Raw genomic sequence first — 53,483 nt, 5'->3', positions numbered from 1 at the left:
CGAGCACCGACACGCGCTCAAGAACATCCCAGAAGGCGACTATGCTGCCGCGTAGCCGCAAGCCCTGACGTGTCCATCAAACCGGGGCAACTCCACTTGGCGCTCAACAGATGTCGTTTCCCACTGACATCTCGTGACGCCCAACAACTGTCATTAACCTGTTGTTGAGCGCGGTGAGAATGTCAGTCCGTTGCGCGGATCTAATGTCAGCCTGGCTCTATCTGACCCGGTAAGGGTTCGGGCCCGGGATCGTTAGGTCACAGTCTGGGCGCGATGGACGTATTCACCGGAGATGCCACCGCTGGTTACTGATGCTCGCTCTATGGCGAGTAGACGGTTGGCCTGGTCGCTGGCGTTGGGATCAGTCTGCAGTGTCGTGGCGGGTGCGATTCCGTTGTTGGTACCAGGGGAATGGGCGCTTGCAGTCCGATTGCTGCTGGCGGCCGTCGCTGCGGGGCTAGGCGGTGCGGCCGGTTCCTACTTTGGGGTCTCGATCGCAGCTCTTGCGGAGGCCCGAACGGCAAGGGAAGCTCTCGACCGGGTGCTCGAAGCCCTTGACAGCCGCGGCGAGGGTGGGCAGAGCGTGTTCTCGGTCCTGCTCGCCGACTCCTGTCCCACCCCGTTCTGGGGACGTCGCAACCAGCGCGACCAGTTGTGGGCATGGTGCGATCGGCCTGGGGAGCAGCTGTTGGTGCTGGCCGGCGGTGCTGGGTTGGGCAAAACCCGCCTGGCGCTTCATATCGCTGAAGGCGCGAGCGAGGAGTGGACGGTCGGTAGACTGCGGCCTGGCCGCGCTGGTGATCTGGTCGCAGCCGCAAGCGCAGCGGGCAGGAATGTCCTGGCTCTAGTCGATGACGCCGATTCCCGCACGGACCTCGGCCATCTCATGGACGACCTAGCCACACACTCAGGCAAGCCGTTGCTCAAAGTCCTGCTGATCGCCCGGCACGGCGACGGTCTGCGCACTGTCCTAGCCGAGCAGACCGCCGAACATCATCGATACCTTCTGGCCGATACTCCCGTGATCACGCTCGGGCCGCTGGGCGAAACCAGCGATCTGATCCGCTGGTACGGCCAAGCCGTTCCCTTGTTCGCCGCCCGCCTACGCATACCCGCTCCCGCTGTGTCCGACACGACTGCGCCGGTCCGCGCGGGTCAGACGATGCTCGAGATCTTCGCTGAGGCTGTCTCTACGGTCCTGCGCGCCGCACCTCCTGGCCAGCAACCGCATCCCCTCGATGACGTCGCCTCTATACTGTTTGATCACGAGACTACGTGGTGGAACCAGACCGCCCGCCTCCCCCGATGGGGGGTCGCCGCTCCCACTGACGCGCTCCTGGCTCGCACCATCACCGCTCTCACCCTGCTGGGGCCCGAGAACGAGGACGCATCCGTCGGGGTGTTGCGGAGAGTTCCGGACCTGGCCGACGCTGCGGAGGAGCGCTTGAGAAATCTGTGGCGATGGGCTCGTTACCTCTACCCTGCTGGCACGCAGATCCGTATTGGGCCCGACCTGCTCGCCGACTGGTTCACTACTCGGCAACTCATCACCGACTCCGGCCTCGCCAGATGCCTCCTCACCGACCTCGACGAGGACCAGATCAGCAGGGTCCTGACCGTTCTGGCCCGCGCTGGCGAACATCACCCTGCAGCTCTGTCTCTTTTCAGCGACCTTGCCGCAGGCCAGCCCCTGCGATTAGCCCGCTATGCCATCCACGCCACCCTCGTCTCCACCACCCAGCAGGTGCGTCTCGACATCACCACCGCCGCCATCCTTCTAGCCGCCGAGCTCGGCGCTGCCACCCTCGATCAGCTCGAACAACTCATCCCCGCTCACGCCCTGCCCCACTGCGCCCATGCCATCGCCCACCACCGCCTCCAACTTGCCCGCCACACAAACGAGGCCCCCCAACTCGCAACTAGACTGACTGGCCTCGCCGTCACCCTGCGTGCGTTGGGGCGAACCCGCGAGGCCCTTGACTTCGATCAGGAAGCCGTCGCTCTGCGCCGGGATCTGGCCGCCACCAATCCCGCCCACCAACCCGACCTGGCCTACAGCCTGGCCAGCCTCGCCATCACCCTGGGTGCGTTGGGGCGAACCCGCGAGACCCTTGACTTCGATCAGGAAGCCGTCGCTCTGCGCCGGGATCTGGCCGCCACCAATCCCGCCCACCAACCCGACCTGGCCCACAGTCTGGCCAACCTGGCCGCCACCCTGCGCGCGTTGGGGCGAACCCGCGAGGCCCTTGACTTCGATCAGGAAGCTGTTGCCCTCTTTCGGGATCTGACCGCCACCAGCCCTGCCTACCGGCCCGACCTCGCTGTCGGTCTGAACAAGCTCGCCATCACCCTGAGCGAGTTGGGACAGCCCCGCAAGGCCCTAGACCTCTACCAGGAGGCCGTCGCTCTGCGCCGGAATCTGGCCGCCACCAATCCCGCCTACCAACCCGACCTGGCCCACAGTCTGGCCAACCTGGCCGCCACCTTGCGCGCGTTGGGACGAGCCCGCGAGGCTCTCGACTTCGATCAGGAAGCTGTTGCTCTTCTCCGGGATCTGGCCGCCACCAGTCCCGCCCACCAACCGGAGCTGGCCATCAGTTTGGCCAACCTGGCCGCCACCCTACGCGTCTTGGGGCGAGCCCGCGAGGCTCTCGACTTCGATCAGGAAGCCGTCGCTCTGCGCCGGGATCTGGCCGCCACCAATCCCGCCCACCAAGGCGACCTCGCCTATGGTCTGAACAATCTCGCCAACACCCTGCGCGTATTGGGGCGGTCTGATGAGGCATTCAACTTTGATCAGGAAGCTGTTGCTCTTCTCCGGGATCTGGCCGCCACCAATCCCGCCCACCAAGCCGACCTCGCCACCGGCCTTACCAACCTCGCCGCTACCCTGCGCGCGTTGGGAAGGCTTGGTGAGGCCCTCGACTTCGATCAGGAATCCGTGGCCCTCTTTCGAGATCTGGCCGCTACCAATCCCGCGCACCAACCCACCCTCGCCCACAGCCTGAACAATCTCGCCAACACCCTGCAGGCACTGGGACAGAGTACGGAGAGTGTCACGCCGTTGCGTGAGTCGTGTTCGGTGTTGCGCGGCCTTGCCCGAGAGGACCGTGCGCTGTACGGGCCGGCCTACCGATCCAGTCGGGCAGCTTTGCAACGGCTGTTAGTCGACCTCGGCCGACCGGAGGAAGCGATCAGCTTCGACCTTCCAGCCGATCCCGAGAATGATCGCTAGCACGATCCCTACAGCGGCCAAGCCTTCCGCAATTCGGAACGAAATCCGGTGTTAGCGGGAACGCCGCTGGTCGACTTCGCACTCCCTGTGTCGGCAAACGACAGCACCTCGACCCGAACGCGAGTTACGCCTGCGCGGCCTCATCCAGGATCAGGGCACACCCCGCTGAGCAGAGGCCTCCGCCGACGTCCTGTGGGGCTCAAAATAGGATTCGGTGTCTGACCTGCTGGTTCCTGGTGGCTTCAGTTGGCGATCTGGTACTCGTTGATGAGGCCGCCGAGGATGGTTCTGTGGTGGATCCGATGGCTGGCCAGGTCGACCGGCGGTGGCGGGCCGGTTTCAGCTTGGGATGGGCTCAACTGCCCGAGGCCGCGGTGGGGCCGGGCCTTGTTGTAGTGCTCCAGGTATCTGGTGAGGGTGCGGCGCAGGTGTTGCTCGTTGAGGATGAGCGTGCGGTCGAGAAGTTCGCGGCGTAGGGTGCCGATCATCCTTTCGCAGTGTGCGTTGGCTTTCGGGGCTTGTGGCGGGCTCTTGAGGACGCGCAGGCCCGCGTCGGCGAAGACCGTGTCGAAGGCATCGGTGAACTGGCCGGTGCGGTCGCCGATCAGGAAGTTCATGTTTGTCGTGTCGGTGTCCATCAGGACGTTGCGGGCGGCCTGGGTGGTCCATTCGCCCGTGGGGTTGGCGGTGACACCGAGCAAGTGGGCGCGGCGGCTGCGGTGCTCGAGCAGGACCAGGGCGTAGATGCGTTTGAGGTTGATGGTGTCGACGTGCAGGAAGTCGACGGCGACAATGTGTTCGGCTTGGGGGTCAGGAATTGCTTCCACGTCGGCCCGCTGCGGCGCGGGGCGGGATCGATTCCTGCCCGGTTCAGGATGTTCCACACGGTCGATGCGGCGATCTCGTGACCGAGGCGGGTCAGTTCGCCGTGGATCCGCCGGTGGCCCCAGGCGGGATTGTCGGCGGCCATGCGCAGCACCAGGGCCTTGACCGCAGCCGCGGTGGGTGGTCTCCCAGGGCGGCGTCGCCGATTGTAGTCCCACTTGTTCGTCACGAGCTTGCGGTGCCAGGCCAGCAGAGTGGCCGGAGTGACTGAAAAGATCTTCGCCCAGCGATGGCGGGCGATCAGGTGTGAGAGCGCCGTCAACCACAAGCGATCGACCGGCTCGTAGCGCACCCGTGGGACCTGACGGCGCAGGACTGCGTTCTCGTGCCTGAGCACCAGCAGTTCTGCCTCCTTGGAGGCGTCCTTGCGAAACAGCATCGCGGGCAGGGACAGAAGACGTCGGGTGACGGCGTACACCGTGGACAAGAACACGAAAGATGATCCCAGGCACCCCGGGCCTGCCGCTTAACGACCTGAGGGAGCCCCCGGTCCCACGGAGCGAAGGACTCCCGCGCCGGCGGTGATTCGAGTTTTGAGCCCCACACGATCGGCCCAGCCCGGCTTCGGCCGGCCGACCTGACGCTTCAACACGGCCACCTCGTGGCGGAGCACCATGATTTCGACGTCTTTGGACGCCTGACCACGCCCCAACAACACCAGCCAGCCAAACACCCGGATCAAGGTTAGATACAGCAGACGAACCGGCACGAACTGCGATCTTGCCTATGGGGTCTCTGGAGCTCAAAGCCGCAGGTCAAGCGCCACGCGATGGGTTATGAAGCGGTACAGGCCATCAGTGAGGGGGTGCCACCCTATGGCCAGTTGATGTGCATCGATTGCCGTTCGTCCTCGCTGATCGTGCGATCCCCCCATCCACTCTTTGCAAGTCGCTGCAAGTAGGGGTGCAGCTTCCATACTGCTGGATAGAAATGACGGAAAACAAAGTCCGCAAACTGACCCAGCCGGAGAGGCGCAGCACATGCGATACGACAGCTTGGACTGTTGATCGTTAGATGCGTTGCAGGGTGACCTGGACCGGCCGCAGCAAGGTCATAGTCGAACCTTACTGCAGCTCTCAAACGGATATCCTCCGGAGCGCAAGCCGCATGGTATTCAATAACGTCCAGGAGAGCCTCTGTCCGAAGTAGCCTTTCCTCCACGTCAAAGGGACATGGCACATACGCAAGCCGATGCCCAGTTAGCGCACCCTCGATTACCTCGTACGATATCTGTAGCAGCGACCCATCGATAAGTAGAGCCGAATAGGCGCCGGAATCAATCCAGTCTCGATATTCTGCAATCGAAGGCTTGTTGCGATGCTGGAGGAACTTGCTAGCGAGCCCTTGCGTGACCCAGCTAACTCGGGTGCCATCGTTACTTATGGGCGTGATATATAGGGCTATGCCTGCTCCTAATAGATATGTCAGGAAATTATCGAGCTCGGTGTGGATGACCCTACAGCTCATCATCCGGAGCATCCTCGCTAAGGCGAGATATCAGCCGCGCTCGCACATCCAACGGGATGTCCTCCACGTCTATTTCGTTCCGCTCGATTGCATCTGCAAGCTTTTGCAGTGTGTCAGAAAATTTCTTGATGGAGGCCGCTTCGGCTCGACTGCGATCTCTATGGATGCGACGAATTCGCGCAAGATCTTCTTGAGTGGGAATCTTAAAATCAAGCACAAATGAACGCTCGCGGACTTCGGCCACCTCGTTGGCAACCGCCTGCATCTGTGGTCCAAACCCGCAGATGCGTACCCATGCTTTACTGCGGGTGATAGCAGTGAATAGCGTATTCCGACGAGTCACTGCTTGCTTGGGGTCGGCAACGGCATACTGTGAGTCGAGAGCATAGACCATGGAGGCTTCATTGCCTTTGGCCCGATAGATGTGTGCGATCGCTATCGAGTCGCGTATGAAAACCTCATCTACACTCGAGTTTACGCCAACTAGGTGCGACCTAATTCCCACTCGTATGAGAGTGCGCGCTAGCCGGGCGCCTCGCTGCTTCGACGTGTATGCGCTCGGGAGGACGATCAGGATGTCGTCGTGTTCCAGCTCGTCTTCCTGCAAGTTCCGAAGGATTTGCTGCGCCAACCATGTATCCTGTTGCAGCTCATCATCGAACGTTTGCAGCATGACTGCATCATCTGAAGTCAGAAGGTCGAGAAAGTACTTCGGATAGCTCTGGCTTGAACGCTGGAGAGCTACTTGGCTACCGAACTCGAGTCGACCATTTTGAACAGAGTACCCGATGTCAGACCACAGCTGCGGCTCATCGAAGTGCTGGACCAGCCCTTCTTGCCTATATATGCCGAAGCCAAGTGCGTGTGCAGCTGCCAGCGCCCACGGCGAGTTCCTGTAGCAGACCTCAAGGACAATGTCCCTGCGTGCTTCTCCATCGCGGTTATCGATGTTAACAACCTCTGCACCGCTGGGTGTGGTCCCGAATAGCTCTGAGGTTGAGGGCATGGCAGCCTCAGAGAGTTTCTGAAGCTCGTCGTAAGCCCAGACGATACGCTTGGGATCCGTGGTGAATCGATAAACAAGTTGGAAGAACTCTGGCGGGAGATCCTGTGCTTCGTCGATGAGGATGGCATCGAAGATTGGCGGGTCGCTCGTTTGGGACGCTATGGAAAGCAGCTCGCGACAGATCCCTCGAAACGCATCTTCCATGCCGTAAGTGGCGCGGGCGTAGTTGAAGTCTCGCGGCGGCTGATTCATCGCTTCCGCTATCTTCATGTAGACGCCATACCGCGAAGAAGAGCCCCATGCGTGGAGAATCTGCAGCTTTTCAAAGTCTGGCGCATCGTTGCTGTGCTCAAACGAGAATCTTGTTACGAGGTTAACGATCTGCTGGTACAGAGCCCTGGACTGAAACGTAACCGCAATGTTCCAGTCAGGATGCTGCGCCTGAAGATATGCCGCTTTCAGAGCTAGGACAATGGTTTTTCCGGACCCAGCGAGTCCTCTGATTCGCTGTGGGCCATCCGGGGTCTCGATAGCGGCCTTTTTCTGCCAGCGGTCGAGATTGGCTATTTCTTTCTCTATTATCTTGAGGATAGCACCGCGAGATGTTTCCGTTTTGACGCTTGCTCGCTTCTTGGCCGGCTTGATTGTCGAGATTCGCTGCAGCGCGGCCTGCAATGCCCGCATGACTCCGTTGCTTACGCCAGGGAGTCGCGAGACCACCTCTCCGACGCTGGAGATATCCGTGTACTTTCCGTCGGGATTGCCAGGTGGAGGCCCGGCTGCCGACGGAAAGACAGTTACAGTCTCGATCGAAAAAGCAAGATGCCGTCCTCGCCTAAGCTCCGGATGGCGGCCAAGATGGCTTTCCAGAATCCCGTACAATCGGTCCTGTGCCGTGGTATACGTCTCCCACTCTGGTGCACTATTCGGGACGTCGGCTGCTATCTGAAACGCGACCAACCCGTGGCCTTCGCTCAGAAGGAGAGCATCGACATATACGCGGTCGTCCGTAGTCGCTAGCACTGGATAGCCAAGATAGATCGTACCCTCGGAGAGAGCTTCGCTAAGGTACTCGGCCAGCGCTTTCGCTTGGAGGCGATTACGCGACTCGCCGTAGATAATTTCTAGTGCCATCTTCTATCTCTCTCTCGGCCCAGATGCTCGAGCTTAGGCCAACCCTACTCTGCGGCGCCGACAAAATGGCCGGAGCGGGTCCGGTAGGAGATCGGACACCAGGGTCGTTCTTGACAGCCGTGGCGAGCAAGCAGCAAAAGGACAGCCAAGTACAAGCTGCTGATGCCTGCAGCGGTGTTGAGTCTCGGTGGCGCTCGCGGCGTCGGGCGAGGGCGGGCGCCTAGAGCACGAGGCGCGGGGAGCGTGTCCCTGACTGGGAGTCCGTACGGGTGCTCCACGCCCCGGGCGATCAATGCAGCTGTTGAGGGTTCCAGGAGCTGGCCCCCGCGTTGGGATTGACCTATTTCAACGGGTGGAAGCGTTGTGTGGCGGCGAGGTTGCCGTCTCGTGAGAGCCTTACGGAACCGCCTTGTCGATTGCGGCTTCGTAGAACGCGTCGGCGAGCGCCATGATGATCCCCTTGATCGCAGGCCCGTCAGTGAAGAAGTAGTTGGCCATGGTGTTGTGCGCCTCCTGGTTGTCGGAGATGGCCTCGGTGACCGCGGACTGGAAGTCCTGCGACTCCATGAACTGCTTCTTCGAGTTCACCCGGGTCTGCTGAATCAGGTCCGAGTCGGTGAGCAGCCGCTGCACGAGACCCTGCACGAACTCGCGGACCTGGGACTCGGCGAACGACTGAGCACCGAACAGGTCGTTCATCTTGTCGATGACGACCTGGAGCGCGACATACTTCGGCTCCTTCTTCGCACCGGTGCCGGCCGCGCTGATCCCCTTCAACGCGCCATCTCCGGTTAGCGAGATGTCGACGGCGATCCTCTTGGCGTGCTTCACCCCGACCAGGACCACGTCGGAGAGGTCAACGTCGGCGCTCCACGAGGTCTCAGCGATGACCTTCTCCAGGAGCCGGAGGAAGATCGAGAGCATCTCCAGGTACGGGTCGCCGTAGTCGAGGATCTGGCTCATGAAGTCGTAGAGCCGCACGTAGGTCGAGACGTCCTTGCGGAACAGGTCGAGGTCGTTGAGCCTGACCTTGTCCTCACCCTCGATCGCCGCCGCGTAGCGGCGCCGGAAGTCGTGCTGGGCCGGGCTGATCGCTGCCGAGAGCGCGTTGTTGCCTTTGCGGGTCACCCACAGCTCGGCGACCTGGCGGACCTGTTCCTCGGTGTAGATCCCCGCCTGGGCGAGCTTATTCGCCAGGTGGATGACCACGTACGGGTTGGTCTCGGTTTCCAGGGTCGCGTTGGTGAAGTAGGGATCGAAGGCGGCCCTGATGTCGTCGGGCTTGTTGGCGAAGTCGATGACGAACGTCTTGGCCTTCTGCTCACCATCAGCAGTGCGGTGAGTGCGGTTGAGCCGCGACAGCGTCTGCACCGCGGTAACCCCGGACAGCTTCTTGTCGACATACATCGATGACAGCAGCGGCTGGTCGAAGCCGGTCTGGAACTTGTTGGCCACGACCATGATCCGGTAGGCGTCGCCCTTGAACGCCGCAGCCAGGTCGGCGCCTGCGCCGGGGTTCATTTTGGCTTCGGTGAACTCATCCTCCTTCGACGGGGTCGGCCCCCACTCCTGGCTCCATTCGTCGTTCTCGGTCATCGACACTGACCCGGAGAAGGCGGCTAAAGCCCGATAGTCATAGGAGGGGTCCTCGGCGGCCCGCTTGGCGAGGAAGGCGTCGATCGCCTTGCGGTACTTCACCGCGGCCTTGCGCGAGTCGGTGACGACCATCGCCTTCGCCTTACCCTCCAGCAGGTGGGCGACGTTGACGTGGAAGTGCTCGACGATGATCTGCACCCTCTGGCTGATGTTGGTCGGGTGCAGCTGCACCCACCGCATGAGCCCTTTGCGCGCGGTCGCCTCCTCGACTTCACCGTCGCCGCTGCCGGGCTTGCCAGCGATTTTCAACACGGTGTCGTAGGACTGGTAGCCCTTGAGAGTGTCGAGGATGTAGCCCTCCTCGATCGCCTGCTTCATCGAGTACAGGTGGAACTCGCGCGGCTTGCCTTCCGGATCCTTGCGGCCGAATAGCTCCAGGGTCTTGTTCTTCGGGGTCGCGGTGAAAGCGAAGTAGGAGATGTTCTCCGACTCGGCCCGCTCCGTCATCTCCGAGGCCAGGATCGTCTCGACGTCGACCGAGCCACCCTCTTCGATCTCCTTGATCTCCTCGGCGGTCAGGACCTTCCTCAGCTTCGAGGAGATCTGCCCGGACTGCGAGGAGTGCGCCTCGTCGGCAATGACGGCGAACCGCTTGCCCTTCAGGCTGGAGTCACCGCGGATCTCATCGAGCGCGTGCGGGAACGTCTGCACCGTCACCGCGATGATCAGCTCGCCGTTCTTCAGCGCCCGCGCGAGCAGTCCGGACTTCGACTTCGCGCCGGCCTTGCGCACGTCCTCGGGGCTGATCGTCGCAACGATCTTCTTGGAGCCGTCGATCTGCCGGATCGCGTCCTGAAGCTGCCCGTCCAGCACCGTACGGTCGACGACCACGATGACCGAGTCGAAGACCTTCTCATCGTCGACGTGCAGTCGAGCAAGACGATGCGCCGTCCAGGCGATCGTGTTCGTCTTCCCCGATCCCGCAGAGTGCTCAATCAGGTAGCGCTGGCCGACACCCTCCCGCGTGACGGCGGCCACGATGTTCGTGACCGCCTCCCACTGGTGGAACCGCGGGAACAGCATGCTGGTACGGCGCACCGACGAGCCGGTGAGAACGTCCCACTCCTCTTTGGTCTCCACAATCATCAGCCGGCCGATGATGTTGAGCCAGGCGTGCTTCTCCCAGACCCGCTCCCACAGGTACGCCGTCGCTGACCTGCCGTCCGCGCCGGGCGGGTTCCCGGCGCCCTCCTCGAAGCCGGTGTTGAACGGCAGGAAGTGCGTCTTCTCACCCTCCAACCGGGTGGTCATCGCAGCCAAGTCGTTGGAGACCGCGAAATGGACCAGCGCTCGATGACCGAACGACAGCAGCGGCTCGCGTCGGCCGTTGGTCAGCGGGTTGCGGCCCTTGCGGTACTGCTGGATGGCCTCGTCCAGCGACTGGGTGAAGTCGGTCTTCAGCTCCACCGTCGCAACGGGGAGCCCATTGATGAAGAACACCAGATCGATGCTGCGTTGGTCGGCGGTCGAGAAGCGCACCTGCCGCATCACACGAACCCGCATCGCCGCATACTCGGCGTTCGTCTTCTCGTTTAGCGTCGTCTCGGGCCGGAACTGCGCCATCTTCAACCGGCCACCACCGATGTACTGCACCCCGCTGCGCAAGATGTTCAGCATCCCACCGCCGTGCTCCAACGGCTTGTCGAGCGCCGTAGTCAGCACGTCGAGGAACTTGGCCTGCGACCCAGCCGCCTTCAACGCCTTCTCGTACGCCGACTTCTGCGTCGCCTCCAGCCACGCGAACACGTCCTCCGGAAACAGCGCCCGCTCACGGTCATAGCCAGCGTCGTTGGCCGAATAGAGCCAGCCGTGGGCTGCGAGGTGCTCACAGATCTCGGTCTCGAAGACGACCTCTCTGTGGTTAGCCATTACGCCATCACACCTACGTCCATCTGACCCGTCACCGCGGCGGTGATCAGCGCAGACCGCCGCTCGCGGGCGAGTTCGACGAACCGCTCCGTCTCCGCGATCAGCGCGTCGGTCTTCGCGATCTGCTCATCCAGGTGCTGCGCGATGCGGCGCTGCTCTACGACTGAGGGCAGCGGTAGCACGATCCTTGAGATCGTCGTCTGATTCAGCCCAGCCACCGTCGACCCTACCGACCACTGCTCAAGCTGGCTGTGCGACTCCGGCGATTGAAAGAACCACCACAGGTAAGACGGATCAACGTCCTCGCTTGGGCGCAGCAGCATCGAGTCCGATCCGCAGATGTAGCCAGCTTCGGCCTCGGAGACGAGGGCAGACTTGTCGACTTCGCCCTTTCTCCCAAGAACGATGTCTCCAACCTCCAACTGGTGCCGTCTAAGTTCGGCCGCCTTTTCTGGAGTCACGGAAATCATCGCGTCCGGGGTGATTGCGCCACGTTTGATGTGAGTCGGGTTCACCACTGGAACGCCGTCTTCGACATATTCCTCGGCGGAAAGTTGGGTTCCAAACGGCCCTGTCTGAGCGAACTGGATCGCGTACCGGAGTCGCCCAGTTGCGGGTGCATCGAACTCTCCGGCGATCACGGCTGCGCGCCGCTCGCGGAGCATCTCGATCAGGCGCTGCTGCTCCTCGATGAGCGTGTCGATGCGGGCGGTCTCGCGGTCGAGGTAGTCGGCGATGGCGCGCTGCTGCTCCACCGGCGGCAGCGGGATCGGTACGCGTGCGAGCTTTTCGGCCGTAAGGTGTGGCATCGACACGACGTTGCTGTAGGCGCGAATGTAGCCGCTTGCCCGCAGCGCGATGAGGTAGAACACGATGAAGCGTCCATCGAAGTCGCCGATGGGTCGGAGCCGGTTGATTGAATTCTGGAAACCCCAGCCCGGAAGGTCGTTTTCGACGTAGGCAGCACGGCCGAATCCGCCTTGCCCGCCTTCGACAACGACGACATCGCCCGCCCGAATGCTCAACTGCTCCAGTTCGGCTTCGCCGAACCACATCTCGTTCACGTCATCGAGGGCAAGCAACCCATCGGGTTGCACGTTGGCTGCGCGCATGTATGGCGCGCTCACGTCACTGCCGCCGTCCTTGCTCTGGAGCATCTTGCCGAGCGTGACCGTCGCGACATTTTTGACCCGGCCAGTCAGCCAACCGTCCGGCAATCTCGTCCACAGTGGCCCGGTCACTGCTCGACCTCCCGCAGCAGGTCAAGAATCTTGGCGACCTGCTTCTCCAGGTCGGCGTCGATCTCGGCGAGCGGTCGGGGTGGGACGTAGTTGTAGAAGTGGCGGGTGAAGGGGATCTCGTAGCCGGTCTTGACCTTGGCCCAGTCGATCCACGCGTCGGGTGCGTGTGGTTTCACCTCGGTGTCGAAGTACGCCTGGATGACCTCGGGCTTGGCCGCGGCGCCAGCAGTCGAGCCGCCGTAGGTGAAGGGCACGTTCTCGGTGTCGCGCTTCTTGGAGTCGGGCTTCGGCTTGCCCTTGCGGTCGACGACCGGTTTGCCGTCATCGTCGAGCAGGGGTCGTTCGACGGTGATGGTCCAGTAGCCGAACTCGTCGTTGCGCAGCACCTTCGAGAGGTCCGGGTCTGCATCGGTGAAGTCGGCGTAAAGCCGGAGGATCTTAGCGCGGTCGAGGTCGCTAAGTTCGCGGTTCTTAGCCCCGAGGTTCTTGCGCATCTTGGTCCAGAACGAGCCGCCGTCGATGAGCTGGACCAGGCCCTTGCGGTCGGGGTGCTTGGTGTTGTCGAGAATCCAGATGTAGGTGGAGATGCCGGTGTTGAAGAACATGCTGGTCGGCAGCGCGACGATCGCCTCGACCAGGTCGTTCTCCAGCAGCCACCTGCGGATGTTGGACGGGCCGGACTCGGCGGCGCCGTTGAAGAGCGGCGAGCCGTTCATGACGATCCCGACCCGGCCGCCGCCGTCCTCGGGGGCGCGCATCTTGTGCGCAAGGTGCAGCAGGAACAGCATCTGCCCGTCCGAGGTGGCGGGCAGGCCCGGCGCGAACCGGCCATACGGGCCTGCCTCGTCGCGCTCCTTGGTGACGGCCTTGGCGTACTGCTTCCAGTCGACGCCGTACGGCGGGTTGGACATGCAGAAGTCGAACTGGCGGCCCTTGAAGGCGTCGTCGGTGAGTGTGTTGCCGAAGGCGATGTTGGACGCGTCGTGGCCCTTGGCGAGCAGGTCGGACTTGCAGATCGCGTACGACTGCGGGTTGTACTCCTGGCCGTACAGGCTCAGCCGGGCGTCCGGGTTCTGTGTGAGCAGGTGCTCCTCGGCCAGGGCGAGCATGCCGCCGGTGCCAGCGGTGGGGTCGTAGAGCGTGCGGACGATGCCCGCCTCGGTCAGGGCGGAGTCCTTCTCGGCGAAGAGTAGGTCGACCAGTAGCCGGATCGCGTCGCGCGGCGTGTAGTGGTCACCGGAGGTCTCGTTCGCGGCCTCGTTGAACTTGCGGATGATGTACTCGAACGCGTCCCCCATGTCGGCGTTGGACACGACCTCGGGGTGCAGGTCTATGGCGCCGAAGGACTTCACGATCTCGCGCAGGAGACCGGCCCGCTCCAGGGCGATAATCTGCTTCTTGAAGTCGAAGTACTCGAACACGTCGACGTCGGCGGAGAACCGGTCGATGTAGTCGACGAGGTTGTCCTCGAGCCCGTCTGCGTCCTTCAGAAGGTTGGCGAAGCTGTACTTCGAGGTGTTGTAGAACGGCCGGCCAGTCTTCTTCTTGACCTCGGTCCGGAGCCGGTTCGGGTTCTCGTATACCGTGGCCAGGTCTCGGACGGTCTCGCGGTCCGGCTCCAGGATGCAGTCGAGGCGCCGAAGGATCGTGAACGGGAGGATCACGTTCCCGTACTGGTTGGGGCGGTAGGGACCCCGAAGCTGGTCGGCGATCGACCAGATGAAACTACCGAGCGTGCTCACAAGGCTCCTTACAGGAATCGCTCAACGTACCTGGCAGCGCCGACCCACCGGGTAGTCGCGCCCCGTGGGGCAACACCCATCCGCTGACGGGGCGTCATGAAGCCATCTTCGCGCACCGTGGCCTCCTGCGTACCCGGGAGTCAGGCGGAATTACAGGCCGCCCGCACCGTAGCGGAGGGGATGGGCTCCAACTGCCCCCAGGCAACGGCGGCAAGCTCAGCAGCGCTGTGGAGGCTGAGCTTGCGCCGGTTGGACGTGGGCCTGGTGTTGCTGCACCGGTGAAGCTCTGTCAGGTAGGCATGTCTCCGTTGCTGGTCTGTGCGATGTACTCGGCGGTGAGCTCATCGGCCAGATCTCGCCACCCAACAGTGGTGAGGAGAACATGTGCGATGAGCTGTATGTCTTTTGCTTTGTCGGGGTCCTCTAGGGTGCGCTGTGCGGCTGTGGCCAGTACCTGCGCGAAACGATGCGCGGCGTCGTCGGTGTTGTCGTTGATCATCGGGCGGATGACGGCGTCGAAGGATTCCCACGACTTGAGTAGTTCACCTTGGGCCAGATGCTGCTCAAACCACCAAACTCTGGCTTGCCGCACGTTCGCCAAGGCGATTTGAGTGAGGCAGCTGAGCCGTTCCGCCGCAAGCGTCTGTTCCAGGTGGGCGGCACGTAGCGACTCGTCGTAGGAATCGGCCCGGCGCGCGTTGTCGGGGGTGACTGTCAGGCTGATATGCGCCTTGATACGCAGGCCTGGGTACTCCTCTGCGTCTCGCCATGAAGCGAGATCTAGCACAAGTTGTTGTTGGGCGGTGTATACGTCTGCGGGGGTGGTGCCGGAGGTGCATGCGCGGGCTGTGTTGTAGACCTCGCTCAGCGCGGCGGCTCGCGCAGCTCTGGCCGAGGTCAGAGTGCATGCCGGGCCTCCAAATCTGAACCAGACGCGCCCGTCCGCCATGAGATGGATTCCAGGTATTTGGGTGGTCAGGGCCGCATGGAAGGCGGTACTGCGCGGCCACGGCAGCAGGCGCATGTCACCCAGCCCGTACCAGCGTGTCGTGGACTGAGGCTTCGTTGGCCAGCGGGTAGAAGGCTCTGGACAGGACCGCGTGCCAGAAGGTTCCAGGGTCAGGGAGTCTTTCCTCTGGCAGGAATCTCTTGAGATCCTGGTAGCGGTCGCCGGTGAACACCGCACCGAGCAGGTCAATCAGCACGTCGCCGGGGAGGGTGCGTTGCTCGGCCTGGGCGGCCCAGGTGCGAATGATGGAGTCAGCGATCGGCATAGCGTCGGGTTCTGCCAGGGCCCGCCGAAGACTGGTGACGACCATGGCATGAGTCTCATCGCTTCGGAGTTCGTGTCCGTCTTCGCCCAAGAGCAGTGCGCTGCCAGCGCTCGTGGCCGCCAGCGCCATGAAGGCGACGAGGCCCGCGCGCGGGTAGCGGCCGTCGGCAAGCCAGGATTCGATGGCGGCGCGGACGAGCTGCGGATGTGCTGTGGCCAGGCAGACCCAGGCGGTGGAGACCGCCTCGCTGGCGAAGACTGATCGCTCTCCGGCCAGGCGCAGCCGTGCCAAAGCGGGACCTGGCATCTTGGCACCAAACGAGCCGCCACAAACTTCGGCGACGAGGTCGATCACGTCTTGGGTGGGCGACCCGTACAGCCAGGTGTACAGGCGGCTTCGCATGTAGGAGCCGAAGCGCTCATCCAGCGCGGCCGTCGACAACGCGCGCACCGCCAGCGCTCGGCGCTTTGGTGCCAGCGTGTCACGCAATTGCTTGAACACCTCCCCCGCGCGGTAATGGATCCCCAGATCCACCAAGGCATCGACGACCAGGGCAGCGTCGTCTGCGGGGAGTTCAGCCGCCTGGCTGGTCGCCCAGCCGACGAAGCGCTTGTGCTGGGTGGGGAACTCTTGCCAGAAGTGTCGTAGGACCGACGAGGACAGCCCTTGCTTGCCCGGATCAAGCTCGACACGATCTCCGTTCTCCTTGATGAATGCGGACGCGAAACGCTTGGATGAAATGTCCCCGCCCAGGATCTCTCTGGGGGTGCGGTCATCCCCCAGTTCGCCGATCAGTGCGTCCGACATCCGAAGCACCGACTCACGCCTTCCGCCGTTGCACAAGGCACCCGACCACAGGACGATCCTGGCGTGGAGTTTCTGGGGGAAGGTGTCGAAGAAGGACTTCCAGCCTTGGTATTGATCGATGATGTGCCGGGGATCGGCGGTGGCCGAGGAGGCGATCATCTTGGCGAGCCGGCAGGCGTCTTCGGCTCTCGGAGCCGAGTCCCAGATCGGCTTGTAGATCGGATTGTCGAGTATTTTGCTGCCCTCTGCGACGCCACGAACGGCCAGCTCTCGCTCCACCAGCGTCTTGGCATCGGGAGAACCGAGCTCCACCACGGCGTCGCGGGCTTCGTCCGCCCATGGACCGCTCCAGGTGTTGTGCGTGGTGATGATCACGATGCGGGAACCCTGCTGCTTGCGCTGGGCCGCCCACTGAAGCAGCTCGGTGCCGAAACCCCGTTTCGCCGGCTTGTCAGCGGGCTCGGACAGGTCCAGGAGGAAGCCGCCGTCCGGCAGGTTCTGCAGGCATTTCACGTTGGGTCTTTGCCAGGCGGCTTCCAGGTCATACAGGTCCGACGGACCGCGCGTATCGCAGAGCAGGCGCAGGGCGGTGGTGCGTCGGCCGCTGCCTGCTGGGGCGAGAAGGACGACGATTCCCAGTTCGGCGAGCTTTGCTGCCGCGTCTCGCAAACCGGTAGTCGGTGGGACGAAGCGTTCATCTGCACACGCCGCCACCCCCTTGGAGGAGATCGCGACGGGCTCCACGTGGTCGGTTGAGTAATAGTGGAAGTTCTGCAGCCTTGCCGCGAAGGTGGTGTTTCCCTCCCCGCCGACCGTGACCGTGACCTCCGAGGCGACCTCGGCCTGTTGCGGCGCTGAGGGTTCGTTGTCGATTGGCTCGGGAGAGATGGCCGGTGTGGCTTCGAGCATCTCGGCAAGGGCGTCGGCCTCTTGGGACGGCGCGGTGTCGTTGTCGGCCCGCATGGCTGAATCACTGCTGGGTGGCTCGGTGGGCGAAAGCTGAGACGCTGGCGGCCATGCACGATTGTCGGCAAGGGGGGTGGAGGGATCTGCGGGGGGATAGCCGTTCATGTTCTCCCTCAAGAGTGATGGGACGGTGGGTTAGTGCCTGCGGAAGTCGAGGTTGTGGAAGGTCTGGGTTTCGGCCGCCCAGGAAGGGCCTGATCCGTTGTTGATCAACGAAATTCTCGGCGCCGGCTCATTTGGTGCGTGGCCTGCGTGTGTGCCGTTGTCTGGGCCGAGATGAAGGCCCCACCTGCTCCGAAGGGTGCGCTGAAGAAATTGCGCATCGATCTGGCCTGCTCGTGGCCCGCACTCCTGGGCTAGATCGCACAAATGCGCGAATAGGTCGGCAGCACTCACCCGACTTCCGAAAGCTGTCGCGAGCTCGTCCATTTCCGAACGTGTATCGCGGCCGTCCGGCCCCAGATCGACCTGCCAGACATGCAAGGACGCGAGTATGTGATGGGCAAGGGCCGCCGCTTCGCCGCCCTGCATGGAGACCGCGGCCTCAACCGCAGCTACCACGTGAGCGTGGCGGGCGCGTATTCGGCTGCTGGTGATGTTCTCGCCCATCAGCGCCCGCAGGGATTCGTGATCGGGCTGCGCACGGGCCATCTCGGCCACTTCCCGCAGTTCGGCCAACTCGGTTGCGGGCCCTCCAGCGATCAAGCCGAGCCGCAAGGCCCCATCGGCGATGTCGACGTCCTGTTCCCGGATGGCCCGCGCCGCCGAGGCCATGACCTTGATGAAGTCCGGGTCCTTGCCCCGGATGTAGATCTTCTGCTTGACCTGCATCTGTATCCGCGGGCCCGTGGGAGCGGGGGAGCCATGCGCGACGATGTCGTCGAAGGGGTAGCCAGATACTTGCTGCTGCAGTCCGATTCGGTCGAGGGGCAACTGGATTCCGATGGGGATATGAGCGCCACGCAGAAGCCGACTGAACATGATAGCGGCGAACTGATATTCGAAAATCGTTCCAGCTCCGCCAGTCGCTTTCGGGGAAGAGAGCCGATCGTTCACCTAGATCACCCGTCCGTTCTCGTGATCGCTCTGGACCTTCGCCGTCAGAGTAGAAGAGCCCACCGACAAAAGCGTCGAGCTACCCTTAACGCTCTGTCCGATATCAGCGATTCGCGTAGCCGATTGGCCCAATTGCTAGATTTAAGACGACCCGCAACTAGTACGGCAGCCGCCATTCGTTAGCTGAGCTGGATGTATGCGGTGGTCAGGCGGGCGCGGCGGTGGAACCAGCGGGCTCGGGCTTGGTGTCGGCGTCGCCAGGCGGACCAATGGGCGGTGTGCTCCAGCGATGGGGCCGATGTGATGACGGCGTTGAGCAGGCGTTTCACCTCCGCGACCGTGAGCGGGATCATGCCGGGATCGGCGGGCGGCCGCTGGTCGGGATGGAGGTCGCTATACCAGCGATATACCGAGGGCTGCTATAACTCATACGAAAGAACTCCCCTATTTTCGGAGGAGAATCGCATGCGGAAACTCGCAGCATCCCTCGCCCTTGCAGCGGGCACGTTCGTACTGACGAATCCCAGCCCAGCTCTAGCGTTACCCAGCGGATGCTCAGCATGGAATGTCTACCCAAGCCGAAACCATCCCACAGACGGTGGCCAGGCCCAATGCACACGAGGTACGGGGCATGTAAGGGCGATCGTCTATTGCACGAAAGATCCCCAGACCGGCTGGGGTTCGTACTATTACAGTACCTGGGTCAGCGTCGGTCAAAAGGCGACCAAATACTGCCCGTACGACAAGTTCTATGTCGTAAGCACAGGATACGAGCGCGCACCATAGTAGACGCGTGCTCTGCGATGAAACCCTACTATCGGGTTGTCGACTTTAAGGCGACCTGTGTGGACGCTCACGTAGTTCGACCCTACGGAAGGCCCACGTAATTCTCCGCCGAGCGCCGACCGCAAGGGGTGCATGGGGCGGCGACCCCCCCAACACCCATCGAGCCGATCAACGACCCACTGCTGGCCCAAACAAGACGTCTGGGTGGGACCAGTTCAAGCTGTCTCAACATCCCATGATGATCGCTAACAAGGGGCCACTCGAGACCGGCGTTCTCCAGATGGGGCCAACTCAGGCCGTCCCAACCATCCGCTGGATGAACAGTGCCGGGACAGCTGACCGGAGCGTCGGTGGCCGGACATATGGACACAGGACCTATCCAGAGGGAGCGCGCTTAACGGTGGCGTCGCGCTCAGGCGTTCCCGGCGGCGAACCTTGACGCCATATCGGCACCATACCAAGGGCCGCTAGAACTCTTTCCTCAGAAGAATCCACCTATCCGAAGCAGAGAAGGAGAATCGCATGCGGAAACTCGCAGCATCGCTCGCCCTTGCAGTGGGCGCGTTCGTACTGGTGAATCCCAGCCCAGCTCTGGCAGTGCCTTCCGGATGCACGGCATGGAATATATATGCGAACGGAACATCCCGGACTATTGACGGCGGCACAGCAAAGTGCACCGGAGGAACGGGGCATTTCCGAGCTTTGCTCTACTGCACTGACGATCCCAAGTCCGGTTGGGGAACTTATTACAAGAGCGCGTGGGTCAGAACACCGGGAACCTCATCCCTGCTCTGCCCGAGATCGCAGCGATACATCATGGCCACAGCATACGAGCGGGCGACCTGGTAGGTCGTGCGGATGTCCCTGCTGCCTCGGGACACCCGTCGGGGCATCCTATGTCGCGTCGATTCTCCGTCTTCGTATCTAGCTAGTACGGCAGCCGCCATTCGCGGGTCTGAGCTGGCTGGACCCGGTCCCACCCGATGCGATCTTGTGATCGGAGGCAGAGGCAAGAGGAACAGCCGCTCATGATCATGTCTGTGTGAAGAGAACAAGATCGCGAGCGGCTGCTGCGCTCATCGTAGAGGCCGAACGCATCCAGCGGAACATCACGACCCTGATGACCGCTCTGGCGCCGCTGTTCACCCGGATCGAACCACGGCTGCAGGCTGGCAAATATGTCCGGGCGGTGATGTCCGACCTGTCCAAACGCAACGGCTGGACGATCGCTGAGTGGATCGGGGACCTGCGGCCGGATGCCACCCAGCGCCTGCTCAACCGTGCCCGCTGGGACACCCTGGGCGCGCTGAGCGCCGTACGCCGCTTCGCGGTCACCGGACTGGACGCTGCCGCCAGGCCCGGCAGCCTCATCGTCGGAGCATTGGATGAGTCCGGTCAGGAGAAGAAGGGCAGCGCCACAGCTGGAGTCAAGCGCCAGCACATGGGCTGCGCGGGCGGGATCGACAACGGCATCAACACCGTGCACTTGGCCTACGTCCGCGCAGGCGTGGGGCATGCGCTGATCGGGTCACGGCAATGGATCCCCGCCGAGCAGATCAGTGACCCGGTCACCGCGATCACCGCCGGCCTGCCGACCGACCTTGCCTTCGCCACCAAGGGCGAGTTGGCCATCACCCTGCTGGGCGAGGCCTTCGCCGACAGCGTCGGCCTCGATTTCGTCGCCGGCGATGAGGTCTACGGCGCGTGCACCCGCCTGCGCCACTTCCTGGAAGCCCACCAGCAGGGCTACGTCCTGCGGGTGCGCGCCACCTTCTCCCTGACCCTCGGCGGCGGTAGCTGCCTGACCTGCACCCAGACGGTCACCAAGCATCTGAAGCAGAAACGCAAGTGGACGATCCGCTCGGCTGGGGACTGGAGTTGCCCCGGTTTGGTGGACACCTGATCTCTGGGGAACCCTGGTTCCCGGAAGAAGGAGTCTGCTGTGCCGAACAACTATCCGCCGGAGTTTCGCCGGCAGATGGTGGAGCTTGTGCGCGCGGGACGGTCGCCGGAGGAACTGGCCAAGGAGTTCCAGCCGTCCGCGCAGTCGATCCGTGTCTAGGTGCGTCAGGCCGATCTCGATGATGGCCGCCGCCAGGATGGCCTGACCAGCGCTGAGAAGGCTGAGCTTGCCCGGCTGCGGCGGGAGAACAAGATCCTGCGCGAGGAGAAGGAGATCTTGCGGAAGGCCGCGCTTTCTTCGCGCGGGAGACGGATCTGCCGAGATGAGGTTCCGGCTGATCCATGCGGAGACGGACCACCACGAGGTCTCCCTGCTGGCCCGGGTGCTGGGTGTGTCGCGCCAGGGCTACTACGCTTGGGCCGCTCGTCGACGGCGCGGCCCGTCGGCGCGGGCCCGACAGGACCAGGTACTGACGGAGAAGATCCGCCGACATCACCAGGCCTCCGATGAGATCTACGGGGCGCCGCGCATCCATGTCGATCTGCGGGAGATCGACGGCGTCCGGGTGGGCCGCAAGCGGGTGGCCCGGCTGATGCGCGCCGCCGGGCTGGCCGGGGTGAGCAGACGCAAGGGTTGTCGCACCACCGTCTCCGATCGGCAGGTTGCGGCCGCCTCCGACCTGGTCCGGCGTCAGTTCACCGCGGCCGAGCCGAACCGCGTCTGGACCGCCGACATCACGTATGTGCCGACCTGGCAGGGCTTCGTCTACCTGGCGGTGGTGCTGGATGTGTTCTCCAGGCGGATCGTGGGCTGGGCGATGGCCGATCACATGCGCACCGAGCTGGTGACCGACGCGCTGGCGATGGCGATCCATCAGCGCCGGCCAGAGGCCGGGGTGATCCATCACAGCGATAAGGGCAGCCAGTACACCTCGATCGCCTTCGGCCGGCGCTGTGAGCAGGCCGGCGTCCGTCCGTCGACGGGTCGGACCGGGACGTGCTTCGACAATGCGATCACCGAGAGCTTCTTCGCCTCGCTGGAGTGCGAGCTGATCGACCGGCGCAGCTTCCGCACCAGGTCAGAAGCCGAACGAGCCCCCTTCAGCTACATCGAGGGGTTCTACAACCCACGCCGCCGCCACTCCGCCAACAGTCAGCTCAGCCCCGCTGAATACGAGCGTCGACACGCGCTCAGGAACATCCACGACCTCGACTATGCTGCCGCGTAGTCGCAAGCCCTGATGTGTCTACTGAACCGGGCCAACTTCAGTTCGCCGTAGATCAGCATCCGGTCGGTGCATTCGGCTCGGACGGTGCGCACCCAGCGCTCGGCGTAGCAGTTGGCCCAAGGTGTCCGCGGTGGCGTCTTCATCACCGTGATCCCCTCGCCGGTGAAGATCTGATCGAAGGCGGCGGTGAGTTTGGCATCCCGGTCACGGATGAGAAACCGGAACGAGACGGCCCGATGCCCGAGATCCATGATCAGGTTGCGGACCTGCTGCACGGTCCAAGCTCCGGGGGATGAGCGGCGACGGCCAGGACGTGCACGCGTCGAGTCTCCACCTCCATCACGAGCAACACAGGCCAACAACGTGCCCGGGGGTGACCAGCCGATGAGCACGCAGCACCGACGGCAAGAAGCGGGCCAAGGCCGCGAGAAGCGCCCGATCGGCCCAGTCCGGCTTCGGCCGGACGACCTGACGCTTCAACACCGCCACCCCATGGCGGAGCACCATGACCTCGACATCCTTGGACGCCTGACCACGACCCAGCAACACCAATCAGCCAAACACACGAATCAAGGTCAGATACAGCAGACGAACCGACACAGACCGCGATCTTGCAGCACGGCGCATGGAGGTCAAAACCGCAGATCAAGCATCACGCGATGAGCTATGAAGCGTTACACGCAAGACGAGGGCGCGGATAGAGCGGACAGTAAGCGGGCGCCCTCGCCACTTCGGCCGGCGTCCGGGGCGTGCCGCTGTTTCACGATCTCGCGGTGCGCAGGATGGTGTCCGGGCGGACAACAAGCCGCAGCCTGCGCATGACCGCACGCGGCAGTGAGGACAGGAGCGCCGCCAGGAAGAAGCGGACCTCACCCGTACATCGACGCCGAGCTGCCGTTCCAAGACCATGATCTGGTGATGTAGAGCGAGAATCTCGGCATCCTTGTCCCGATCACTCATCAGTAGCAGCTGTAGCGCGGCGAAGGCGTTCGTGACGGTCAGATAGGCCAGGCGAAGAAGCACGAACGATCATCATGCCGCACCAATCCTTCACGAACGAGTGGAGACCATCTATGCCGTCCGGGGTTTCGCAAGGCCCTGACCTGGTCGGACGGGATTATCGGCAGGCGCAGACCCACAACGTTGCTCTCTGCAGTGACATCCCGATCACCAACTTTTCCTTGCGCACCTGGACAAGGTCTGAGAGATCCGCAACGACCTGATGCACTCCACCCCAGATCCGCCCTCTCATGATCAGTACGGGACCGTCGAAGGACTACTCAATCTGCTGCGCACAGTTGATCCCAGACCATGAACAGGCAGGCGCGGAGGATTCCAGCTCAGCGCCTATCCGGCGAATGTCACGTGAAGTATCCACACGGTCACATAACCGGGTTAATGTCAGTCATGGAGATTGGGGAAGAGTGGGCTTATCGCGAGCGGCCGAGGGCGCTGGCCGATCCCGTGCACCGCGTCACGATCGTGAAGATTCGGGATAGCGACGACTCGATCAGGATCCGCCGGCTGGACGGCGACGACGCCGGGCTACAGGAATGGGTCTCCTATACGTCTCTGCTCGACCGCTGGACCGACGTCGAACCGCGGCTCAACGACGAGCGGCGCCTTCGGGTCGTCAGAGAAGCATCGTCTGCTGCCATCGACACGGTGGAGTATGAAGCCGCGTTGCTCGTCGTGAAGGACTGTGGGCTTGGCCGACGGGTGATCCTCGGACGAAGCAAGACCGAGACGGGAGTCCTGCGGATCGACAAGCCTGCGGGAATGGCTGATCGTCTGGGACTTACCGTCGAGGAACTAGCCGACGACCCTCTCGCCTTCCATGATCGTCGTGGGGCGTTGATCAGCCCTTGGCGAGCAGCACGGCAGCTGATGCCGACGATCGCTACGACCTTCTCCGAAGGGATCATAGAAGCGATCCACCGGGAAGAAGCAGAACTGCGTTCGGAGATCCTCTACAGCTACCCTTACCGGCAATCCTGGGAGGACGCCGGCGAGGAACGCAAAGTACGGCTGCGCGAGCGGGAACCGGTGCACGCCTTGGTGCGGCAGTGGTGCGGGCAGGAAGCCGTTGAGCGGTTCGATGAACTGATCGCCTTACGCCACGAAGTTGTACGACTTGGCAAGCTCCTGGACCGGGCGGTCGAGGCACTACGCAAGCGCGGGGCTGCGGCTACCGCCGCCACCATTGAAAGCGACCTGGGCGTCCCCATCGCCATGCTGATGGATAGAGATCCTCGTCCCTGACGTCGGCGGGTTCTTCCGGTCGTAATTCTCGTTCGCCTCGACCTTCCTCCCGTAGGTAGCGGCTCAGGGTCTCCGGCGTCGGTTCGATGTCGAAATTCGCTTCGGTCAGCACGCTCGGCGTGTGCAAGGGATCCATGTGATCCGCTTGTGCTCGCGCCCACGTCACCCACTGCGTAAGCGTTGCCTCCTGTGCAGGCAGAGTCGCCGCAAGTGTTTCCAGCCCCAGACAGAATTCGCGGATCGCCGCGGCGCAGGCCCATCCCTCCAGCGCCTGGCCAAAGACTCGCCGCCTGTGCTCCTCTCTTACCTGGTCGGCGGCCAGCGCACGTTCCCTATCGCGCGCTGCTTGCCGCTCCGCCTCGCGTCGGCGCCGTTCCTCCTCCTGGCGTCGCCACTTCTCAGCGCGCTCCCGCTCAGCCTTCTCTCGCTCCAGGCGCGCCCGCTGGTCGGCCTCAGCGCGCCGCGCAATCTCTTTGACGACCGCGCGTAGCTTGTCCTCCAGACGTGACCGCTTGTCGTCCGCCCAGCACCGCAGACCGCGCCCCTCCCCCAGCTCGAGCCTGAGCCGGCCCGAAGGGACCTCGTCGTACTCGGGCGTGACCCGCTGCCAGGTGTAGAGCTTTCGGCTCCGGAGTTCCTCTTCGGTGTACACGTGAGGAACGCGGTCGAGTTCCTCTCTGATGTTCAGCGCGTACTGGTGCCCACTCGCGTACGCGTGGAGGCCGCGTGGTTTCCCTCGCCTGGATATGCCAAGGCTATGGCCGTGTTTCAGCAGGTCGTCTGCTAAGGCGCGTATCACTTTTAGGGCGCGGCCGATCATCGCGTCAGTGACGTCGATGGAACGGCGATCTTCTCGAAGCCAGTCCGCAAGCTCGTCAGGTTCGGTGATCAGGTCACGGGCGCTCAGTCGAATGCGGTTCCAGTCCGTCTCATCGGGTTGTGCGGCATCCTCCAGCCGGAGGATGAGATCTCCGCGGTCACGGCCGGTATGCAGGAGGCGAAAGCCTTCGGGGATCAATCCGTGACGCTTGGCCGCGTCCAAAGCCCGTCGATGAAGCGCCCTGCTGGCCTCGTCCGGGTCGCGGACATGCAGCGTCCCACCTTCGTCCTGCAAGCGCTTGATCAGTTCAGCCGCCAAAGCGTGAGGTGATTGCGGCCTCACGTTGGCAGATCGTTTTCCGCTCTTGGAACTCACGGTGGGAGATCTCGGAGCCGTGGCGCCCCGGTAGTAGCCGTGCTCGAGATAGAAGCGGCCTGCCTCGGTTACCTCAGCGACCCAGACGCCGTTTGTCCGGGGGGTTGAAACTAAGCCCCTGTCCCGGAGTGCATACACGGTACGAGCCAAATCACTGTCCTTGGCGGTGACCGGATCGCCCTCCGCGATCCGGCGCAGGGTCGCCATCTGGCGCTCGTTCAGCTTGGCCCACCGACGCATATCACTACATGACACCAGGCCGCCACCATACGCAACCGGATTGCGCGACCACGGGCTATTCAATGTATGAGACGAAGGAGCATGGCCGATCATCATGCCGCACCTGGCTCCATCTACTGGGGACAGCCCAGCTCGAATCACCAGACTAAGCCGTCGTACGACGATGACCCGGCCGGATGCAGTTCTCGGCAGGCGCAACGTCCTTTGAGCGGAGAGGTGGCAGGCTCCGGCCGAGGTGCCGAGAAACTCATCGCCGTTATCGCGCTGATCGTCGCCAAAGAAGCAGCTCTGCCTCTGCCGAAGTCCTCGCGCTCAAAGTGCGGGGGCCGTAGCCTGAAAGGCTTTCCCTTCTACGAGTGGAGACCCGCCGTGGAGATCACGCCATTCGAGGAGTTGCAGCAGCCGGACGAGCGCTCGCTGCGGTTCTCGCCGTGGGGCTTCGGAGGACGAATGCGTCCCGAGGACGCAGCGGCTTTCCAGCAGGAGACCGTCGGCTATTCCGATCTCGTGCCCCAGGTCTGCGAGCGTGTCCGGACCCGCTTCGACCAGGTCCGCGAGACGTTCAGCTACGGGGTTCTCAACTACGGTTTGTTCACAGCAGCTCATGACCAGGCATACCTTACGCTTGAATTCGCCGTGCGGGCACGCTTCCTCGAGTTCTACGGCGGTGCGATCACCGTCGTTGATGACGGCGTCGACCGCCAGGAGGCTGTGACGACGTTTGATGAGGTTCGCGGCCAATTCCAGCGACGCAGGGGCCGTTCGACACCCAAACTGCGGCTCCGCAACGGCCGGGCGATCGCGTTCGATGGCATGCTGGACGCCCTGATGACGTGGGCACGCGCCGAGGGCCTGCTAAGCGGGCAACGCACCCGCCATATGGAGCCGCTGTTCCGCAAGTTCCGAAACTTCGTTGCGCACGAGGCAGGCGACCACATCACGACGCCCGTCAATGCTGCCCGCGCAATCAGAGACCTGGCCGAGACGATCAACCGGCTGTGGGGTGTCCCGACACCCGGCGGGCGATTGTATCCGGCGCCGATCCGCCGCGAGCCGCTCGCCCTCGCGTGGAGTGAGGACGAGCGCTCGAGTTCGACAGGCCCAGCCGAGAACGCCAAAGCCGCCGCGGCCGAGCCGGACAACGAACTTCATGTTGTCGTACTCGCCGCTGCGCACGATGACGAGCTGAACTACTTCGATGCGCGCTACGAAACCTCGCACCTCCCACAAGACCTGCTGTGGGGACCAGGCACCCGGGAGGAGGCCATCGCCTGGTACGAGCGTGAGCGACCTGACGGAGACGAGGTCGACGTGCTGGATCGGCTGTTCGTCCTCCGCTTTCATGAACAGCGGCTCTATCTGCCCCAGCAGAGCGATATCGTCGCCGGACTCGGCCCCCATGCCCGCAGAGGCACCTGGTATCTCGCCCGGACGGATTCGCCGCTCGACGCCTTCAACCACCTGCGACAGGTGCTCGCAGGAGGGGCCGGTAATCGATGTAGCCGTCGAGGTGAATGCCGGCAATGCGCTGTCGAGATGATCGGCGGTGGCCCGTGGGAACAGGTGGTGCGTCTCCTCGCCGACCACGACGTGACGCCGACGCCCTGCTTCGTTCCGGATGTCCGCGTCCCGTCATGGCGGCCGCGATGGAACGAGATCATCGGCGATGGCAACTGGAATGCGCCCGCTGACGAGGGCCAGCGGTAGCAGCAGAGCCGTATGGTACGCAAAGGACTGAGCCATTTTCATCCTGAGTGGTAGCAGCTCTCGACCTTGCCGAGGGCGAGGATGGCCTGCACGAGCATGGTGATGCGGTGAAGGCAGCAGCGGACCCGGTCCAGGATCTTCCAGGTTTTCACCTTTGCCACGGCGCGTTCGCCAATCGTTCGGATAGTCAAGAGCGCGCAATAGCGTGCCGGGCCCCGTGTCGCGTGCTCGTCGCGTGCTCTTCGGCCATCGGTACCCCCGCACACTGGCCGATATTCTTGGACATTTTCAAGGGCGACATTGGCGGCTAGAGCGGTACATTGAAAGACGGATTGACACTACCGGGTATTGAATTTGTCGACTTTTAATCCGTAGGTTCCGGGTTCGAGCCCCGGGCGCCCTACCACTCAGCACCCCATTTGACCTGGGGTTTCTCGTTTCTCTGGCCGCCTCTGAGAGGCGAGAACGGCCAAGCATTCCTCCGAGCCGGTCGCGTCGGCGGACGTCCAGGACAGTGACGCGCGCCGGTTCAGTGATCGGGTCGGGGACAGCGCGGAGTGGTGCCGCCTGGTCGAGGGCCTGGTGAGCGCGATGTTCGTTGTAGAAGCGTTCGTACTCGGCCAGGGCGTGGCGCAGGTGGTGTTCGTTCCAGAGCAGGCAGCGGTCCAGGAGTTCGCGGCAGCATGTCTGCACCCATCGCTCCATGATGGAGTTCATCCGCGGCATCCGAATGCCGGTGAGTACTGTCTGGATGCCGACTTCGGCGAGGATCTCGTCCATGCGAGCGGGGAACTTGCCGTCACGGTCGCGGATCAGGAACCGGGCCCGGCAGCCCGCATCCTCCAGATCCATGACGAGGTTCTTCATCGCCTGGGTCACCCAGACCGCAGTCGGGTTGGCGGTGGTGCCGAGCACACGGACGCGCCGACTGGCGTGCTCGATGACAGCCAGGATGTACTGGAGTTGCCCGCTCAGGGTCACGGTCTCGATGAAGTCGCAGGCCAGGAGTGCGCCGGCTTGGGATCGTAGGAAGTCGGCCCAGGTGGTGGATGTTCGCTCGGGTGCTGGGTCGATGCCTTCCTGTTGGAGGATCTCCCAGACCGTGGACGGTGCGACCTTGAGGCCGAGTGTGGCGAGTTCGCCGTGCACCCGCCGGTTGCCCCAGGAGGGGTTCTCTGCTACCAGGCGCAGGATGAGTATGCGGAATGGAGCGGACGGTTGGCGGACGTCCTCGCTGCTTCGGCCGGCAGGTCCGGGCGTGCTGCTGTTTCACGATCTCGCGGTGCCAGCGCAGGATGGTGTCCGGGCGGACGACAAACCGCAGCCGACGTAAGATGGCTCGGGGCAGTGAGGTCAGGAGCGCCGCCAGGAAGAAGCGATCTTCGCGCGCGGACTTTACTCTCACATCGGCGCCGAGCTGCCGCTCTAAGACCATGACCTGATGGCGTAGAGCGAGAATCTCGACGTCCTTGTCACGATCGCTCATCGGTAGCAGCCGTAGCACGGCGAACGCGCTCGTGACGGTCAGATAGGCCAGACGAAGAAGCACGAACGATCATCATGCCGCACCGGTGCTCCTACACGGACGAGTGAGGAGCGCCTACACCTCCGGGGCTTCGCAAGGCCATGACCTGGCCGGACGGGATTTTCGGCAGGCGCAGAGTCCAACCTTCGGCAGCGTCCAGGCGACGGCCAACGCCTTCACAGTCGACGCCTGGAAGCGCGCAAACCGACACACTGGGCATCTGACCGCGCCGGGGCTGCCCAAGAAGCGGCCGACTGGCTCGTCGGCCGCTTCTCCCGGTTGGCCCGGGCCAGCGCTGAGCTTCAGAGGGCCTGGTAGAGGGTGGTCCAGAAGTCGTGGATGAGGTGCGCCGAGTTCGGCGCGGACATCCCGACCTGGGTGAGCAGGATGCCGGTGAGCCCGTTGACTGGGTCGGCGTAGGCGGAGGTGCCCGCTCCGCCGTCCCAGCCGAACTGGCCGATCGGCGCGTAGTCACCCCGGTGGGTGCGTACCGCCATACCGAATCCCCAGCCGCCGTGCTGCCCCTGGCCGTGCGACAGGTGAACCATTGACGTGGCCATCGCGTGCCGTACTTCCTGCTGCGACGGGGTGAGGCGGTTGGTGGTCATGAGTTCGACGGCGGGACGCGACAGGATGCGCTCGCCCTCGTGAACACCGCCATTGAGCAGCATCTGGAAATAGGCGTGGAAATCATCGGCGGTGGAGACCAGGCCGCCGCCGCTGCCCTGGAAGGGCGGCGGGGAGCTCCAGCGCCCGCCTTCAGCCTGGTCCCACACGTGGAACTCGCCGCTGACAGGGTCGGGGGCGTACAGGTCGGGCAGGCGGTGGATCTGGGAGGCGGGGACGTGGAAGGAAGTGTCCTTCATGCCCATCGGTCCGAAGACGCGTTCCTTCAAGAAGGACTCGAACTCCTGGCCTGCTACCCGGGCCACGAGGACGCTCAGGACGTCGTGGCTGATCTGGTACTGCCAGCGCTCGCCCGGCTGGTACATCAGCGGGAGCGCGCCCAGTCGGCTGATCCACTCGTCCGGGCCGGGCATCGGCACCGGGAGGTCGGGGGTGAGACCGTTTGAGAAGATCTCGCCCATGATCGGCGAGCCCATCAGGGTCATGTCCATGCCGAACCCGAACGTGGACGTCAACAGGTCGCGCACAGTGATCGGGCGTCGAGCGGGGACGGTGTCGTCAAGCGGGCCGGTGGGGTCCTTCAGCACCTGCCGGTCGGCGAGCTCGGGCAGCCACGCGTCAACCGGGTCGTCCAGGCGGATCCGGCACTCGTCGAGCAGGACCATCGCCGCCGACATCGCGACCGGCTTGGTGGTGGAGGCCATCCGGAAGATCGTGTCGCGGCTCATCGCCGGGCCGCCGTCGTGACGAAGCGTCCCGATCGCCTCGACGTGCGTTTCGTCACCCCGGCTGACCAGGGCGACCAGTCCGGGGATCTTGCCGGACTCAACGTGCCGCTCCAGGACGTCCCGGAGTCTGTGCATTCCAATCTTGGACAACATGGGTGAAACTCCCTAGCTGAGGGCTGCGGTGATCTTGCGGGACATCTCTGCCAGAACAGGACTGTCCTGGCCCTGCGTCGCGGCCTCGATGGCGACCTGGATGGTGGTGCGGAAGTCGTCGGCGTCGGGGCCGAGCAGGGCGACGGAGGCCGTCAGGGCGGGCAGGACCTGGTCGGCCAGTTCCGCGACCGTCTTGCCGTACAGGTTGATGTCTCCGCTCTTGGCGGCGAGCACGTGGCCGATCGGGCCGGTGGCCGAGGCCAGCGCGATGGAGCCCTGGGTGGCGACCCTGTGCGGTGAGTCGGTTGCGGCGGCCAGCAGCGAGACGGCGCCGTAGGCGGCGGTGCGCAGGGTGGACTTGTCCTGGTCGGTCAGGGTGAGAGACATGAAAGTGATCCTTTAAACGGTGACGAGGATTGCGGAGACCTTGCGGCCGCGCAGGAGGACGAAGGCGAGTACGGCGGCGCAGAGCACGCCGACGGTGGCGGCGAGGAAGGCCGACGACATGGCGGCGTCGTAGGCCTGGCGCGCGGCGTCGGCCAGCGCGGGGTCGGCCATCCCGGCGGCGATCGAACGGCGAGCCTCATCAGAACCCGAAGGCATCGCGGCGGTATAGCCGGCCGTGGCCAGGCTGCCCAGGATGGCCACGCCAAGAGCGGCGCCGGCCTGCTGGATGGTGTCGTTCAACGCTGAACCGACACCGGCCTGGTCGGTGGGGATGGAACTCATCAGGGCGGCGATGGCCGTGGGGCTGGCCAGGCCGCTGCCCGCGCCGAGCACGACCTGGGCGATGGCCAGCGCGGTGAAGCTGTCGGAGGAGGAGAAGCTGAGGACGGCGAAGCCGCAGGCCATGATGAGCATGCCGATGACGGCGGTGGTGCGGTTGCCGAGCTTACTGCCCAGACCGACGCCGATGCCGTTGAAGACGATCGAGGCGATGAACATCGGGATGAAGGCCGCGCCCGCCTGGGCGGGGGTGTAGCCGAGAACGAACTGCATGTACTGGGTGAGCAGCAGCAGGAGACCGCCGTTGCCGATCTGGACCAGCGTCAGCGACAGGCTGCCACCCGCGAAGTTGCGGTCGCGGAAGAGTTTCAGCGGCACCATCGGGTGTTCGGTGCGCAGTTCCCAGCCGATGAAGGCGGCCAGTCCGATGACGGTGACGGCCAGGGAGAGCCAGTTGATGCCGTGGACGCTCTCGTTGATCGTCCAGACCAGCGCGGTCATCCCGATCGTGGAGAGCACCGCGCCGAGCGGGTCGGGCCTGGTCACCGGGCCCTTGGACTCCGGCATGAAGGCCAGCGAGGTGACGATGGCGACCACGGCGATCGGGACGTTGATCCAGAAGACCGCCTCCCAGCCCAGGGAGGAGACCAGCGCGCCGCCGACGACGGGGCCGCCGATCAGGCCGAGGACGGCGAATGCGGCGCCGACGGCCATGGCCTTGCGGCGTTCGTCCTCGTCGGGGAAGACGACAATCAGCAGCGACATGGTCGACGGCATGACCATCGCGCCGCCGAGGCCCATCGCCACGCGGGCGGCGATCAGCTGGCCGGGGTCGGTGGCGAAGGTGGCCGCCACGGAGGCCAGACCGAACAGGGCCAGGCCGATGACCATCAGCAGACGCCTGCCGTACCGGTCGGAAAGAGCGCCCGCGGTGAGCAGCAGGCCCGCGAAGACCAGCATGTAGGACTCCAGGATCCACTGGAGGTCCTGGGAGGTGGCGCCCAGGTCGGCGGCCAGGGCGGGCACGGCGACGGTGAGGGCCATGTTGTCGATGACCAGAACCATGGTGCTCAGGCAGAGCACGATCAGGATCAGCCAGCGGCGGGGGTTCGGTTGCATATGTTCGGCTTTCAGTTGAGCGGCCAGTCAATGGCGATATCGGCCACCTGGGTGAGGTAGGCGGTGAAAACGTGGAGCGCCACCTGGGCGACGATCTCGACGATCTGCCGGTCGGAGAGCCCGGCCTGCCGGGCCACCGCCACGTGGTCGTCGGAGACCGCGCCCTTGAGGACAGCAGCTGCCAGCTCCAGGACGGCGCGGTTCAGGGGGTCTGCCGCCTCGCCCCGGCGGGCCCGGGCCACCTCGGCCGCCGGCAGCCCGACGACCTTGGTCCCGAGGAAGGAATGCTGCGCCAGGCCGTAGCCGGACTTGTTCTCCTGTGCCACGAGCAGGGCGATGCGGATGAGGGTGTCCGCCGAGAGAGTCCTCTTCGCGCCGACAACGTTCAGATAGCCCTCCAGCACGGCCGGGTTGTTGGCCAGCACCTTGACCAGGTTGGGGACTACCCCCAGCGCTTTGTGGACGGCGGTCAGAAGGTGAGTGGTCTCTCCGGCTGCGTTGTCCGGGTCCACCAGGGTGAGGCGGGTCATGTCTCTATGGTTCAGGGGGGTCTTGATAGGTTCTCGATGCGTTTTCTATCTTTGGGAGTACGGCGTGCATTTCCGGATCCTTGGTCCCGTTGAGGCCGTGACTCCCAGCCCGAACAACCTGGCGCCCAGACACCGGGCGGTCCTCGCCTACCTGCTGCTGAACTCCGGCACGGTGATCAGCACCGCCCGCCTGATCGAGGCCATCTGGGGCATGCTGCCTCCCGACTCGGCCCGGGCCCAGATCCAGACCACGATCGCCGCGATCCGGCGCATGCTGCGCGCCGCGAACGCCGACGGCCTGTTGTCCACTCACTCCGCCGGATACAAGCTCACCCCCGAACCCGGCCAGCTGGACCTGGACGAGTTCACGAGCCTGGTCAGCACCGACCAGATCCGCGCCGCGCTGAACCTGTGGCGCGGAGAGCCCCTGACCGGCATCACCGCCGACTACGTCCCGAGCGCCAGAGCCCGGCTGAACGACCGGCGCCTGGCCGCCCTCGAACGCCTGGCGGAGACGGAACTGGACCGCGGCAACCACGAGGCGCTCATCGACGAGCTGGCCGTGAATGTGACCGCCCATCCGCTGCGGGAACGGCTGACCGGGCAGCTGATGCTCGCCCTGCACCGCGCCGGACGTCAGCCGGAGGCCCTGGAAATCGCGAGAACGTTCCGGCAGACCCTCGCCGACCAGCAGGGGCTGGACCCCGGCCACACCTTCGTCAAGCTCGAACAGTCGATCCTGCGTGACGACGCCGCCCTACGACCCGGGCGGCCGAGCTACCTGCCCTACGACGTCCCCGACTTCACCGGCCGGACCGCCGAGCTGCGGGAGCTGACCGGGCACTCACAGATTTGGGCCATCGACGGCATGGCCGGGGTCGGCAAGACGACGCTCGCGGTCCATGCGGCCCACCACCTCGCGGGCGACTTCCCCGACGGCCAGCTTTTCGTCGACCTGATGGCCCACACCGCGGGCCAGAAGCCGCTCAGCGCCGGTGACGCCCTGGAGTGCCTCCTGACCCAGCTGGGTGTCCCCGCCGAACGAATGCCGCTCTCGCCCGCCGACCGGGCCGCCCTGTGGCGGTCGGAACTGTCCGGCCGCCGGGTGCTGATCGTGCTGGACAACGCCCTCAACGCCGAACACGTGCGACCGTTGCTGCCCGGCACCAGCGGTTGCGTCGTCCTGGTCACCAGCCGCCGGCGCCTGACCGACCTGGACGGCGCCCAGGCCCTGTCCATGGAGGTGCTGCCCGCCGCCGACGCCATGGAGCTGTTCACCACGATCGTGGGGAAGCGGGCGGAGGCCGAACCGGTCGCGGTTCTCGACGTTCTGCAGCTGTGCGGCTTCCTGCCGCTGGCCGTCCGCATCGCCGCCGCCCGCCTGCACCACCGGCCCAGCTGGACCGTCGCCTACCTGGCCGAACGGCTGCGCGACCAGCGCCGCAGGCTGTCCGAGCTGGCCACCGCCGAACGCGGGGTGGCCAGTGCGTTCACCCTCTCCTACGAGCAGCTCGGCCCCGACCGGCAGCGCATGTTCCGGCTGCTGGGGCTCCAGCCAGGCCGCGACCTCACCGCCGACGCCGCGGCGGCACTGGCCGGACTCTCGCTCGACGAGGCCGAGATCATCCTGGAGGACCTGCTGGACGCCCACCTCCTGTCCCAGCGAGTGCCCGGCCGCTACGTCCTCCACGACCTGCTGCGCGAGCATGCCCTCAACACCGTGAACGCCCAAGAATCGCTCGAAGCCCGGGACGAAGCCCTGGCCCGCCTTTCCGAGTTCTACCTGAACTCTGCGGGCGCGGCCGCCAACCTGCTCTATCCCGCACAAAAGCACCTAAGACCACAGCTGCCCGCCCCTGCTCGGCCGCCACAGAACGCGACCGAGGCGCTCACCTGGCTGGAAACCGAACGAGCCAACCTCATCGCCATCGCCCACCACACCGTCCGTCCCGGTGATCTGGTCATCACGCTGGCTACTTATCTGCTCCACCGCGCACCTCAGGCCGACACCGAAGCCCTGTTCGATCTGGCGCTCCAGGCCAGCCGCCAGGCTGGCGACCCGGCGGCCGAGGTCCGTGTCCTGCTCTACCTCGGCGAGATCCTCTTTTGGTTTCACGGCGACTGCGAGCGGGCGGCCGACAACTTCAGGTCCGTCCTGAAAATCGCACGCGACCTCGCCGACCGCTACCTCGAGAGCCGCGCGGTACAGAACCTCGCGGCGGTTCACCTAAAGCAGCGGGCGTACGGCGAAGCCCAGCGGCTCTTCGAGTTGGCACTCGCCCTGAACCGGGAGGCCGACAAACCGCTGGGGGTCGCCGGCAGCCTGACCTGCCTCGGTGTCGTCCACGGATGCCAAGGACGCTACGCGGAGGCGCACGACCACCATCGCCAGGCGCAGCGCCTCTACCGTGAGGCCGGTGTACAGATCGCCGAGGCCCCCGTGCTGAACCACATCGGGCTCGTCTACAAGCAGCAGGGCCACGCCGAACAGGCTCACCGTCACCATCGGGAGGCTCTGGAGCTGTGCCGTGCACTCCGTCTCACCCCTCAGGAGACCGTGTCGCTCAACGGCCTGGCGGAGGCGGCCCGGTCCATGGGCGACCCCGCTCAGGCCGTGGCCGAACACGAGGCCGCGCTGGCGCTGGCCCGCGACCTGATCAACCGCCCCGAGCAGGCCCGCGCCCACGACGGCCTGGCCCGCGCCCACCGGGACCTTGGCAACCACGACCGGGCCTACGACCACGCCCGCCAGGCTCTCGACCTCTACACCGACTTCGGCGTCCCCGAGGCGGACGAGATGCGGGCCTTCCTCGCCGAGGCTCAGCTCAGTCCGAGGTGAGCGGGTCACGTCGGAGGACGCGCTGGCACCACGTGCACACCTTCGAGTCAGCCGGCGAAGGCACCTTGATGCGGGACACCATCGACTTCACCGCCCTCTCGGATCGGCCGAGCGTCCCCTTGCTCTCCCGTACCTGAAAGCGCAGCAGGTCGTAGATGGTTTGGTCGGTGCCGTCCTCGCGCCATCTGCGGGTAGTAGTGGAGCACCTCGCTGTGCGGGGGCAGGTCGTGGGGCAGCAGGCTCCACTGGCAGCCGGTCCGGCTTTGGCACAGCAGCGCGTTGACGATCTCACGCATCGCGTATCTGCCCTGGTGGCCACTGACTGAGAGGGCGGATCGCGGGTTGATGTCCCATTGACCGCTTGCGCTGTCGGCCAAGCGCTGGTCACGTACTCATCGCCGGTCTAGGGACGCGGCGGAGCGAACAATCCGGGCTCGATCTCCACGAGGATGCCCAAGCTGACCAGGCGTTTCAGCTTGGCGCGGGTGTTCTCGATGTTGTTGCGCACCAACGGCAGGCCCAGCGCCAGGCATAGATCACGCGCCCGGGTGGGCTGGCCGGTGTCGGCCATGATCGTGAGAATCTGCTGGTAGGCAGGGTGGCCGGGAAGCGTGGGGGCCGGTAGCGGGGGTACCGGATCGGGCTCGGCGGCCAGGACGAGGAGGGTCTTGCGGGTGATCCGCAGGCGGTCGAGATCCTGGTCGAGGTCGTGAAGGCGAGCGGTCAGCTCCTCGATCTGGGCGCGTGCCTGTTCGATCTGCTCGGTCAGCGCCTGCTCGCGGGCGTCGAGGCGGTCCAGCAGCCAGGTACCGGGATCGGGATGCCCGCTCACGCCGAGCGCCAGGTGGGGGTGGCGGTGCCGGTCAACCGGCGGGTCATCGCGTCGGTCATCGCCCAGTACACGCGTGATTCGGAGCTGGCCGGATCGTGTTCGTAGTCGCGTACCCAGGCGGCGGTGCAGGGACAACGTGCCGTAGATCTGTTCCACGATCCAGCGTTTCGGCTAGGGGACGAACCCCGTGTCGGCGGGGGTTGCGTTCGACGATCTTCACATGGATGCCGTGAGTGGCGCCGTGGGCGACCACGCTGGTCTTGAACCCCTGATCGACCAGGGCGGTCTGGACGCTGCCGGGCACGGTGGCGGCGACGACCCGGTCCAGCAGGGCTGTGCCGATGGTGTTGTCGTGCACCGAGGCCGCCGCGACCCTCCGCGATCCGGCGCAGGGTCGCCATCTGGCGCTCATTCAGCTTGGCCCACCGACGCATATCACTACATGACACCAGGACGCCACCATACGCAACCGAATTGCGCGACCACGGGAGTTCTCAACTTATGAGGTGGTCAGGAGCGCGGCGAGAAGGGCCCGACTTCGGGGGGCCATCTCACTCTGGTATCGGCGCCGAGTTGGCGTTCAAGGACGGTGATCTGGTGCCGTAGAGCGAATATCTCCACGTCCTTGTCCCGGTCAGCCATGGGCAGCAACCGCAGCGCGGCGAATGTGTTCGCGACGGTGAGGTAGGCCGAGCGAAGGAGCACGGCTGATCATCCTGCCGTACACGTTCCGTCTTCTGAGGGGCCGAGCTCGCACCGCCAAGCGAGTCCTCACATGGCCGCGACCTGAGCGGATGTATTTTTCGGCAGAAGCAGCAGACACCCTCATTTCTTCGTTGCCAGACTCTGAGCTGGCAATCCTGGACGAAGAATCGACACGGGTCCGACAGGGGAAAAGGACGGCCCGCCGGACGGTACGAGCTCCTTCCTTTCAATGTGAATGAGCTCCCCACGTTCGTCAGAGGCTGGATGGAAGCGGCTCGAGTGCCCGAGCCCGCCCTTGCCGTGGCGGCCTTTATGCACCAGGTCAACAGCGGAAGGCTGCGCGAACTGGCCAGGAACCCGCTCATGGCCACCATTCTGTGCCAGGTGCACGCTGTCGACCTCACGCACCCCCTTCCCAAGGGCCGCTACGCCGCCTACCAGCGCTTCTACGAACTGTTGCGCGACAGGTTCTACGACCCTTCCTCAACGGGGATCAACCACCAGCTCCATACACAACTGCGGCGTTACGGCGCTCAGGCATCGGCCGCTATCGATGGCCTGCCGGGCAGGCTGTTGACCGCTTTGGGACAGACCGCGTTTCGGCGGCAGAATGAACGTGTTGGCGCCGGTGCGCTGGAAGAGATCAAAGCGTGCGTGAGCGATCTACGCCCCCATGACATGCCGGTCAGCAGGTGGGACGCACTGACGGCGCAAGTGCTGCGCCGCACGGGTCTGGTCGTGGTTACAGCCGGCGACATCGCGTTCGTGCACCAGACCCTGGCGGAGTTCCTGGCCGCCAGGCATGCCGCTTGTGACCCACGTGCTGGCGAGAGCGAGTTACTCAGGCTCTCGCACAAGAACAACCTGCACGCACTGTCCTTCCTTACCTCCTACGATCGGTTCCTGGTCGCCGCATGGATCGCGGAAGATCGCAGCCCGCCAGGCCTGCGCGACCTGATCGTGGAGCTGTCCGGAAGCTACAGCTCGGCTGCTGGAGTCGCGGAACTGGTCCGTGACGGGGTGGATCTGGGCGACGAGGTCCTCGAAACGATGGCAACCACGCTTCGGAGATTGGCCAGCGGCCGTGACCTTTCCAGAGCCATGGCCGCCGCCGAAGACCTGGCCTCGGTCGATGTCCCGTCCGCCGTGGAGGTGCTCTCCATCGTTCTCAAGAGCCCGGCGATCAACTTCCTGGACCGTGCCCAGTCATCGAAAAAGATCATCGAGTTCGACCCGCTGCGCGCCGTGGACGTATTCGCCGAAGTGTCCATGAGCCGTCGGCTCGACATCATGTACCGCGACCACGCCTCTGACTATCTGATGGAGCTAGACCAAGCGCGCGCCGCATCGGTCATTGCCGAGATGGTCCGGGAACGCGAAGGCAACGCCGACGAGCTCATCGTGCTAACCAGGAAGCTGGCCAGGCTGGACAGGTCCGTCGCGGTCAGCATGCTGGAGGAAGTCCTGAACCGCCGCACCTGGAGAGAGCCACATCGCCAAGAGCTGCTGAAGTCGCTCGCGGAGATGGAGTCCTCGCTCTGACGGCTTTGTGCGTTGCTGAACTCCTCGAACGCCAGGCCGCGTCAGTGAGTTCGTGACGGCGCACCATGTCACGATCAAGCCATACCGACTAGATCAAGACCTGCAATCCACCGCGGCGTCGTAGGTGTCGGCGGCCCCATGCGACGTCGTCCTGTTCGAAAACCGCAGCTTCCACGCTAGCGGCGTCGCGCCTCCGGCCAGCCCCGCATCGCTTCATGCTCCAGTACGGCTACCGCTGGCTGCAGCCCGTCGACGACCCCGTCCCCGCCTCCAGCACCGCGCCGACCTCGACCCGGCCACCCGCCAGTTGCTGCGCACTCCCAACCGCAGCCCCGGCGGCTCCCTCGCGAAGGGCGCTGGCACCGCCCCCTTGCGCCAATGGTGGGCCACCACAACCGCCGACTCCGCCGCGCCTGCGTGAACATCGTCAGCTCGAGAGCACACCCAGCGCAGCCGTGCGGGGACCGCGTGTCGCCCTGGTCAGCGACATGGCTATCACGTTTCTCGCGTACTGCGTCTGCCCCGCACTAGAACGCGGACCTGGCCCACCGCCCCGGCTCGCAGCCGAATCCGCACATCAGATCGTCTTCACAAGATCAGCTGGCTGTTGAAGCTCCGTGGCAGCGCTTGTACTCCTTTCCTGACCCACACCGGCATGCCGCGTTGCGCTCAACGTCACCCAGCCTCGTGCGCTGCCCTGCAGCGGGGTCTGCCGATGGACGGGCAGGGTATGCGCCAAGATTCAGTCGAAGATGTGCCACGTTGCTACGCACAACCTTCGTCAGAGGATGATCGGTGCCGAGCACGCGCTCACTGTCGGCCAGGGTGCGCTCGTACAGCGGGATGGCCCGGCCCACATCGCCCATCGACTCGTAGGCGCTGGCGAGGTTGTTGCGGGAGCCCAACGTGTCGGGGTGGTCGGGGCCGAGCACCCGTTGCCGGTCGGCCAGGGTGCGCTCGTACAGCGGGATGGCCCGACCCAGATCCCCCGCCGACTGGTAGACATGGGCCAGGTTGTTGCGGGAGTTCAGCGTGTGGGGATGGTCGGGGCCGAGCACGCGTTGCCGGTCGGCGAGGGTCTGCTCGTGCAGCGGGATGGCCCTGCCCAGATCGCCCGCCGCCTCGTAAGCGTAGGCGAGATTGTTGCGGGAGGTCAGGGTGTCGGGGTGGTCGGGGCCGAGCACCCGTTGCCGGTCGGCCAGGGTGCGCTCGTGCAGCAGGATGGCCCGACCTAGATCTCTGGCTGACTGGTAGGCGGTGGCGAGGTTGTTGCGAGAGGTCAGGGTGTTGGGGTGGTCGGCTCCCAGCACCCGCTGCTGGTCGGCGAGGCTCTGCTCGTACAGCGGGATGGCCCGACCCAGATCCCCCGCCGACTCGTAGGCATAGGCCAGATTAGTGCGGGAGTTCAACGTGTCTGGGTGATCGGCGCCCAGCACCCGCTCCCGATCGGCCAAGGTGCGCTCGTACAGCGGGATGGCCCGGCCCAGATCCCCGGCCGCCTCGTAGGCGCTGGCGAGGTTGTTGCGGGAGCCCAACGTGTCGGGGTGGTCGGCGCCCAGCACCCGCTGCTGGTCGGCGAGGGTCTGCTCGTGCAGGGGAACGGCTCGGCGCAAATCTCCCGCCGCCTGGTAGGCAAGGGCGAGGTTACTGCGGGAGTACAGGGTATCGGGGTGGTCGGCGCCCAGCACCCGCTGGCGTTCGGTAAGGGTCTGCTCGTGCAGGGGAATGGCCCGTCGCAGATCTCCCGCCAACTGGTAGGCATAGGCGAGGTTGTTGCGGAAGGTCAGGGTGTTGGGGTGGTCGGTGCCGAGCACCCGCTGCTGGTCGGCGAGGGTCTGCTCGTACATGGGGATGGCCCGGCCCAGATCCCCCACCGACTCGTAAGCGCTGGCGAGATTGATACGGGAGGATAGGGCGTCGGGGTGGTCGGGGCCAAGAACCCGCTGAAGGTCGGTGAGAGTCTGCTCCAACAGGGGGATGGCCCGGCCCAGATCCCCCGTCGACTGGTAGACGTAGGCGAGGTTACTGCGGGAGTACAGGGTATCGGGGTGGTCGGCGCCCAGCACCCGCTCCCGATCGGCGAGAGTCTGCTCCAACAGCAGGGTGGCCCGGCCCAAATCGGCCACGTCGTGGAGATAGACGCCGCAGCAGGCGCGCAGACTGAGCAGGTCGTCGGTCAGATGGCCAGCCTTGGCGGCCAAGGCGTGCACCGTGGCGCTTTGTTCGACCAGCATGTCGACGGCGGCGCGGGCGGCCCAGGTTGCGGCGCCGTCGGGGATGTGGCGGTTGAAGTGGTACAGCAGGGTGGTGGCGCGGGTCAGCATGCCGGACAGGTCGCCAAAGCTGGTATGGGGGGTGTGCTGGGCGCGTTCACGTAGGACGCGGCTGGTCAGGCGGTGCATGAGCACGGTGCTGCCATCGTCGCTGAAGCTGATCAGGGAGGTATCGGCCAGCTCGGCGAGCAGCTGATCCAGCTCGGCGGTGTCGCCCGGGTCGAGGTCTTCGGGGTTGGTGGTGCCGTACAGGATCGCCCGGGGCACACCGGATTCCGACAGCACCGCCAGCAGCTCCAGCAGCACGCGGGCGCCGGGGATGGTGTCTTCGGCCTGGTCGATGGACAGCAGGATCGCCTGCGCGGTCCCTTGCGGGTAGCCGTCTCCGGCGCGCGGCAGGTACTCGCTGAGCGGGAGGTCGCGCAGCGCCTTCAGGTAGGCGGGGTAGGTCATGCGGCGACGCGCGATCAGTGCCCCGGCCTGGCCGATCGCCAGCGGCAGATGGCCGAGCTCGTGGGCGACGTCGTCGGCGCCCGGGGTGGTCTGGCCGGTGCGCTGGTGCAGGCAGGCCACCGACTGTCCGGGGGCGAAGACGCCGACGTCGACCGGTTCGAACAGCTCGTGGAAGGCGCGGTTGCGGCTGGTGATGAGAATCTGGACGGCGCCGGTGGCCGGGCACCAGGGCGCCACGTCGTCGACCTTGGTGGCGTTGTCGAAGACCAGCAGGCCGGGCCGGTCGGTGGCGGCCAGCCAGTCGCGGGCCTTGGCCGCCGCGGTGGCGGTGTCGTCGTCGGCGCCCAGCAGGTTCAGCCGGCGGGCCAAGCCGGCCAAGCCGGTGAGGATCTGGTCGGTGTTCTGGGCGTTGATCCAGACGATCAGCGGCCAGCCGGCGTGCTGGCGATCCCAGGCGTAGGAGGCGGCCAGCAGGCTCTTGCCCATCCCCGGGGTGCCAGTCAATGCGTCGACGATCGCGGCGCCTTCGATGACGGCTTCTCCTTCTTCCCGCATCCGGGCCCTCAGCTGTTCCAGCTCTGGACGGGGCTGGAAGGCGCGCGGGCGCCGGGGAATGTCGCCTTCCACGATCTGGTCGAGCACAACGTGACCTAACTCGGTGTCAGGCACGGGCGGACGATCGTCAGGAACGGGTGTGGAAGCTGGCCGGTCTTCTCTGGCCCGTACCCAAGCATCCCGCCAGTTCCGTAAACGCTGACGCGTGGTGATGCCGCTAGCTTCCAGCACCAGCTGCAGCGTCCTCCAGCGCGGGAACGTCTTTCCGCTCACCATGTCATGGAGCGTGGCCGTCCCGATCCCCGCAGCGGCAGCCACTTGCTCGTAGGAGCGGCCATCGGAGCCGAACAGGCGCTGAAGCGCCACGCGAAGATCGGCCCGGGTGTGGATCTTCGACGGGTCGGCCACCAGCCCCTCCCAACACCACCGCAAGCCTGTCGTGAGCGCACCGCGACGCAGCAAACCGCGGCACCGCAGCGTGACCGTTCGGTTTCATTCGGAGCCTAAAGCCCGGCACCTCCGGCAACCAGCCAATACGCGCAACTTGATCCAGCCGGATGCCCATCGGGCCGGTCAAAGCCATCGTCGTGGCATGACCACCACCACGATCCTCGCAGCCATCGGAGCGCTCATCCTGATCCTGCACACCGCCACCCGCATCCCCGCCGCGCTGGCCGAACTGCTACTCGCCTGCCTGCCGCTGCTGCGCGCCGTCAGCGAGCTGCGCGCCGCGCTCCGGGCACACCCGCCGCAGACCGCCGAATCACTCACCGACAAGACCCCCGCTCTTCCCCCGGACGGCACGAACGTCCACCACGACGACCGTGATCAGTGACCGCCCCCGCCTGGCTGCGACACAGGAGAGGGGACAGGCACCCGCTTCCGTGCTCTGCTGGAGGCCTCATCGCCCTTCTTCTCACTGGAACGTGTGCAGACGATGCCCCCGGCCGTGGAAGGGGTGCCAAACTGGCGACCTCGCGTCATCAAGTGTCGCGTGTTCGAGCACTCTGGAACTGCAAGGGCCACACTGCGTGGTCGCGAGCGAATGAGCGGGGTCGCCGGATGTCAGGCCGGGCGGCGTCTGCTTCCTTCTGGTGTGAAGGTAAGGGTGTCCTTGAACGTTCCCCTGCCGAAGCCGACGGCCAAGAGGACGGGCTCGTCGTAGATGGAGCGCCAAATCCTGTCGGTTTCGTCGGGGCCCCCGTTGCAGAAGTGAAAGAAGACGATCGGGCTGGTGAGTACGGCCTGGGCTCTGGCCTCGGTGAAGATCTCGTTCATGATCGCAGGAATTTGCCGTCACCGTCTCGAATCAGGAAGCGTGCCCGACAGCTCACGCCAAGACCCCGACACGCGTGAGGGTGCGATTCCTGATCCCTCCAGTCGGTCCGTCGACCAGGGGACAGCAGCCCCCAGTACCACCGATACTTGCTGCCATGCCAAATCGGCGAAGTGAGAGCACGAACCCGCTGGCAGTGAAGGTAACCGCCGCAGCGATTGGCGGCGCCGCCGGCCTCATCGGCCCAGAAGCCGCAGTAGCAGGCACTGGGCTTACCCCCGTGATCGAAGATGCTCTTGGCCAGCTCTACGAGAGGATTACCACCCAGAGGGTCAAGCGCGTCACGGAGACCCTGGCCGACGCTGCCGAAGAACTCGGCGGCGATCCAACCGAACAGTTCAGGCGACTCACTGAAGCGGCGGCATCAGATGATGCCTACCAAGAATTGCTCGCCCGCACGCTGACCATCGCCCAAGACAGCGCAATGCGAGACAAGCGCCGGGCGCTAGGACGCGCCCTAGCCAACGCCCTGGACGACATGGGCACCAGGGTCGACAGTGAGATCGCGTTCGTTCGGACGCTGGCCGACTTGGACCCAGTCCACATCCGCCTGTTAAAGATCATGAGCAGCAGGCCGTAGCACCTCGAGCGGGTCGCGGCCCAGATGAACGCCGCAGACGACCCCAAGACAGCCCGGCAGTGGTACGAATGGAGCATCATCGAGGCCGATCCCGTCCTGAAGGACTCGGCTCACGGCGCGCTCCGAGTCCTCGAGCAACACGGCCTGATCTGGGACCACGGTGAACAACGTGTTGCCTCTCCTCATGAAGTGCAACGCGAGTACGAGATATCTCCCTACGGTGACTACCTCATCGAGCGTCTGGCGGCACCAGGCGAGTGATTCCCACGCATGTGGCAGGAAGTAGCGGCGAGCACGCCGGCGGCTGTATGAATCCTCGGTTAATGCCACAGGCGTGGTGACTGGGTCGGGAAGATGACGTCCAAGGAACTCAAGATCGATCCCGCGCGTTTAGGGGGCTGGCCAAACCAGGCAACAAATTGTTTCCGAGCTCTCGCTCCTACACTTGCGAGACCCAATGGATCACAGCCGAATCAGGCAGACCTGAACAGTCTAGGGCTCGCCACGGGCAGCGGGCGGCCCGCCGAACATCGCGCCCAATGCTCGTCACATGCCTTCGGCCCCCGATACCCATAAACACTGGGCGACATTCTTGGACATTTTCAGAGCCCATAAAGTTGAGCAGAGTGATATTATTGAATACAGTTAAGCTGTGTGCGACATAAGTCCTTGCGACTTTTAATCCGTAGGTTCCAGGTTCGAGCCCCGGGCACCCTGCATGACCTGGGGTTTCTGTATTTTCAACTCGCCCCTGCAAGGCGAGATCGTCGATTTCATGCTCGTCACGTGCCCTCCGGCAACGGGCATGCACGCGGGCCCGAGGCGGAAGGGTTCCACGGCACGCCACACCCGACTCGACTCCAGACCCGCCCAAGCGCCCGCAAAGCCGCCCCCGCCCGAGACATTCGCCCTCCCGAGCTTCGCCGCCCCACTCCGGTCATGCCCAACGGACTGACCGCCGATCTCGTCGATGCCAAGTAGCGCGTTCGCGGGTGAGTTTCGACAGCGTTCAGAGTGAGTGGATGCCGCCAAGCGGACGGGTGAGAACTCGCTGCGCCGACGGAGGTGCAGTCCCAGGAGGGAGGCGCCGGGCCTGATCATTCCTCCCCCAGGGTGCTGAGGATGCTCTCGACGATCCGGGCGCGGGCGGTCTGCGTGAGGGGAGCCGCCAGCGTGGTCTCGTACCCCCAGGAGCCGTCGGCGGCCATCCGCGCGACCAGGCATCGCAGCGAGAGGTCATCGAGCTCTTCGACCGCCTGCTCTTCCTCTGGGAACCATCGGCGGTAGACCCGTTCCCAGGGGGCGATCCATTCCGGCTCGTTCACGGCCTCCATGATGAGCCTCATCTCGACGCTGCTCGGAGCCTTGAGCGCCGCCCGCACATAGCCTCGCGTGCGTTCCACGAGCGTCGCCCCCTCCGGTTCGCCTCCGGTGGCCTCAAGGAGTTGGCGCTCCATGCGCGCGGCGAGCTCCTCGTGGATCCCCAGGAGCAGGGCGTGCTTGCTCGGGAAGTGGTAGATGAGGCCCCTCTTGGTCACCCCGGCCTCCTCGGCGACCGCGTCGAGCGTGAGCGCTGTGATGCCGCGCTCCTCGACGACGGTGAGGGCGGCCTCGATCAGCTTGGGCCGTGCGCTCGGTCGTGCCATCTGCTCTCCCATCGACACCATTAGTATACCGTTTAGTGAAGTACACTGATTGGTGAAGTAACTCGATGGGATACGAACATGAACACCACTCTCCAGCGGGCCACACCCCGCGCCTGGGTCGGGCTGGCCGTACTCGTGCTGCCGATGCTGCTCATCGCCATCGACGGCATGGTCCTGGTCTTCGCCCTGGCCGACATCACCCAAGACCTCAAGCCGACCGGCACGCAGCAGCTCTGGATGCTCGACATCTACTCGCTGCTGCTCGCCGGCCTGCTTATCACCATGTCGACCCTGGGCGACCGATTCGGGCGGCGCAAAGTGCTGCTCATCGGCGCGGTCGTCTTCGCGATCGCCTCCGTCCTGGGCGCCCTGTCGACCGAACCGTGGATGCTCATCGGATCCCGCGCCCTGCTCGGAATCGCAGGCGCGACGATCATGCCCGGGACGCTGTCCCTCATCCGCAACATGTTCCTCGACCGCGACCAGCGACGCACCGCGATGGCCGTCTGGTCGGCGATGGGCGCGCTCGGCGCCGCCGCGGGCCCGATCGTCGGCGGCTGGATCATCGAGACGTTCAGCTGGCACGCCGCCTTCCTCATGAACATCCCGGTCATGGTGCTGCTGCTCGTCCTCGCGCCGTTCCTCGTCCCGGAAAGCAAGAACCCCAACCCGGGAAACATCGACGTCCCCAGCATCCTGCTCTCACTCGCGGGCATGATCTCGTTCGTCTACGGCGTCAAGACCTTCGCCGAAGGCAAGGAGCCCGGCATCGGGTTCGCCACCTTCTTCGCCGGGCTCGTCCTGCTCGCGCTGTTCGTGATCCGTCAGCTCCGCATGCCGACGCCGATGATCAACGTGCGCCTGTTCAAGGTGCGCGCGTTCACCGGTGCAGTGCTCACCGACCTGCTGTCGATCTTCTCTCTCGTCGGAGCGCTGTTCGCCCTCACCCAGTTCCTGCAGCTCGTCGTCGGCCTCAGCGTCATCCAGTCGGCGCTGTGGATGTTGCCCCAGGCCGCCGTCTCCGCCTTCGCCGGGTTCATCGCCGCCGCACTCGTCAAGCGGATCCCCACATCCGTCATCGTCTCCGCAGGCGTGCTCATCACCGCAGGCGGATTCGCGACCCTGATGACGCTCACACCCGACACCCAGCCCTGGCAGATCGCGATCGCCCTGTGCCTTGTCGGCCTCGGCGCCGGCGTGGGCATGACGCTCACCAACGACCTCATCATGAGCTCGGTGCGTCCCGAGCAGTCAGGCCAGGCCGCCGCGATCAGCGAGAGCGCCTACGAGCTCGGCACCGCCTTCGGCACCGCCATCCTCGGCTCGGTCCTGCTCGGCTTCTACCGCAACGGCCTCGCCGGCACCGCCCCGGCAGGACTGCCCGCAGGCGTACTCGATGCCGCGAAGGAAACTCTCGCCACCGCACTGCTCTACGCCCAGGAACTGCCCGGCAAGATCGGAACGGCGCTGGCCACGGCCGCGACCGACGCGTTCACCACCGCGCTGGCATGGACCGGCGGCATCGCCTCACTGATCCTGCTCGGCGTGGCGGTCTTCGCGGGCATCATGCTCCGCGGCGTGTCCGCACAGGCGGACCTCGCCGAAGCCGACCACGAGTAGCGCAGAAGCGGTGCGTGAGGACCCTCGGAGCGGGGCCGGATCATCCGATCGAGGCCCGGTCCCTGTCGTCCAGCAAGAAGAGCCGCTCCGGCCCAGACGGAGCACCTACGGACCGGCCTGGAGGGCTGCCTTTGTCATCAGGGCTGCGGCCGACCCCACCTTGGCGAGTATGCGCGACAGCGGGATCCGCGCCGCGGCCAGTGAGGGCGGCGACCAGGCCAGCCAGCGCTACCGGGATGTCCGGCGACCGGGACACCCCGGTGGCAAGGGTTCAATTCTGATAGCGGCCGCACCAGGGGCTGTGGATGTTTAAAACGCTTGTTTGCGGCATTGGTAGGATCACCGCGTGGGAGTTCCTGAGGATTTGCTGGCCGCGGCGAAGCAGTGCCTGTCCGAGCGCGGATACGCCCGCACGACAGTGCGCGACATCGTTGCCGTCTCCGGCAGCAACCTCGCCGCGATCAACTACCACTTCCGCTCCAAGGACGCGCTGCTCACCCAGGCGATGATCGAGGTGACCGGCGAAGCCGTCGCGGAGATCCTCAAGGCCTTCCCCGACGACACCCAGGAGTGGTTCGAGGCCTTCTGGGTGGAGCTGATCGAGTCCTTCCGCACCAACCCCACGGTATGGCGGGCCAACGTCGAGACGCTCGCGCAGGCCCCTCACCTGCCCGACGTGCGGGCCCGCCTGGCCGAGGGGCAGGCACTGGCCCAGCGTGAGCTTGGCCGGCGCATGCCACGCCAGGATGAGGCGGGTGCGCAGGTGCTGCTGACGCTGCTCATCGGCCTGCTGGTGCAGTGGCAGATCGCTCCGGACAGCGCCCCGACGTCCCATGACCTGGCCGCCGGTATCCGGTCGCTGGCTGTGGCAGCCGCCGGCTAACGCGCCGCGTGCCGTTCGGAGCGGTCCGGGCGGGGCCGCGGTTGTGGCCGACTCGCGCGCCGTACGGTTCGCAGCATGACGGGTGCGAGCACCGCCATCACGCACAACGCCGCGGCGGCGGCGAGCATGGCGTAGTGCTGCCCCTGGGCGAAGGCTTCGCGGGCGGCGACGGCCAGCGCGCTCGCGGCCGGCTCCCCCATGTGCCGCGCCGACTCCAGGGCGCCGCCCAGGGTGTCGAGCGCCGCTGACGGAGCCCCGGAATCGGCGAGCTGTCCCCGGTAGACGGCGGTGCCGATGCTGCCCAGCAGGGAGATGCCGAGCGCGCCGCCGAACTCGGTGGCCACCTGCGACAGCCCGGCGACGGCTCCCGCACGCTCCGGTGGGGCGGTGGCGATGATCAGGTCGGAGGAGACCGTCAGAACGAGGGTGACGCCTCCGGCCATCAGCATGATCCCCGCGATCAGCAGACCGTTCTGCCCCGTCACGTCCAGCCTGGACAGCAGCGCGAACCCGCTCGCGCCGACGAGCAGCCCGGCGCAGACGACCAGGCCCGGCCTGACCTTGCGGACCAGCGCCGGCGCGAGCCCGGCGGCGAGCATCGCCATGCCCGCCGAGGGCAGCGCGTACAGGCCGGCGACGAGCGGCCGAGCCCCCATGACCATCTGCAAGTACTGCGTCGTGAACAGGCTGGAGCCGACCATGGCGAAGACCCCGAGGGTGTTGGCGCCGATCGCGGCGGTGAAGGCGCGACTGCCGAACAGGCGCACGTCCAGCATCGGATCGGCCATCGCGCGCTGCCGCCTGACGAAGGCGGCACCCATCGCCAGGCCGGCGACGATGGCCAGCACCGGCGCCCAGCCGAGGCCGTCCTGGGCGATGTGCTGGATCCCGTAGATCGTGGGCAGGATCGCGCCCAGCGACAGGGCCACGCCGAGCAGGTCGAACCGGCCCGGGCGCGGATCACGCGATTCGGGCAGCAGCAGCGGCGCCAGGATCAGCAGCAGCGCCATCACCGGCAGGTTGACCAGGAACACCGAGCCCCACCAGAAGTGCTCCAGCAACGCGCCCCCCATCAGCGGGCCCAGCATCGCGCCGCCGGCGAACGCGCCGGTCCAGATGGCGATCGCGACGCGGCGCTGGCCGTCATCGTGGAACATGTTGCGAATCAGCGACAGCGTCGAGGGCATCAACGTGGCGCCACCCACCCCGAGCAGGGCACGAGTGACGATCAGCAGGTCGGCGCTGGGAGAGAAGGCGGCGACCGCGGAGGCGGCGCCGAACGCCGCGGCCCCGGCCATCAGCAGCCGCCGCCGCCCGACCCGGTCACCAAGCGTGCCCATCGGCAGCAGCAGTCCGGCCAGCATGAACGGGTAGATGTCGATGATCCACAGCAGCTGGGAGCCGCTCGGCGCCAGGGAGGCGCTGATGAACGGCAGCGCGTACGACAGCACGTGCAGGTCGACGGAGATCAGCAACACCGGCAGGACCAGGACGGCCAGCCCGATCCACTGCTTGCGTCCGGCTTTCATGAGCGGCCCTTCTCTCGGAGCGGAGCACCGGCCTGGTGCAGGTGACGCAGCGCCTCGCGGTGCGAGGCGACGAAACTGACTTCGTGGTACGGCAGGCGCAACTGCCGGCAGTGGGCCTGCACGATGGGTTGCGCCAGGCGCAGGTTGGGGGTGGGCATGCTGGGGAACAGGTGGTGTTCGATCTGGTAGTTGAGCCCGCCCATGGCGAGGTCGGTGAACCGCCCGCCGCGTACGTTGCGGGTGGTGAGCACCTGCTTGCGCAGAAAGTCGAGCTTGGCCTCCCCCGTGAGGGTCGGCATGCCCTTGTGGCCAGGGGCGAACACGCAGCCCATGTAGACGCCGAACAGCCCCTGGTGGACGGCGAAGAAGACCAGTGCCTTGCCCGGTGACAGGGTCCACACCAGCACACCCAGGTAGAAGGCGAAGTGCGCGAACAGCAGCGTGCCCTCCAGGACACGCTGTTTCATCCACGGCTGCCGCAGTGCCCGCACCCCGCCGACGTGCAGGTTGAGCCCTTCGAGCAGGAGCAGCGGGTAGAGGAGGAACGCCTGCCGTCCGCCGATGAGCCGGGCCAGGCCACGCGCGTTGCGCGCCTGTTTCGGTGACCACACCAGGATGTCGGGCGCGACGTCAGGATCGAGGTCCTCGTGGTTGGGGTTGGCGTGGTGGCGGGTGTGCTTGTTCATCCACCAGCCGTAGCCGAGGCCGATGGCGAGGTTGCCGCCGAGCCGCCCGAGGATCTCGCTCGGGCGGCGATCGGTGAAGACCTGCCGGTGTGCCAGGTCGTGCAGAACGAGGGCGACCTGCGCGAAGACGATCGCGAAGTAGACGGCCAGCAGGAGCTGGAGCCAGGAGTCGCCCAGCCATGGGAACGCTGCGGCCCCTGCGACGTAGGCGGCTGCGACGGCGCTGATCCGGATCAGGTAGTAGCGGGGGCGCCGGTCGAGGAGCCCGGCCTGCCGGATGCGTTTGGACAGGCGGCTGAAGTCGCTCGCGGCCGTGGCCGCTGCGGTTGCTTGTGCCATGCCGACGACCATACACACGTTTGAAACGTTTGTGCAAAACATGTGTTTGTGACGTTTGTTTGGATAGGGTGGCACGATGAAAGAGCACGACACGCTGATCGGGGGCGCCAAACGCTGCCTGCAGGAACGCGGCTCCGCGCACACCACGGCACGCGACATCGCCAGGACTTCCGGCGCGAACCTGGCCTCCATCGGCTACCAGTTCGGCTCGAAGGACGCGCCGCTGGCCGAGGCCATGGTCGAGGCGATCGCCGAGTGGACCGACAAGCTGCGCCAGGCCATGGCGGGCGAGGTGCCGCGCGAGGGGATGAGACGTTGTGGCAGCAGGCGACCGAGCTGCTCGACCTCCGCCGCCCCGTTTTCGTGGCCGGCATCGAGGTCTTCGCTCAGGCCGAGCGCCGACCGCAGCTGCGCCAATCACTGGCCGGCGCGCAGGAGGCCGCCCGCCTGGAGTTGACCCACTGGCTCGCTGAAGGAACGTCGCCTCCAGCGACGCAGCGGGCGGTCGGCGCCTCTATCTGACCTTGCTGACGGGGCTGATCATGCAACGCCTCATCGACCCGGCATGCGCCCCACCGCCGAATCGCCGGCGGAGGCGCTGCGTGCCGTACGTGCACGTGCCACCGCATGACGGGATACCTTCGCTCACCCTGCGTCGAGCCCTGCTGATGGTGGATGCGGTGAACGGGATGGCCTCCGCCGACCGCCTGGTTAATGGAGGCAGTGATCGCGCTGGGCGCGGCAGCGGTATGGGCAGAGGAAGGGCGCACCCTGTTGGACAGGGTCACAGCATGGACGACATGCCAGCGCCGATGCGCACGCTCTTCAAGGTTCCACCTCGAAACGCGCTCACCTCCGTTGGCAGCGGCCGCCCCGGGACCGGGCCTTCGCCGGGGAGGATCGCGGCGATCTGCACCAGTCCTTCCGGGGGCAGGTCGAGCCGTACGGCGGGAAGCCACCCGTCCATCTGGGAGGCGGTGCGCGCTCCGACGACAGCCCCTGTCACGCCGGGGCCACGCCAACACCCACGCGACCGCGATGGCGGCGACCGACAGGCGTTGCGTTCGGCGATCGGCCGCAGCGCGTCGACGACGGTCAGCCGCTCGGCCAGCCCCGTGGTGAAGCTGGTGTGGTGCTTGCGCCAGTCGTCGTCGGGCAGCGACGCCACCCGCTCGGCGGAGAAGGAGCCGGCGAGCAGCCCCGAGTCCATCAGCGAGTAGACGATGACGCCGATGCCGTGGGCGTTCGCCCAGGCGATCTCGGGCGCGCCGTTCCTGTTGAGCGCGGAGGACTGCGGCGGCTGGGTGCTCGCGGTGCGCCCCGCCCCGGCAGCGGGCCCGTGCAGACGACCTTCCATCGCGTGCTGGTCTACCACGCGAACGCGGCCCGTTCGGCGCAGTGCCAGCATGGGCCCGCGCCGACTGCGGGCTGGAGCTCGCCGCGCTCAACAGGAACGCCACCATCTCGACGTCGGGGTCAGCGGTAGCACGCTTGACCAGGAGTTCCAGCGCTGCGACGTCTTCACGTTCCGCGGCCCCGGCCAGCAGGTGGTCAATGCGGGTGGGCAGACCATTGAGCTGTGCGGCGCCTTCGGCTTCCAGGGCCGCACGAGTCCTCGAAGCCGGAGATGACCGTGCTTCGGCCGGCCGGGTGGCGTGCGGCGCCAAAACCGTCTCAGCCCGGTGGCCCTGCTCGCCCCGAGCCCGCCGGCACCCCTATCCGACTCTGAGCGCCAGCTTCCCCACATAGTGATCGTTCAGGGCACGATGGGCATCCCGGACCCGCTCCGTAGGGAAGCTCTGAGCGATGTGAACCTCGAAGGAGCTCGCCTCGATGATCGCGTTCAGCCGATCGGTGGCGGAACGGCTGCGATCCCCGTCGTAGTACGAAACCGGCGAGCCCGGCGACGTCACGAGCTCGGGCACGACCCCGTTCGGCAGGGCGATTCGTCCGGAGTTCTTGACCGCACGAAGCGATCGTTCGGCCGTCTCGCCTCCTACGGTGACCAGGGCCGCATCGAGCCCGTCGGGAGCGAACTCCAACGCGGCGGAGAACACGTCGGTCTTGCGGCCGTCGACGGCGTGGTCGGCGTCGAGCCGCTGGGCGAGCGCGACGCCATCGTCACCGGACGCGACGGCGAGCACCCTGAGGCCGGCATGCCGCGCCAGCTGCACCGCCATGTGCCCGACGCCCCCGCTGGCCCCGAAGATCATGAGCGTCTCGCCGGGGCGCAGGCCGAGCAGGTCGAGACCGCTCAGGGCGGTCAGCGCATCCCAGGCCATCGCGCCGGCCTGCGCGGTCGGCATTCGGTCCGGCACGCGAGCCACGAACTCCGCCTCCACGACACCGTACTCCGCGTAGAAGCCGCCACGCGGCATCGGCATTGTCGCGGCGTAGACACGCTCACCCAGGTCGAACCGGGTGACGTTGCGCCCGACCGCGGCAACCGTGCCCGCTCCGTCCCAGCCGAGGACGTAGGGGAAGGGCGCGGGAACGTTGAAGTAGCCTTCGTACTCCCCTTCCCTCTCGAGCGCGTCCCAGGACCCGACTCCTGCGTACTCCACCCGGATGAGGACGTCGTCGTCACCCACCTCCGGG

The 53,483-nt window shown here is 65.4% G+C and carries 37 protein-coding genes and 2 pseudogenes; 13 read left to right on the top strand and 26 right to left on the bottom strand.

What is annotated here, in order from left to right:
- The first annotated feature begins 376 nt into the window (after positions 1-376).
- Positions 377-3,235: a tetratricopeptide repeat protein gene (locus HNR30_RS18480; protein ID WP_181611069.1), complete on the top strand. Its 2,859-nt coding sequence runs from the start codon at positions 377-379 to the stop codon at positions 3,233-3,235.
- Positions 3,236-3,477: 242 nt separating this feature from the next.
- Here HNR30_RS18480 and HNR30_RS50165 read toward each other — a convergent pair whose 3' ends face one another.
- The 9 genes from HNR30_RS50165 to HNR30_RS18435 form a co-directional block, all read right to left on the bottom strand.
- Entirely contained in the window at positions 3,478-4,119 is a 642-nt protein-coding gene (locus tag HNR30_RS50165) for an integrase core domain-containing protein (RefSeq protein WP_220133642.1), read from the bottom strand.
- Positions 4,120-4,933: 814 nt separating this feature from the next.
- Complete coding sequence (locus HNR30_RS50645; RefSeq protein WP_181611068.1) at positions 4,934-5,587, bottom strand: DUF2290 domain-containing protein; 654 nt, start codon at positions 5,585-5,587, stop codon at positions 4,934-4,936.
- Positions 5,577-7,727 carry a DEAD/DEAH box helicase gene (locus tag HNR30_RS18465; RefSeq protein ID WP_181611067.1) on the bottom strand — a complete coding sequence of 717 codons (2,151 nt, stop codon included), beginning with the start codon at positions 7,725-7,727 and terminating at the stop codon, positions 5,577-5,579. The genes HNR30_RS50645 and HNR30_RS18465 overlap by 11 nt, the downstream gene beginning before the upstream one ends.
- 396 nt (positions 7,728-8,123) lie before the next feature.
- A complete protein-coding gene (locus HNR30_RS18460; RefSeq protein WP_181611066.1) occupies positions 8,124-11,252 on the bottom strand; it encodes a type I restriction endonuclease subunit R in 3,129 nt (1,042 codons plus the stop codon).
- Positions 11,252-12,493, bottom strand: a complete 1,242-nt coding sequence (locus tag HNR30_RS18455) for a restriction endonuclease subunit S (RefSeq protein ID WP_181611065.1) — start codon at positions 12,491-12,493, stop codon at positions 11,252-11,254. Before HNR30_RS18455 ends, HNR30_RS18460 begins: the two co-directional genes overlap by 1 nt.
- The gene (locus HNR30_RS18450; RefSeq protein WP_181611064.1) at positions 12,490-14,235 is read right to left on the bottom strand and encodes an HsdM family class I SAM-dependent methyltransferase; all 1,746 of its coding nucleotides are present in this window, start codon (positions 14,233-14,235) and stop codon (positions 12,490-12,492) included. The genes HNR30_RS18455 and HNR30_RS18450 overlap by 4 nt, the downstream gene beginning before the upstream one ends.
- A gap of 289 nt (positions 14,236-14,524) precedes the next feature.
- Positions 14,525-15,259 (bottom strand): hypothetical protein, encoded by a 735-nt coding sequence (locus HNR30_RS18445; RefSeq protein WP_181611063.1) that lies wholly within the window; start codon positions 15,257-15,259, stop codon positions 14,525-14,527.
- A 1-nt stretch (position 15,260) separates the two neighbouring features.
- Entirely contained in the window at positions 15,261-17,279 is a 2,019-nt protein-coding gene (locus HNR30_RS18440) for a hypothetical protein (RefSeq protein ID WP_181611062.1), read from the bottom strand.
- Positions 17,280-17,417: 138 nt separating this feature from the next.
- Positions 17,418-18,338, bottom strand: coding sequence for a hypothetical protein (locus tag HNR30_RS18435; protein WP_181611061.1), 921 nt, complete (start codon positions 18,336-18,338; stop codon positions 17,418-17,420).
- A gap of 1,882 nt (positions 18,339-20,220) precedes the next feature.
- On the opposite strand from HNR30_RS18435, the pseudogene HNR30_RS18430 reads away from it, so the two are divergent.
- Together HNR30_RS18430 and HNR30_RS18425 are read left to right on the top strand one after the other, a co-directional pair.
- A pseudogene (locus tag HNR30_RS18430) lies at positions 20,221-21,003 on the top strand (IS701 family transposase); the annotation flags it as partial.
- 99 nt (positions 21,004-21,102) lie between these two features.
- A pseudogene (locus HNR30_RS18425) lies at positions 21,103-22,255 on the top strand (IS3 family transposase).
- On the opposite strand, the gene HNR30_RS18420 reads toward HNR30_RS18425, so the two are convergent.
- Complete coding sequence (locus HNR30_RS18420) at positions 22,240-22,530, bottom strand: integrase core domain-containing protein (protein ID WP_181611059.1); 291 nt, start codon at positions 22,528-22,530, stop codon at positions 22,240-22,242. The pseudogene HNR30_RS18425 and the gene HNR30_RS18420 overlap by 16 nt on opposite strands.
- Positions 22,531-23,662: 1,132 nt before the next feature.
- Between HNR30_RS18420 and HNR30_RS18415 the strand changes: the two genes are divergently transcribed.
- The gene (locus tag HNR30_RS18415) at positions 23,663-24,517 is read left to right on the top strand and encodes a hypothetical protein (protein WP_181611058.1); all 855 of its coding nucleotides are present in this window, start codon (positions 23,663-23,665) and stop codon (positions 24,515-24,517) included.
- Here the strand turns inward: HNR30_RS18415 and HNR30_RS18410 are convergent.
- Positions 24,444-26,048, bottom strand: coding sequence for a hypothetical protein (locus tag HNR30_RS18410; protein ID WP_181611057.1), 1,605 nt, complete (start codon positions 26,046-26,048; stop codon positions 24,444-24,446). The genes HNR30_RS18415 and HNR30_RS18410 overlap by 74 nt on opposite strands.
- Here HNR30_RS18410 and HNR30_RS18405 point away from each other — a divergent pair.
- Complete coding sequence (locus tag HNR30_RS18405; protein WP_181611056.1) at positions 26,034-27,659, top strand: hypothetical protein; 1,626 nt, start codon at positions 26,034-26,036, stop codon at positions 27,657-27,659. The two genes, HNR30_RS18410 and HNR30_RS18405, sit on opposite strands and share 15 nt — an antisense overlap.
- A 38-nt stretch (positions 27,660-27,697) precedes the next feature.
- Here the strand turns inward: HNR30_RS18405 and HNR30_RS47855 are convergent, their stop codons facing one another.
- The 6 genes from HNR30_RS47855 to HNR30_RS18380 form a co-directional block, all read right to left on the bottom strand.
- A complete protein-coding gene (locus HNR30_RS47855; RefSeq protein ID WP_376771745.1) occupies positions 27,698-27,820 on the bottom strand; it encodes a hypothetical protein in 123 nt (40 codons plus the stop codon).
- Between the two features lie 127 nt (positions 27,821-27,947).
- Positions 27,948-28,808 carry an integrase core domain-containing protein gene (locus HNR30_RS50160; RefSeq protein WP_220133641.1) on the bottom strand — a complete coding sequence of 287 codons (861 nt, stop codon included), beginning with the start codon at positions 28,806-28,808 and terminating at the stop codon, positions 27,948-27,950.
- 678 nt (positions 28,809-29,486) lie between these two features.
- Entirely contained in the window at positions 29,487-30,674 is a 1,188-nt protein-coding gene (locus HNR30_RS18395) for a serine hydrolase domain-containing protein (RefSeq protein ID WP_246378661.1), read from the bottom strand.
- Positions 30,675-30,704: 30 nt separating this feature from the next.
- The gene (locus HNR30_RS18390; protein ID WP_181611054.1) at positions 30,705-31,079 is read right to left on the bottom strand and encodes a hypothetical protein; all 375 of its coding nucleotides are present in this window, start codon (positions 31,077-31,079) and stop codon (positions 30,705-30,707) included.
- A gap of 12 nt (positions 31,080-31,091) precedes the next feature.
- Positions 31,092-32,537, bottom strand: a complete 1,446-nt coding sequence (locus tag HNR30_RS18385) for an MFS transporter (RefSeq protein ID WP_181611053.1) — start codon at positions 32,535-32,537, stop codon at positions 31,092-31,094.
- Positions 32,538-32,548: 11 nt separating this feature from the next.
- Positions 32,549-33,067, bottom strand: coding sequence for a carboxymuconolactone decarboxylase family protein (locus HNR30_RS18380; protein WP_181611052.1), 519 nt, complete (start codon positions 33,065-33,067; stop codon positions 32,549-32,551).
- A 97-nt stretch (positions 33,068-33,164) separates the two neighbouring features.
- Between HNR30_RS18380 and HNR30_RS18375 the strand changes: the two genes are divergently transcribed.
- Positions 33,165-35,906, top strand: coding sequence for an AfsR/SARP family transcriptional regulator (locus tag HNR30_RS18375; RefSeq protein WP_220133640.1), 2,742 nt, complete (start codon positions 33,165-33,167; stop codon positions 35,904-35,906).
- A gap of 47 nt (positions 35,907-35,953) precedes the next feature.
- On the opposite strand, the gene HNR30_RS50640 is transcribed toward HNR30_RS18375, so the two are convergent.
- Both HNR30_RS50640 and HNR30_RS18365 read right to left on the bottom strand, forming a co-directional pair.
- Entirely contained in the window at positions 35,954-36,283 is a 330-nt protein-coding gene (locus HNR30_RS50640) for a transposase (RefSeq protein ID WP_376771744.1), read from the bottom strand.
- A 26-nt stretch (positions 36,284-36,309) separates the two neighbouring features.
- Positions 36,310-36,738: a hypothetical protein gene (locus HNR30_RS18365; protein WP_220133638.1), complete on the bottom strand. Its 429-nt coding sequence runs from the start codon at positions 36,736-36,738 to the stop codon at positions 36,310-36,312.
- A 936-nt stretch (positions 36,739-37,674) separates the two neighbouring features.
- Here HNR30_RS18365 and HNR30_RS18360 point away from each other — a divergent pair.
- Positions 37,675-38,985 carry an NACHT domain-containing protein gene (locus HNR30_RS18360; protein ID WP_181611050.1) on the top strand — a complete coding sequence of 437 codons (1,311 nt, stop codon included), beginning with the start codon at positions 37,675-37,677 and terminating at the stop codon, positions 38,983-38,985.
- 596 nt (positions 38,986-39,581) lie between these two features.
- On the opposite strand, the gene fxsT is transcribed toward HNR30_RS18360, so the two are convergent.
- Positions 39,582-42,674 (bottom strand): FxSxx-COOH system tetratricopeptide repeat protein, encoded by a 3,093-nt coding sequence (gene fxsT / locus HNR30_RS18355; protein ID WP_181611049.1) that lies wholly within the window; start codon positions 42,672-42,674, stop codon positions 39,582-39,584.
- Between the two features lie 184 nt (positions 42,675-42,858).
- On the opposite strand from fxsT, the gene HNR30_RS18350 reads away from it, so the two are divergent.
- On the top strand, positions 42,859-43,101 hold the full coding sequence (locus HNR30_RS18350) for a hypothetical protein (protein ID WP_181611048.1): 243 nt from the start codon (positions 42,859-42,861) through the stop codon (positions 43,099-43,101).
- A 230-nt stretch (positions 43,102-43,331) separates the two neighbouring features.
- Here HNR30_RS18350 and HNR30_RS18345 read toward each other — a convergent pair whose 3' ends face one another.
- A complete protein-coding gene (locus HNR30_RS18345) occupies positions 43,332-43,544 on the bottom strand; it encodes a hypothetical protein (protein WP_181611047.1) in 213 nt (70 codons plus the stop codon).
- Between the two features lie 278 nt (positions 43,545-43,822).
- On the opposite strand from HNR30_RS18345, the gene HNR30_RS18340 reads away from it, so the two are divergent.
- Positions 43,823-44,182: a hypothetical protein gene (locus tag HNR30_RS18340; protein WP_181611046.1), complete on the top strand. Its 360-nt coding sequence runs from the start codon at positions 43,823-43,825 to the stop codon at positions 44,180-44,182.
- A 24-nt stretch (positions 44,183-44,206) separates the two neighbouring features.
- Positions 44,207-44,443, top strand: a complete 237-nt coding sequence (locus HNR30_RS18335; protein WP_181611045.1) for a hypothetical protein — start codon at positions 44,207-44,209, stop codon at positions 44,441-44,443.
- Positions 44,444-45,279: 836 nt separating this feature from the next.
- On the opposite strand, the gene HNR30_RS49320 is transcribed toward HNR30_RS18335, so the two are convergent.
- Positions 45,280-45,828: a TetR/AcrR family transcriptional regulator gene (locus tag HNR30_RS49320; protein WP_181611044.1), complete on the bottom strand. Its 549-nt coding sequence runs from the start codon at positions 45,826-45,828 to the stop codon at positions 45,280-45,282.
- A 78-nt stretch (positions 45,829-45,906) separates the two neighbouring features.
- On the opposite strand from HNR30_RS49320, the gene HNR30_RS18325 reads away from it, so the two are divergent.
- Positions 45,907-47,448: an MFS transporter gene (locus tag HNR30_RS18325; protein WP_181611043.1), complete on the top strand. Its 1,542-nt coding sequence runs from the start codon at positions 45,907-45,909 to the stop codon at positions 47,446-47,448.
- A 346-nt stretch (positions 47,449-47,794) separates the two neighbouring features.
- A complete protein-coding gene (locus HNR30_RS18320) occupies positions 47,795-48,331 on the top strand; it encodes a TetR/AcrR family transcriptional regulator (protein ID WP_181611042.1) in 537 nt (178 codons plus the stop codon).
- On the opposite strand, the gene HNR30_RS18315 is transcribed toward HNR30_RS18320, so the two are convergent.
- Both HNR30_RS18315 and HNR30_RS18310 read right to left on the bottom strand, forming a co-directional pair.
- The gene (locus HNR30_RS18315; RefSeq protein ID WP_181611041.1) at positions 48,328-49,860 is read right to left on the bottom strand and encodes an MFS transporter; all 1,533 of its coding nucleotides are present in this window, start codon (positions 49,858-49,860) and stop codon (positions 48,328-48,330) included. The genes HNR30_RS18320 and HNR30_RS18315 overlap by 4 nt on opposite strands.
- Complete coding sequence (locus HNR30_RS18310; protein ID WP_181611040.1) at positions 49,857-50,885, bottom strand: fatty acid desaturase family protein; 1,029 nt, start codon at positions 50,883-50,885, stop codon at positions 49,857-49,859. The genes HNR30_RS18315 and HNR30_RS18310 overlap by 4 nt, the downstream gene beginning before the upstream one ends.
- A gap of 76 nt (positions 50,886-50,961) precedes the next feature.
- Here HNR30_RS18310 and HNR30_RS18305 point away from each other — a divergent pair, with 76 nt between their 5' ends.
- Complete coding sequence (locus HNR30_RS18305) at positions 50,962-51,342, top strand: TetR/AcrR family transcriptional regulator (RefSeq protein WP_181611039.1); 381 nt, start codon at positions 50,962-50,964, stop codon at positions 51,340-51,342.
- A 327-nt stretch (positions 51,343-51,669) separates the two neighbouring features.
- Here the strand turns inward: HNR30_RS18305 and HNR30_RS18300 are convergent, their stop codons facing one another.
- Both HNR30_RS18300 and HNR30_RS18295 read right to left on the bottom strand, forming a co-directional pair.
- Positions 51,670-52,242, bottom strand: a complete 573-nt coding sequence (locus HNR30_RS18300; RefSeq protein ID WP_181611038.1) for an aldo/keto reductase — start codon at positions 52,240-52,242, stop codon at positions 51,670-51,672.
- Between the two features lie 358 nt (positions 52,243-52,600).
- Positions 52,601-53,476 (bottom strand): quinone oxidoreductase family protein, encoded by an 876-nt coding sequence (locus tag HNR30_RS18295; RefSeq protein WP_312894479.1) that lies wholly within the window; start codon positions 53,474-53,476, stop codon positions 52,601-52,603.
- Positions 53,477-53,483: the final 7 nt, after the last annotated feature.

This window comes from Nonomuraea soli (assembly GCF_013761175.1).
Classification (GTDB): Bacteria; Actinomycetota; Actinomycetes; order Streptosporangiales; family Streptosporangiaceae; genus Nonomuraea; species Nonomuraea soli.
Note: the sequence above shows the minus strand (reverse complement) of the source record. Positions and strands in the feature narration are given on the sequence as shown.

Bases quoted from the DNA above. Each gene is read 5' to 3' on its own strand.
- HNR30_RS50645 (WP_181611068.1), bottom strand. From the start codon at position 5,587: ATGAGCTGTAGGGTCATCCACACCGAGCTCGATAATTTCCTGACATAT.
- HNR30_RS18465 (WP_181611067.1), bottom strand. From the start codon at position 7,727: ATGGCACTAGAAATTATCTACGGCGAGTCGCGTAATCGCCTCCAAGCG.
- HNR30_RS18460 (WP_181611066.1), bottom strand. From the start codon at position 11,252: ATGGCTAACCACAGAGAGGTCGTCTTCGAGACCGAGATCTGTGAGCAC.
- HNR30_RS18445 (WP_181611063.1), bottom strand. From the start codon at position 15,259: ATGCGCCTGCTGCCGTGGCCGCGCAGTACCGCCTTCCATGCGGCCCTG.
- HNR30_RS18440 (WP_181611062.1), bottom strand. From the start codon at position 17,279: ATGCGGGCCGACAACGACACCGCGCCGTCCCAAGAGGCCGACGCCCTT.
- HNR30_RS18415 (WP_181611058.1), top strand. From the start codon at position 23,663: ATGGAGATTGGGGAAGAGTGGGCTTATCGCGAGCGGCCGAGGGCGCTG.
- HNR30_RS18405 (WP_181611056.1), top strand. From the start codon at position 26,034: ATGGCCGATCATCATGCCGCACCTGGCTCCATCTACTGGGGACAGCCC.
- HNR30_RS18410 (WP_181611057.1), bottom strand. From the start codon at position 26,048: ATGATGATCGGCCATGCTCCTTCGTCTCATACATTGAATAGCCCGTGG.
- HNR30_RS18395 (WP_246378661.1), bottom strand. From the start codon at position 30,674: ATGCACAGACTCCGGGACGTCCTGGAGCGGCACGTTGAGTCCGGCAAG.
- HNR30_RS18390 (WP_181611054.1), bottom strand. From the start codon at position 31,079: ATGTCTCTCACCCTGACCGACCAGGACAAGTCCACCCTGCGCACCGCC.
- HNR30_RS18385 (WP_181611053.1), bottom strand. From the start codon at position 32,537: ATGCAACCGAACCCCCGCCGCTGGCTGATCCTGATCGTGCTCTGCCTG.
- HNR30_RS18380 (WP_181611052.1), bottom strand. From the start codon at position 33,067: ATGACCCGCCTCACCCTGGTGGACCCGGACAACGCAGCCGGAGAGACC.
- HNR30_RS18350 (WP_181611048.1), top strand. From the start codon at position 42,859: ATGACCACCACCACGATCCTCGCAGCCATCGGAGCGCTCATCCTGATC.
- HNR30_RS18345 (WP_181611047.1), bottom strand. From the start codon at position 43,544: ATGAACGAGATCTTCACCGAGGCCAGAGCCCAGGCCGTACTCACCAGC.
- HNR30_RS18335 (WP_181611045.1), top strand. From the start codon at position 44,207: ATGAACGCCGCAGACGACCCCAAGACAGCCCGGCAGTGGTACGAATGG.
- HNR30_RS49320 (WP_181611044.1), bottom strand. From the start codon at position 45,828: ATGGCACGACCGAGCGCACGGCCCAAGCTGATCGAGGCCGCCCTCACC.
- HNR30_RS18325 (WP_181611043.1), top strand. From the start codon at position 45,907: ATGAACACCACTCTCCAGCGGGCCACACCCCGCGCCTGGGTCGGGCTG.
- HNR30_RS18315 (WP_181611041.1), bottom strand. From the start codon at position 49,860: ATGAAAGCCGGACGCAAGCAGTGGATCGGGCTGGCCGTCCTGGTCCTG.
- HNR30_RS18310 (WP_181611040.1), bottom strand. From the start codon at position 50,885: ATGGCACAAGCAACCGCAGCGGCCACGGCCGCGAGCGACTTCAGCCGC.
- HNR30_RS18305 (WP_181611039.1), top strand. From the start codon at position 50,962: ATGAAAGAGCACGACACGCTGATCGGGGGCGCCAAACGCTGCCTGCAG.
- HNR30_RS18300 (WP_181611038.1), bottom strand. From the start codon at position 52,242: ATGGAAGGTCGTCTGCACGGGCCCGCTGCCGGGGCGGGGCGCACCGCG.